At 73.6% G+C, this 54,276-nt stretch carries 57 protein-coding genes (2 of these 57 only partly in view); 14 read left to right on the top strand and 43 right to left on the bottom strand.

The window, feature by feature from the left end; translation table 11 throughout:
* Nucleotides 1-619, bottom strand: partial view of a glycosyltransferase family 2 protein gene (locus AB0398_RS10350; RefSeq protein ID WP_366373559.1) — the 5' portion only. The gene continues 260 nt to the left of window position 1, outside the view; 619 of the gene's 879 nt are visible here — the first part of the coding sequence; its start codon is at nt 617-619; the stop codon falls past the left edge of the window.
* 218 nt (nt 620-837) lie between these two features.
* On the opposite strand from AB0398_RS10350, the gene AB0398_RS10345 reads away from it, so the two are divergent.
* Nucleotides 838-1,923 (top strand): serine/threonine-protein kinase, encoded by a 1,086-nt coding sequence (locus AB0398_RS10345; RefSeq protein ID WP_366373558.1) that lies wholly within the window; start codon nt 838-840, stop codon nt 1,921-1,923.
* Between the two features lie 51 nt (nt 1,924-1,974).
* Here the strand turns inward: AB0398_RS10345 and AB0398_RS10340 are convergent, their stop codons facing one another.
* Nucleotides 1,975-2,256 carry a hypothetical protein gene (locus AB0398_RS10340; RefSeq protein ID WP_366373556.1) on the bottom strand — a complete coding sequence of 94 codons (282 nt, stop codon included), beginning with the start codon at nt 2,254-2,256 and terminating at the stop codon, nt 1,975-1,977.
* A 177-nt stretch (nt 2,257-2,433) separates the two neighbouring features.
* On the opposite strand from AB0398_RS10340, the gene AB0398_RS10335 reads away from it, so the two are divergent.
* The gene (locus tag AB0398_RS10335; protein ID WP_366373555.1) at nt 2,434-4,305 is read left to right on the top strand and encodes an alkyl sulfatase dimerization domain-containing protein; all 1,872 of its coding nucleotides are present in this window, start codon (nt 2,434-2,436) and stop codon (nt 4,303-4,305) included.
* A 69-nt stretch (nt 4,306-4,374) separates the two neighbouring features.
* Here AB0398_RS10335 and AB0398_RS10330 read toward each other — a convergent pair whose 3' ends face one another.
* Nucleotides 4,375-5,937 carry a tetratricopeptide repeat protein gene (locus AB0398_RS10330; protein ID WP_366373553.1) on the bottom strand — a complete coding sequence of 521 codons (1,563 nt, stop codon included), beginning with the start codon at nt 5,935-5,937 and terminating at the stop codon, nt 4,375-4,377.
* A 259-nt stretch (nt 5,938-6,196) separates the two neighbouring features.
* On the opposite strand from AB0398_RS10330, the gene AB0398_RS10325 reads away from it, so the two are divergent.
* A complete protein-coding gene (locus AB0398_RS10325) occupies nt 6,197-7,231 on the top strand; it encodes an Lrp/AsnC family transcriptional regulator (protein WP_366373552.1) in 1,035 nt (344 codons plus the stop codon).
* On the opposite strand, the gene AB0398_RS10320 is transcribed toward AB0398_RS10325, so the two are convergent.
* Nucleotides 7,228-8,022: a class I SAM-dependent methyltransferase gene (locus tag AB0398_RS10320; protein WP_366373550.1), complete on the bottom strand. Its 795-nt coding sequence runs from the start codon at nt 8,020-8,022 to the stop codon at nt 7,228-7,230. The genes AB0398_RS10325 and AB0398_RS10320 overlap by 4 nt on opposite strands.
* Nucleotides 8,023-8,084: 62 nt before the next feature.
* Between AB0398_RS10320 and AB0398_RS10315 the strand changes: the two genes are divergently transcribed.
* Complete coding sequence (locus tag AB0398_RS10315) at nt 8,085-9,941, top strand: prolyl oligopeptidase family serine peptidase (RefSeq protein ID WP_366373548.1); 1,857 nt, start codon at nt 8,085-8,087, stop codon at nt 9,939-9,941.
* 108 nt (nt 9,942-10,049) lie between these two features.
* Nucleotides 10,050-10,790 (top strand): SURF1 family protein, encoded by a 741-nt coding sequence (locus tag AB0398_RS10310; protein ID WP_366373547.1) that lies wholly within the window; start codon nt 10,050-10,052, stop codon nt 10,788-10,790.
* A gap of 60 nt (nt 10,791-10,850) precedes the next feature.
* On the opposite strand, the gene AB0398_RS10305 is transcribed toward AB0398_RS10310, so the two are convergent.
* The 6 genes from AB0398_RS10305 to AB0398_RS10280 form a co-directional block, all read right to left on the bottom strand.
* Nucleotides 10,851-12,206, bottom strand: a complete 1,356-nt coding sequence (locus tag AB0398_RS10305; protein WP_366373546.1) for a hypothetical protein — start codon at nt 12,204-12,206, stop codon at nt 10,851-10,853.
* Entirely contained in the window at nt 12,203-12,931 is a 729-nt protein-coding gene (locus AB0398_RS10300; RefSeq protein ID WP_366373544.1) for a SigE family RNA polymerase sigma factor, read from the bottom strand. Before AB0398_RS10300 ends, AB0398_RS10305 begins: the two co-directional genes overlap by 4 nt.
* A gap of 370 nt (nt 12,932-13,301) precedes the next feature.
* Entirely contained in the window at nt 13,302-14,573 is a 1,272-nt protein-coding gene (locus AB0398_RS10295; protein WP_366373543.1) for an aspartate kinase, read from the bottom strand.
* A 174-nt stretch (nt 14,574-14,747) separates the two neighbouring features.
* Nucleotides 14,748-15,407 (bottom strand): DUF5063 domain-containing protein, encoded by a 660-nt coding sequence (locus tag AB0398_RS10290; protein WP_366373541.1) that lies wholly within the window; start codon nt 15,405-15,407, stop codon nt 14,748-14,750.
* 41 nt (nt 15,408-15,448) lie between these two features.
* Complete coding sequence (gene recR / locus AB0398_RS10285) at nt 15,449-16,048, bottom strand: recombination mediator RecR (RefSeq protein WP_024760125.1); 600 nt, start codon at nt 16,046-16,048, stop codon at nt 15,449-15,451.
* 153 nt (nt 16,049-16,201) lie between these two features.
* On the bottom strand, nt 16,202-16,537 hold the full coding sequence (locus tag AB0398_RS10280) for a YbaB/EbfC family nucleoid-associated protein (protein ID WP_366373540.1): 336 nt from the start codon (nt 16,535-16,537) through the stop codon (nt 16,202-16,204).
* 275 nt (nt 16,538-16,812) lie between these two features.
* Between AB0398_RS10280 and AB0398_RS10275 the strand changes: the two genes are divergently transcribed.
* Nucleotides 16,813-17,568, top strand: a complete 756-nt coding sequence (locus AB0398_RS10275; protein ID WP_366373538.1) for an SLATT domain-containing protein — start codon at nt 16,813-16,815, stop codon at nt 17,566-17,568.
* 148 nt (nt 17,569-17,716) lie between these two features.
* Here AB0398_RS10275 and AB0398_RS10270 read toward each other — a convergent pair whose 3' ends face one another.
* The 3 genes from AB0398_RS10270 to AB0398_RS10260 all read right to left on the bottom strand — a co-directional run bounded on the left by AB0398_RS10270 (nt 17,717) and on the right by AB0398_RS10260 (nt 20,631).
* A complete protein-coding gene (locus tag AB0398_RS10270) occupies nt 17,717-18,370 on the bottom strand; it encodes a hypothetical protein (protein WP_366373537.1) in 654 nt (217 codons plus the stop codon).
* Nucleotides 18,371-18,486: 116 nt separating this feature from the next.
* Nucleotides 18,487-19,188 (bottom strand): GntR family transcriptional regulator, encoded by a 702-nt coding sequence (locus AB0398_RS10265; protein WP_366373535.1) that lies wholly within the window; start codon nt 19,186-19,188, stop codon nt 18,487-18,489.
* 81 nt (nt 19,189-19,269) lie between these two features.
* Nucleotides 19,270-20,631, bottom strand: coding sequence for an aspartate aminotransferase family protein (locus AB0398_RS10260; protein ID WP_366373533.1), 1,362 nt, complete (start codon nt 20,629-20,631; stop codon nt 19,270-19,272).
* A 132-nt stretch (nt 20,632-20,763) separates the two neighbouring features.
* Between AB0398_RS10260 and AB0398_RS10255 the strand changes: the two genes are divergently transcribed.
* Complete coding sequence (locus AB0398_RS10255; protein WP_366373531.1) at nt 20,764-21,369, top strand: DJ-1/PfpI family protein; 606 nt, start codon at nt 20,764-20,766, stop codon at nt 21,367-21,369.
* A complete protein-coding gene (locus AB0398_RS10250) occupies nt 21,366-21,851 on the top strand; it encodes a MarR family transcriptional regulator (RefSeq protein WP_366373529.1) in 486 nt (161 codons plus the stop codon). Before AB0398_RS10255 ends, AB0398_RS10250 begins: the two co-directional genes overlap by 4 nt.
* On the opposite strand, the gene AB0398_RS10245 is transcribed toward AB0398_RS10250, so the two are convergent.
* Nucleotides 21,793-22,239: a hypothetical protein gene (locus tag AB0398_RS10245; protein ID WP_366373735.1), complete on the bottom strand. Its 447-nt coding sequence runs from the start codon at nt 22,237-22,239 to the stop codon at nt 21,793-21,795. The genes AB0398_RS10250 and AB0398_RS10245 overlap by 59 nt on opposite strands.
* Nucleotides 22,240-22,395: 156 nt before the next feature.
* Here AB0398_RS10245 and AB0398_RS10240 point away from each other — a divergent pair, with 156 nt between their 5' ends.
* Both AB0398_RS10240 and AB0398_RS10235 read left to right on the top strand, forming a co-directional pair.
* Nucleotides 22,396-23,232, top strand: coding sequence for a helix-turn-helix transcriptional regulator (locus tag AB0398_RS10240; RefSeq protein WP_366373528.1), 837 nt, complete (start codon nt 22,396-22,398; stop codon nt 23,230-23,232).
* Nucleotides 23,229-23,408 (top strand): DUF397 domain-containing protein, encoded by a 180-nt coding sequence (locus AB0398_RS10235; RefSeq protein ID WP_366373526.1) that lies wholly within the window; start codon nt 23,229-23,231, stop codon nt 23,406-23,408. The genes AB0398_RS10240 and AB0398_RS10235 overlap by 4 nt, the downstream gene beginning before the upstream one ends.
* Nucleotides 23,409-23,412: 4 nt before the next feature.
* Here the strand turns inward: AB0398_RS10235 and AB0398_RS10230 are convergent, their stop codons facing one another.
* The 3 genes from AB0398_RS10230 to AB0398_RS10220 form a co-directional block, all read right to left on the bottom strand.
* Nucleotides 23,413-24,303, bottom strand: coding sequence for a glycoside hydrolase family 19 protein (locus AB0398_RS10230; protein ID WP_366373524.1), 891 nt, complete (start codon nt 24,301-24,303; stop codon nt 23,413-23,415).
* A 140-nt stretch (nt 24,304-24,443) separates the two neighbouring features.
* Complete coding sequence (locus tag AB0398_RS10225) at nt 24,444-25,076, bottom strand: AAA family ATPase (RefSeq protein ID WP_366373734.1); 633 nt, start codon at nt 25,074-25,076, stop codon at nt 24,444-24,446.
* A 43-nt stretch (nt 25,077-25,119) separates the two neighbouring features.
* Nucleotides 25,120-26,061 carry an NADP-dependent oxidoreductase gene (locus AB0398_RS10220; protein ID WP_366373522.1) on the bottom strand — a complete coding sequence of 314 codons (942 nt, stop codon included), beginning with the start codon at nt 26,059-26,061 and terminating at the stop codon, nt 25,120-25,122.
* 268 nt (nt 26,062-26,329) lie between these two features.
* Here AB0398_RS10220 and AB0398_RS10215 point away from each other — a divergent pair, with 268 nt between their 5' ends.
* Nucleotides 26,330-27,874 (top strand): substrate-binding domain-containing protein, encoded by a 1,545-nt coding sequence (locus tag AB0398_RS10215; protein ID WP_366373520.1) that lies wholly within the window; start codon nt 26,330-26,332, stop codon nt 27,872-27,874.
* Between the two features lie 200 nt (nt 27,875-28,074).
* On the opposite strand, the gene AB0398_RS10210 is transcribed toward AB0398_RS10215, so the two are convergent.
* From AB0398_RS10210 to AB0398_RS10200, 3 genes are all read right to left on the bottom strand, one after another.
* Entirely contained in the window at nt 28,075-28,431 is a 357-nt protein-coding gene (locus AB0398_RS10210) for a hypothetical protein (protein WP_366373518.1), read from the bottom strand.
* Nucleotides 28,428-29,045, bottom strand: a complete 618-nt coding sequence (locus AB0398_RS10205) for a DUF6232 family protein (RefSeq protein WP_366373516.1) — start codon at nt 29,043-29,045, stop codon at nt 28,428-28,430. Before AB0398_RS10205 ends, AB0398_RS10210 begins: the two co-directional genes overlap by 4 nt.
* Before the next feature lie 156 nt (nt 29,046-29,201).
* Nucleotides 29,202-30,485 carry an adenylosuccinate synthase gene (locus AB0398_RS10200; protein WP_366373515.1) on the bottom strand — a complete coding sequence of 428 codons (1,284 nt, stop codon included), beginning with the start codon at nt 30,483-30,485 and terminating at the stop codon, nt 29,202-29,204.
* A gap of 143 nt (nt 30,486-30,628) precedes the next feature.
* On the opposite strand from AB0398_RS10200, the gene AB0398_RS10195 reads away from it, so the two are divergent.
* Nucleotides 30,629-31,411: a diacylglycerol kinase gene (locus tag AB0398_RS10195; protein ID WP_366373514.1), complete on the top strand. Its 783-nt coding sequence runs from the start codon at nt 30,629-30,631 to the stop codon at nt 31,409-31,411.
* A 22-nt stretch (nt 31,412-31,433) separates the two neighbouring features.
* Here AB0398_RS10195 and AB0398_RS10190 read toward each other — a convergent pair whose 3' ends face one another.
* Genes AB0398_RS10190 through AB0398_RS10175 form a run of 4 tightly spaced genes read right to left on the bottom strand, consistent with a single transcriptional unit; the run spans nt 31,434 to nt 33,512 of the window.
* Entirely contained in the window at nt 31,434-31,934 is a 501-nt protein-coding gene (locus tag AB0398_RS10190; protein ID WP_366373512.1) for an N-acetyltransferase family protein, read from the bottom strand.
* Complete coding sequence (locus tag AB0398_RS10185; protein WP_366373510.1) at nt 31,931-32,350, bottom strand: arsenate reductase ArsC; 420 nt, start codon at nt 32,348-32,350, stop codon at nt 31,931-31,933. The genes AB0398_RS10190 and AB0398_RS10185 overlap by 4 nt, the downstream gene beginning before the upstream one ends.
* The gene (locus AB0398_RS10180; protein WP_366373508.1) at nt 32,347-33,129 is read right to left on the bottom strand and encodes an aquaporin; all 783 of its coding nucleotides are present in this window, start codon (nt 33,127-33,129) and stop codon (nt 32,347-32,349) included. Before AB0398_RS10180 ends, AB0398_RS10185 begins: the two co-directional genes overlap by 4 nt.
* Nucleotides 33,129-33,512 carry a metalloregulator ArsR/SmtB family transcription factor gene (locus AB0398_RS10175; RefSeq protein ID WP_366373506.1) on the bottom strand — a complete coding sequence of 128 codons (384 nt, stop codon included), beginning with the start codon at nt 33,510-33,512 and terminating at the stop codon, nt 33,129-33,131. Before AB0398_RS10175 ends, AB0398_RS10180 begins: the two co-directional genes overlap by 1 nt.
* A 91-nt stretch (nt 33,513-33,603) precedes the next feature.
* Between AB0398_RS10175 and AB0398_RS10170 the strand changes: the two genes are divergently transcribed.
* Complete coding sequence (locus tag AB0398_RS10170) at nt 33,604-34,023, top strand: ArsI/CadI family heavy metal resistance metalloenzyme (RefSeq protein WP_366373504.1); 420 nt, start codon at nt 33,604-33,606, stop codon at nt 34,021-34,023.
* 51 nt (nt 34,024-34,074) lie between these two features.
* Here AB0398_RS10170 and AB0398_RS10165 read toward each other — a convergent pair whose 3' ends face one another.
* The 18 genes from AB0398_RS10165 to AB0398_RS10080 all read right to left on the bottom strand — a co-directional run bounded on the left by AB0398_RS10165 (nt 34,075) and on the right by AB0398_RS10080 (nt 52,933).
* Nucleotides 34,075-35,247, bottom strand: a complete 1,173-nt coding sequence (locus tag AB0398_RS10165; protein WP_366373502.1) for a serine hydrolase domain-containing protein — start codon at nt 35,245-35,247, stop codon at nt 34,075-34,077.
* 79 nt (nt 35,248-35,326) lie between these two features.
* Complete coding sequence (locus tag AB0398_RS10160) at nt 35,327-36,517, bottom strand: cytochrome P450 (protein WP_366373501.1); 1,191 nt, start codon at nt 36,515-36,517, stop codon at nt 35,327-35,329.
* Between the two features lie 11 nt (nt 36,518-36,528).
* Nucleotides 36,529-37,191 carry a response regulator transcription factor gene (locus AB0398_RS10155; RefSeq protein WP_351973453.1) on the bottom strand — a complete coding sequence of 221 codons (663 nt, stop codon included), beginning with the start codon at nt 37,189-37,191 and terminating at the stop codon, nt 36,529-36,531.
* The gene (locus AB0398_RS10150; protein WP_366373498.1) at nt 37,188-38,510 is read right to left on the bottom strand and encodes a histidine kinase; all 1,323 of its coding nucleotides are present in this window, start codon (nt 38,508-38,510) and stop codon (nt 37,188-37,190) included. The genes AB0398_RS10155 and AB0398_RS10150 overlap by 4 nt, the downstream gene beginning before the upstream one ends.
* 95 nt (nt 38,511-38,605) lie before the next feature.
* Nucleotides 38,606-39,472 carry an alpha/beta hydrolase gene (locus tag AB0398_RS10145; protein ID WP_366373497.1) on the bottom strand — a complete coding sequence of 289 codons (867 nt, stop codon included), beginning with the start codon at nt 39,470-39,472 and terminating at the stop codon, nt 38,606-38,608.
* Nucleotides 39,473-39,596: 124 nt separating this feature from the next.
* Nucleotides 39,597-40,874, bottom strand: coding sequence for a kynureninase (kynU, locus tag AB0398_RS10140; RefSeq protein ID WP_366373495.1), 1,278 nt, complete (start codon nt 40,872-40,874; stop codon nt 39,597-39,599).
* The gene (locus tag AB0398_RS10135; protein ID WP_366373494.1) at nt 40,867-41,748 is read right to left on the bottom strand and encodes a tryptophan 2,3-dioxygenase; all 882 of its coding nucleotides are present in this window, start codon (nt 41,746-41,748) and stop codon (nt 40,867-40,869) included. The genes kynU and AB0398_RS10135 overlap by 8 nt, the downstream gene beginning before the upstream one ends.
* A gap of 121 nt (nt 41,749-41,869) precedes the next feature.
* Nucleotides 41,870-42,769, bottom strand: coding sequence for a DUF3152 domain-containing protein (locus AB0398_RS10130; protein WP_366373493.1), 900 nt, complete (start codon nt 42,767-42,769; stop codon nt 41,870-41,872).
* A gap of 286 nt (nt 42,770-43,055) precedes the next feature.
* A complete protein-coding gene (locus tag AB0398_RS10125; protein WP_366373491.1) occupies nt 43,056-43,469 on the bottom strand; it encodes a DUF3151 domain-containing protein in 414 nt (137 codons plus the stop codon).
* A gap of 43 nt (nt 43,470-43,512) precedes the next feature.
* The gene (locus AB0398_RS10120; RefSeq protein WP_366373490.1) at nt 43,513-45,012 is read right to left on the bottom strand and encodes an MFS transporter; all 1,500 of its coding nucleotides are present in this window, start codon (nt 45,010-45,012) and stop codon (nt 43,513-43,515) included.
* A 51-nt stretch (nt 45,013-45,063) separates the two neighbouring features.
* On the bottom strand, nt 45,064-46,224 hold the full coding sequence (locus AB0398_RS10115) for a MalY/PatB family protein (protein WP_366373488.1): 1,161 nt from the start codon (nt 46,222-46,224) through the stop codon (nt 45,064-45,066).
* A gap of 97 nt (nt 46,225-46,321) precedes the next feature.
* Nucleotides 46,322-47,344 carry a class II fructose-bisphosphate aldolase gene (gene fbaA / locus AB0398_RS10110; RefSeq protein ID WP_366373486.1) on the bottom strand — a complete coding sequence of 341 codons (1,023 nt, stop codon included), beginning with the start codon at nt 47,342-47,344 and terminating at the stop codon, nt 46,322-46,324.
* Nucleotides 47,345-47,566: 222 nt separating this feature from the next.
* Nucleotides 47,567-48,106, bottom strand: coding sequence for an orotate phosphoribosyltransferase (gene pyrE, locus AB0398_RS10105; protein ID WP_351973488.1), 540 nt, complete (start codon nt 48,104-48,106; stop codon nt 47,567-47,569).
* 26 nt (nt 48,107-48,132) lie between these two features.
* Nucleotides 48,133-48,918: an aldose 1-epimerase gene (locus tag AB0398_RS10100; RefSeq protein ID WP_366373732.1), complete on the bottom strand. Its 786-nt coding sequence runs from the start codon at nt 48,916-48,918 to the stop codon at nt 48,133-48,135.
* 135 nt (nt 48,919-49,053) lie between these two features.
* On the bottom strand, nt 49,054-49,923 hold the full coding sequence (locus AB0398_RS10095; RefSeq protein ID WP_366373484.1) for an SRPBCC domain-containing protein: 870 nt from the start codon (nt 49,921-49,923) through the stop codon (nt 49,054-49,056).
* 73 nt (nt 49,924-49,996) lie between these two features.
* Entirely contained in the window at nt 49,997-51,658 is a 1,662-nt protein-coding gene (locus tag AB0398_RS10090; protein WP_366373482.1) for a polyamine aminopropyltransferase, read from the bottom strand.
* Between the two features lie 74 nt (nt 51,659-51,732).
* A complete protein-coding gene (locus tag AB0398_RS10085) occupies nt 51,733-52,251 on the bottom strand; it encodes a DUF2617 family protein (RefSeq protein ID WP_366373481.1) in 519 nt (172 codons plus the stop codon).
* Between the two features lie 364 nt (nt 52,252-52,615).
* Nucleotides 52,616-52,933 carry a hypothetical protein gene (locus AB0398_RS10080; RefSeq protein ID WP_366373479.1) on the bottom strand — a complete coding sequence of 106 codons (318 nt, stop codon included), beginning with the start codon at nt 52,931-52,933 and terminating at the stop codon, nt 52,616-52,618.
* Between the two features lie 91 nt (nt 52,934-53,024).
* On the opposite strand from AB0398_RS10080, the gene AB0398_RS10075 reads away from it, so the two are divergent.
* On the top strand, nt 53,025-54,203 hold the full coding sequence (locus tag AB0398_RS10075; RefSeq protein WP_366373477.1) for a pyridoxal phosphate-dependent aminotransferase: 1,179 nt from the start codon (nt 53,025-53,027) through the stop codon (nt 54,201-54,203).
* 67 nt (nt 54,204-54,270) lie between these two features.
* Here the strand turns inward: AB0398_RS10075 and AB0398_RS10070 are convergent, their stop codons facing one another.
* Nucleotides 54,271-54,276: the final stretch of a YbjN domain-containing protein gene (locus AB0398_RS10070; RefSeq protein WP_366373475.1), read on the bottom strand. It continues 528 nt past the right edge of the window; only the last 6 of its 534 coding nucleotides appear in the window; its start codon lies beyond the right edge, outside the window — the gene reads right to left on this strand; it ends in the stop codon at nt 54,271-54,273.

Genomic DNA, 54,276 nt, shown 5'->3' with positions numbered 1-54,276 from the left:
CCGGACTGGTCCTGGGGTGCTGGAGGAGCAGTTCCGGCGCGTAGACGACCTTCCAGCCCGCGTCCAGGGCCCGCCAGGCGAGGTCCGTCTCCTCGTGGGTGAAGAAGAACTCCTCCGGCCAGCCGCCGATCGCGTCGAGCATCCGCATCGACAGGCCGTGGCCGCCGCCCAGGAAGGTCGTCACCTCGCCGCCGCGCAGCGGGTCCTTCGCGCCGAGGCGGGGCACGTGGCGGCGCTGGGTCTCGCCGGTCTCGTCCGCGATCCGGAACGAGACGACGCCGAGCGCCGGGTCCGCCCCGTACAGGTCCGCGAGGCGGCGGAAGACGTCCCGGTCGACGAGGAGGCCGTCGTCGTCGAGGTCCACCACCACGTCCACGTCCCCGAAGGAACGGAGCGTCTCGATCGCGACGTTCCGGCCGCCCGACACCCCCCGGTTCTCGGGCAGTTCGACACCGGTCACGCCCTCGGGCAGCTCCGGGAGGGTTCCCGTGCCGTTGCCGACGACCACGATCCGGGCGGCCGGCTCGTCCTGGCCCGCCACCGCGTCGAGCAGCGCCCGCAGTTCGGTCGGGCGCGTGCCCATCGTCAGTACCGCCACGCCGATACGCGGTCGCGCCACGATCCGCTCCGTTCCTCGCAGGCCAAAGAGTCCTCGCAGGCCTCGAAGGCCCCACGGGCCGCGATGCTAGCCGCCCCCGACACCTCGCGTTCATCCGCACCACGCATGTCGTGCACCGAGGGGGCGTTCGGGGGGAGCGCGGCGAGGAGCGCGACCGCGCGGCTCTACGCTGGTCCCCTTCCGTCAGGTTGATCGATCTTCGAAAGGGTGGTCTCCAGGTGCTGGTCGCGGACCGATATCGGCTTCACGTGTGTATCGGCCGGGGCGGCATGGGCGAGGTGTGGCAGGCCACCGACGAGGTCCTCGGCCGGGCCGTGGCCGTGAAGCTGATGCTGGCGAACACGGCCGACCCCTCCGCGGGCGACCGGTTCCGCCTGGAGGCGCAGACCGCCGCCCGGCTGAGCCACCCGCACGTGGTGGGCGTCTTCGACTTCGGCACGTGGGACGGGAAGCTGTTCCTCGTCATGGAGCTGGTCGAGGGCGACAGCCTCGCCGGAAGCCCCTCCGACCCCCTGGTCCTGCCGCCCGAGCGGGTCGCCGTCGTCGCCGCGCACGCCGCCGCCGGGCTCGCGGCCGCGCACCGGCAGGGCGTGGTGCACCGGGACATCAAGCCGGGGAACCTGCTCATCGACGCCGAAGGGACGGTCAAGCTCGCCGACTTCGGCATCGCCCGCTTCGTCGACGACCCCTCGGCCGCGCTCACGACGACCGGTCAGATCGTGGGCACCGGGCTCTACCTGGCGCCCGAGCGGGCCCTCGGCCGGCCCGCCTCGCCCGCGTCCGACGTGTACTCGCTGGGCTGCGTGCTCTACCAACTGCTGACCGGAAGACCCCCGTTCAACGCGGACACCGCGACCGCCCTGCTCTACCAGCACATCGACACCCCGCCGGCGCCGCCCGCGCACCTCGGGGTCGCGCTGCCGGCCGAGTTCGAGTCGTACCTGCTGAGCCTGCTGGCCAAGCAGCCGGAGCAGCGCCCCTCCGCGCAGGCCATCGCCGACTGGTTCTCCTCCGGCGCCTGGCGCGCCCGCCACCAGGCCCCGTCCGCCCCGGGGCCGCGCCGCTCCGCCGGGTCCGCGCCCGCGTCCCGGCGCGCGTCCGCCCCCGCCGCCCGGCGCGCCTCCGCCCCCGCCCCGCAGACGACGGGCCGGACCGCCGCGCCCTCCTCCCGGCGGCGCGAGCGCCCGGCCTCCACCGGCGGGCTAGCGGAGCTCTCCCGGCGCCGCCCCCGCAAGACGGCCGCCGTGGCCGGTGCCATCGCCTTCGTGGTCTTCATGATCATCGGGATGGCCTGGCTCTCCTGAGGCGGAGGGCGCCCCGTACGGCCCTGTCGCCCCGTACGTACGCCCCGGCCCTCAGTACGCCCTCGGTGCCATCACCAGGGGATCGCCCCCGTCCGCCGGGATCAGCAGGCAGCGCGGTACGCCGGGGCCCGCCGCCACCCGTACCGTCACCGTCGTCGGCGGGTCGGTCGGCAGTTCGACCGGGAGGGCGACCTGCCGCTCGTGTCCGATCTTGACCCGGGCGGTCTCCTTGCCGTCGACGAGCACGTCGACGACCGTCGAGTGGCCCGTCTCCACGGTCGCGGAGACCGAGTGCCCGAGGTGGTCGACGTGGAAGTGGTGCCGTCGTCTCATGGGTCACCTCCGTACCTCCCAGAGTAGGTACGGCCCGCTCCTCCCGCCCCTCCCCCCTCCTCCGCCCCGGCGTGCGGGCGCGGGGGCCCGGTGGTCAGATGGACCGGTACGCATACGCGTGGACCACCACGTGCCGGTACGGCGAGCACCGCCCGCGCGGAACGGAGCACCCCGCCCATGAGCGACACCCTCCCCCCGTTCGAGGACACGACGGACTTCGAGAACGCCGACCGGGGCTTCCTCGCCGCCCTCGCCCCCGGCACGGTCGCGGACGACGGCGGGCGGACGGTCTGGGACGGCGACGCCTACCGGTTCCTGGAGGCGGACTGCCCCGACACCGCGCACCCCAGCCTCTGGCGCCAGTCGCGGCTCTGCGCCCGGCAGGGGCTCTACGAGGTCACCGGGGGCGTCTACCAGGTGCGGGGCCTCGACCTGTCGAACATGACGCTCGTCGAGGGCGAGCGCGGGGTCGTCGTCATCGACCCGCTCATCTCCACGGAGACCGCCGCCGCGGCCCTCGCCCTCTACCGGGAGCACCGCGGCGACCGCCCGGTCACCGGCCTGATCTACACCCACTCGCACGGCGACCACTTCGGCGGCGCCCGGGGCGTCCTCCCGCACGGCACCGAGGAGGGCGTGCCCGTCCTCGCCCCGGCCGGCTTCCTGGAGCACGCCGTCAGCGAGAACGTGTACGCGGGCAACGCCATGACCCGCCGGGCGGGCTACATGTACGGCGCGAACCTGCCGAAGGCGCCGGACGCCCAGATCGGCGCCGGACTCGGCCAGACCACCTCCATCGGCACCATCAGCCTGATCCCGCCGACCGTGGACGTCACGGAGACCGGCCAGGAGGAGACGGTCGACGGGGTGCGGATCGTCTTCCAGCTCACGCCGGGCACCGAGGCCCCGGCCGAGATGAACTTCCTCTTCCCCGACCTCCGCGCCCTGTGCCTGGCCGAGAACGCCACGCACAACATGCACAACGTCCTGACCCTGCGCGGAGCGGTCGTCCGGGACGCCCGGATCTGGTCCGCGTACCTCGACGAGGCGATCGAGTACTTCCACGGCCGCTACGACGTCGCCTTCGCCTCCCACCACTGGCCGACCTGGGGCCACGACGAGGTGGTGCGGTTCCTGACCGAGCAGCGCGACCTCTACGCGTACCTGCACGACCAGACGCTGCGGCTGCTCAACGAGGGCCTCACCGCGCCGGAGATCGCCGAGACGATCGAACTGCCGCCGGCACTCGCCCGCGCCTGGCACGCGCGCGGGTACTACGGCTCCCTCAACCACAACGCGAAGGCGGTCTACCAGCGCTACCTGGGCTGGTTCGACGGCAACGTGGCCCACCTGTGGGAGCATCCGCCGGTCGAACTCGCGAAGCGGTACGTGGCGGTGGCGGGCGGGCCCGCCGAGACCCTCGCCAAGGCACGCGCGTACGGGGAGGAGGGCGACCTGCGGTTCGCCGCGACCCTCCTGAACCACCTGGTCTTCGCCACCGCGCCGGAGGTCCCCGTCGGCGAGGAGCGCCCGGCGAGCGCGGTCCACGAGGAGGCCAAGGAGGCCCTCGCCGGGATCTACGAGCGGCTGGGACACGGCTCCGAGAACGGCCCCTGGCGCAACTTCTACCTCACCTCGGCGCAGGAGCTCCGGCAGGGGGCCGGGGGCGAGGTCATCGACACCACCAACCCCGAGATGGCGGCGGCCCTCACCGTCCCCATGCTGGTCGACTCGCTCGCCGTCGCGATCGACGGGCCGCGCGCCTGGGACGACGACCTGACCCTCGACCTGGTCCTGACGGACGACCCGGAGGGCGGGCGGCGGCGGCTCACCCTGCACAACGGCGCCCTCACCCACCGGGCGGTCACCGATCCCCGGACGCCCGCCGGGCTCACCCTGACCCTGTCCAAGCACCAGCTCCTCGGCCTGCTCGCCGGGCAGGGGCTCGCGGAGCTCGGGGTCGGGGTGGAGGGCGATCCGGCCCTGCTCGGCCGCCTCCTGTCGTACGTGACGAAGCCCGATCCGCTGTTTCCGATCGTGACGCCGTGAGGCCGCGTGGGCCCGTGACCTCGTGAACCCGTGGGCCCGTGACCTCGTGAGCCCGCGGGCGCGCCGGGCCTAGAACTCCTCGGAGAGGGCGAACAGGCCCAGGCTCGCGCCCTCTTCGTACGCCCGGCGCAGTTCCTCCGTGCCGAGCGCCTCCCGCAGGGACCGCTCGCTGCGTCTGCGCGCCGTCGTGCTGGAGGCCGCCGGGCGGTAGGCCTCGCCGAAGACGGAGTTGCGCAGCACGTCCACGGCGCCCAGGAGATGGGCCGCCGAGACGGGCCTGCCGGTCGCGATCCGCAGCTCCGCGAGGAGTTCGGCCGCGCAGGACGTCCCCGCCGCCGAGCCGAGCGCCAGATGGGCGCGGAGCGCCCGCCGGGCGTGGTCGGCGGCCCTCCCCCGCTCCCCGTCCCAGGCGAGCAGCTCGGCGCGCGCGTGGTGCGCCCAGGCGTCGGCCCACAGGTCCCGCCCCGACCAGGCCCACCGCCCCGCCCGTTCGAGCGGCAGCCGGTCCAGGGCCTCCTGCGCGGACTCCGGGTCGGTGCGGGCGAGGGCGAGCGCGAGTCCGGCCCAGGCCAGTTCACGGCCGGGACCGAAGTCCGGTGGCTCCTCCGTCAGGGCCAGCGCCTCCCGGAACTCGGCCGCCGCCGCGCGGGTGCGCCCCTGGTGGAGGGCGGTGGAGCCGCGGAGCTGCGCGAGCAGGCCCAGACAGCGGTCGTCGCCGTCCCGCACGGCCGCCGCCCAGGCCTGGACGAGGAGCGGATCGGCGTCCTCGGGGCGGCCCGCCTCCAGCTCCAGGTGGGCGGCGAGCCACAGCGCGCGGGCCGGCGGCGGCCCGGGGTGCAGGGCGAGGGCGTGCCGCAGCCGGGTCCGGCCCTCGGCGACCCGTCCGCAGGCCACCCACAGGAACCACAGGGAGACCGCGATCTCGACGCCCGTGCCGGCCTCGGTGCTCGGCGACAGCGGGGCGGTCGTGGGGTCCATGGCGGCGGCCAGGTCCGGGAGTTCCCGCAGGGCGAGGTCGCGGGCGTCGAGCTGCCGGCCGCTCTGCCACCGGTCGGCGGCCCGCCGGGCGAGCCGGGCGCACCACCTGCGGTGGTGCAGGACGACGGCCCAGCGGTCGCCGCGCTCGGTGAGCCTGCGGGCGCCCACCGCGCGCATGGGGAGCGGCATCCAGTAGCGGGGCGTGTCCTCCTCGCCGTCGAACAGGTCGTCGACGGGCAGCAGCGCGAGGGGGGCGAGCCGGTCCAGGACCGCCTGGACCCGTGCCGAGGGAAGCGTGCCGGAGGCGCACACCTCGCGGACGGCGTCCCGGCAGAAGGCGCCCTCGAAGACGGAGAGCCGCTCCCACAGGAGGCGTTCGTCGGGGTCGCAGCGGGCGTACCCGCTCTCGGCGGCGGCGAGTTGGCCGGCGGTCACCGGTTCGCCCCAGAGCAGCTCGCTCCCGGAGGGGTCCCCGGCTCCGGCGCTCCAGGCGCCCCCGGTGCCTCCTCCGGCGTCTCCGGGCTCCCCGGCGTCCCCTACCGCGTCCCCGGCGTCCCGGATGTGGCCGGTGCGCCGGACGCGCCGGGCGCGCCCGGTCGTGCCCCCGGCCGGTTCTCCGGCCGGACGGCCGTCCCCCCGCAGGTGCCTCGTCATCCCCGCCCTCCCTGGTTCACGCGCGCGTGGGGTGTGTGCCGTGGGGCCCCGGCCCGTGCGGCGGCGGCCCTTCGTGCCCGTGGCCCGTCGCACCCGTGGCGCGCCCCACGGACCGTACCCGCGTGCCGTGTTCGCGCGTTGTGCCCGATGTCATGGCGGAGGCCACCGTCACGGGATTGAATGCACGTGCCCCGGTGCACATCCTGGGGCGCCTCGGAACCCACAGGCCGGGTTTTCCGGGGATCGGCCAAGGAGGCGCATGGATACCGGGGAATCCGTCCTGGGAGAGGCGGATCTGGCGCTGATCCACGCACTGCAGATGGCCCCGCGCGCCAGCTGGACCCAGCTCTCGGCCGTCCTGGAGGCGAGCCCCGACACCCTCGCCCGGCGCTGGGAACACCTCAGCGGCAAGGGCTACGCCTGGAGTTCCCTGCTCGCCGCCCGGCACGGCGAGGAGGCCACCCTGTACGCGTGGGTGGAGCTGGAGTGCGTCGCCGGAGCCATCGAGGCCACCGCGGGCGAGCTCTCGGAGGACCCCTGCACCCTCGGCGTCCACCAGGTGACCGGCGACGCCGACCTGGTGCTGCTCGTCGCCTCGCCCGACCTCCACGCCCTCGACGCCTACCTCGCCGGCCGGGTGCGGCGCCTGTCCGGGGTGCTCAGGTGCCGCGCGCAGGTCGTCACGCGGCTGCACAACCGCCCGTACCGGTCGCGGATCGACCAGCTCACCCCCGGGCAGATCCAGCACCTCACGGAGCTGACGGGCGGGGACCGGCGGAACAGGACCCACGCGCGCGCGTACCCGCGCGTCACCGATCTGGACCGGCGGATCGTCGCGGAGCTGGCGGGGGACGCCCGCCGCAGCGCCGCCGAGCTCGCCCGGCAGTGCGGCACGAGCGAGTCGACGGTACGGCGCAGGCTGGACGTCCTGACGGCGTCCGGCGCGTTCCACCACCACTGCCTGCCCGCGCCGCGCTTCTCCGGACGTCCGGTGTGGGCGCTGGTCGCGGCGGACATCCCGCCCCTGGAGGTGCCGGAGACGGTCGCCGCGCTCGGCCGGCTGCGCCAGACCCGGCTCGTCACCTCGGTCACCGGGCCGCACAACCTGGCGCTCGCGATGTGGCTCCGTACCGTCGACGAGCTGCACGAGGTGACGGCGGTGCTCGTACGGGCCGCTCCGGCGCTGCGGATCACGGGCACCGCGCTCTCGCTGCGCACGCACAAGATCGGGGCGCAGGTCCTCGGCCCGGACGGACGGCGGACGCACCACGTGCGCCCGGAGCGGGGGGCCTAGAAGGTGTCCGGGCGGGACGCCCTGACCGAGTACATCAGCGGGACGCGGGGGCGGTCCGCCGGGAAACGGTAGCAGCCGTCCTCGTGCCGCCGGAGGGTGCCGTAGCGGGGGACGGACGAGACGTCGTGCTCGTGCAGGAAGTCGATCCGCAGGCCCGCCCGCGCGAGCGCCGTGACGACCTCGCCGACCGGGTGCGCCCGGTCCGCGCCGGGGGCGGCGTCGGCCCACGGGTCGCGGACGAAGTAGTCGTGCACGACCCGGCTGCCGGTCTCGTCGTCGAGCGAGTCGGCCAGCGGATGGAACTCGGCGAGGTAGAGGAAGCCGCCGGGGGCGACGAGCGAGGCGGCGGTCTCCGCCCAGCGCTCGACGTCGGGCAGCCGGCGCAGCGCCCCGCCGCCGGTGTAGACGACGTCGTACGAGCCGTCGGGGACGGCCTCGGCCGCGTCGTACACGCCGGCGGCGACGAAGGCGGCCCGGTCCTGCGCGAGGCCCAGGTCGGCGGCGAGCGCGCGGGCGGTCTCGACGGCCTGCTCGGAGGGGTCGAGGCCGACGACGTGGGCGGCGCCCCGCCGGGCCCAGGAGAGGGTGTCCAGGCCGGTGCGGCACTGGAGGTGCAGCAGGGTGCGCCCGGTGACGTCCCCGACCTCCGCGACCTCGAAGTCCCGCAGGACGTCCTCGCCGGCGCGGAAGGCGTCGAGGTCGTGGACGGGGCCGGCCGCGTGGGCCGGGACGCGCTCGTCCCAGTCCGCCCGGTCGGCCCCGTCCCTCTCCTCGGGGGTCGGATCGTGCATGTCGGCGAGGTTATCCACAGGTTGCGGAGCACGCGACCCGACGGCCCTCCGCCCGGAGCATGATGGGTGCCATGACTGAGAGCAGGAAGCCCGAGAATCACGAGAGCCCCGACGCGCCCGTCTGGGAGCAGCGCTTCCGCGCGCCCCGCGTCTCCCTGCCCGAGTGGGCCGAGGAGGCGCCGGACCGCTCGCTGTTCGTGTCCAACGCGACGGGGACGTACGAGCTGTACGCGTGGGACCGGGCGACCGGGGAGCAGCGGCAGGCCACGGACCGGCCGAACGGGACGACGGACGGGACGCTGTCCCCGGACGGCGCGTGGGTCTGGTGGTTCGCGGACACCGACGGGGACGAGTTCGGGGTGTGGATGCGGCAGCCGTTCGCGGGCGGCGCGGACGAGCCGGCCGTGCCGGACCTGGCCCCCTCCTACCCGGCCGGGCTCGCGATCGGCCGGGAGGGCACGGTCGTGGTGGGCCGCTCCACGGACGAGGACGGCTCGACGGTCCACCTCGTACGGCCCGGGGGCGGCGCCCCGGTCGAGATCTACCGGCACCGGGAGTCGGCCGGGGTCGGCGACCTGTCGTACGACGGCTCGCTGGTCGCGGTCGAGCACACCGAGCACGGGGACGCGATGCACTCGGCGCTGCGGGTCCTGCGCGCCTCGGACGGGAGCGTGGTCGCGGACCTCGACGACACCAAGGGCGGCACGGAGGAGCTGGGCCTCACGGTCCTGGGCTTCGCCCCGGCCGCCGGGGACACCCGGCTGCTCGTCGGCCACCAGCGGCGCGGGCGCTGGGAGCCGATGCTCTGGGACGTGGCGACGGGCGCCGAGACCGATCTGCGGCTCGACCTGCCGGGCGACGTGTCGGCGGAGTGGTACCCGGACGGCTCGGGCCTGCTGATCGTGCACGGCTTCGAGGCCCGCAGCGAGCTGTGGCGGTACGAGATCGGCACCGGCGCCCTGGTGCGGGTGGACACCCCGGCCGGTTCGGTGTCGAGCGCGACGGCCCGGCCGGACGGCAGCGTGGAGTACCTGTGGTCCTCGGCCGCCGAGCCGCCGGTGGTGCGCTCCACGGACGGCGGGGTCGTCCTGGACCCGCCCGGCCCGAAGGCGCCGCCGTCGCTGCCGGTGGAGGACGTGTGGGTGGAGGGCCCCGGCGGCAGGGTCCACGCGCTCGTGCAGCGCCCGGCGGAGGGCGAGGGCCCGTTCCCGACGATCTTCGAGGTGCACGGCGGTCCGGCCTGGCACGACAGCGACGCCTTCGCGTCGGGCCCGGCGGCCTGGCTGGACCACGGGTACGCGGTGGTGCGGGTCAACTACCGGGGCTCGACGGGGTACGGCCGGGAGTGGACGGACGCGCTGAAGCACCGGGTCGGCCTGATCGAGCTGGAGGACGTCGACGCGGTCCGGACGTGGGCGGTGGCGAGCGGGCTCGCGGACCCGGAGCGGCTCGTCCTCTCCGGCGGCTCGTGGGGCGGCTATCTGACCCTCCTCGGGCTCGGCACCCAGCCGGACGCCTGGGCGGTCGGCCTCGCGGCGGTCCCGGTCGCGGACTACGTGGCGGCGTACGAGGACGAGATGGAGGCCCTGAAGGCGCTGGACCGGACGCTCCTGGGCGGCTCGCCCGAGGAGGTGCCCGAGCGGTACGCGGCCTCGTCGCCGCTGACGTACGTGGACGCGGTGAAGGCCCCGGTGCACATCTCGGCCGGGGTCAACGACCCGCGCTGCCCGATCCGCCAGATCGACAACTACGTCGGCCGGCTCGCGGCCCGGGGCGCGGTCCACGAGGTGTACCGGTACGACGCGGGCCACGGCTCCCTGGTGGTGGAGGAGCGGATCAAGCAGGTCGCCCTGGACCTGGCGTTCGCCGCGAAGCACCTGGGGACCCGACCGGTCCGGGGGGTGGCCGGCGCCTCATGACCGGGGCCGTGCCGGACGCCGCGGCCCGCCCGGCCCCGATCCGCCGGACGCGCCCCGGTCGGGCACCCGGCCGACGGGGGGCCGAGCGGCCTTGCGTACCGTGGGGGCGTGTACCGGTTCCTGAGAACTCCCCGCTGGTGGGGGATCAACCTCTTCGTCCTCCTCGCGATCCCGTTCTGCGTCTTCATGGGGACCTGGCAGCTGGGGAAGTTCGAGGACCGCGTCGACTCCCACCAGGAGGCGGAGCAGCGGGCCGCCCCGAGCACGGCGAAGGCCGAGCCGCTGGACGCGCTGCTCCCGGTGGACAAGGAGACCTCGGGCCGCACGGCCGAGGCGCGCGGCCGGTTCGGGGAGCAGTTCCTCGTGCCGGGCCGCGAGCTGGACGGCCGGACCGGGTCGTACGTCCTGACGCTGCTGCGGACGGACGGCGGCCGGTCGCTCCCGGTGGTCCGGGGCTGGCTCCCGGAGGGCGGGCGGGCGCCCGTCCCGCCGTCCGGCGAGGTCACGGTGGTGGGCGCGCTCCAGGCCTCGGAGAACCAGGGGTCGAAGGGCGTCCGCGCGGCGGGCGGGCTGCCCGAGGGGCAGCTCGGCATGATCAGCGCGGCGTCCCTGGTGAACGTGGTGACGGACGACGTCTACGACGCCTGGATCACCCTCGCGGACTCCCCCGCCGGTCTCACCCCGGTCCCGGCGGCGGCCGCCGCGGGCACGGGTCTGGACGCGAAGGCGTTCCAGAACCTCGGCTACACGGCGGAGTGGTTCGTCTTCGCCGGCTTCGTGCTCTTCATGTGGTTCCGCCTGGTCCGCCGCGAGGCGGAGGCGTCCCGGGACGAGGCGCTGGGGCTGTAGGGCCGGGCCCGCCGGAGCCCGTGGGCTCGGCGGGCGTGCGGGACCCGGCCTCCCGGAGCCTCAGGGCGTGCCGATGAGGCCGGTGCGGTAGACCGTGCCGGAGCAGGCGTGGGGGACGACGGCCGACATCGAGGGGCCGCCGGGCTCCGCGGTGTGGCTGACCACGACGCTGCCGTCCGCCGGGCCGCCGGCCGCCGGGAGCAGCTGGGCCGCCGGGCCGCCGTCGGCCGGTCCCGGCTCCGGGCTGCCGCCGGTTCCGCCGGAGCCCGGGCCCCCGCTGGGGTCGGGGTTGCCGGTGGGCTCGGTCGGGGCGGGCGTCGGCGGCGGAGTGGTCGGCGGGTCGACCGGGGTGGTCGGCGTCGGCGTCGGGGTGGTCCCGGTCGTCGGACAGGTCTCGCTGGGCACCCAGACGAACTTCACCTCGTAGGAGCCGTTCGGCTCCAGGAGCAGGCGGGAGGACTCCCGCGCGGGTCCCGGCAGTCCGCCGCCCTCGCCGCCCGAGGTGCTCCGGACCACCGCGATCCGTCCGGGGTCGGCCGCTCCCCGGGCCTCGAAGCCGACGGTCCCGGCGCCGTCCACGACACAGGCGGTGCCGGAGACGTTGACGACGCGGAAGCTGCCGTACACCTTGCCCTCGGCGTCGGGTCCGCCGGACCGCGCGCCGCCGCCGGAGAGCTGGCCGACGGCGCAGCGGTCCGTCCCGGGGGCGATCTCCTGCGCGTCCCCGGGGGTCTCGCCGGACGCCCCGGCTTCGGTCTCCGGCTTGCCGGAGGAGCCGTCGGCCACGCCCTCTCCGCCGTCCCGGCTCGGGGAGGCGCTGCTCGCGGGGGTCCCGGCGCTCCGGCCGCCCTCGATGCCGGTCTCGGTGCCGGTGCCGCCCTGGGCCTCCTCGCCGTGGCCGGCGTTCACGGGGCTGGCGGTGGTGGTCCCCTCCGAGGAGGCGACGTGCACGAAGGCCGGCACGGCCGTGCCGATGAGGACGGCGGCGGCCGCGGCGCCGACGACGGCCTGCCGCTTGCGGGCGCGCCGGGCGGGCACGGCGCGGCGCAGGTGCTCCAGCGATCCGAGGGAGGGCTCCAGTCCCTCCACGGCGCCGTGGAGCATCCGCCGCAGCGCCAGCTCCTCGTCCCCGTCGCCCTCGCCGGGCCCGGACTCGATGTTCACCATGCGCTGTCCACTCAGATCGTCACGTTCGTCACGGGCACGGGCCCCGGGGCCCCCGGTGACCCTACGGCCACCGGCGTCCCCGGCGCCCGTCCCGCGTTCCTCGGGCTCCCCGGCTTCCCCGTGTTCCTCGGTGCGGTCCTCGGCGGGCGCGCTCCCCTCGGAGGCCTCGCGGCCCTCCGGGGTCACCGCGTCCTCGGCGGCGGCCCCCTCCTCGGGGGCCCTGCCCTGCTCGCCGCGCGCCCCACTCACGACGTCGCCCCCATCGTGACGCGCAGGGCCGCGATGCCCCGCGAGCCGTACGCCTTCACCGAACCCAGGGATATCCCCAGCGTCTCGGCGACCTGGACCTCGGTCATGTCCGCGAAGTAGCGCAGGACGAGCACCTCGCGCTGGCGCCGCTGGAGTCCGCGCATGGCCTTGATCAGGTCGTCGCGCTCCAGCTGGTCGTACGCCCCCTCCTCCGCGCTGGCCATGTCCGGCATCGGCTTCGAGAGCAGCTTGAGGCCGAGGATGCGGCGGCGCAGCGTGGACCGGGAGAGGTTCACGACGGTCTGGCGCAGGTAGGCGAGCGTCTTCTCCGGTTCGCGGACCCGCTTGCGGGCCGAGTGGACGCGGATGAACGCCTCCTGGACCACGTCCTCGCAGGAGGCCGTGTCGTCGAGGAGCAGCGCGGCGAGGCCGAGGAGCGACCGGTAGTGGGCGCGGTAGGTCTCGGTGAGGTGGTCGACGGTGGTGCCGACGGCCGGGGCGTCCTCGTCGCTCGTGCGGGGCGAGGGGACGCCGTCCACCCGGTGGGACCGGGAATCGGTGGTCACGGGAGCGATCACCGGCATCCCGCCGAGGGCCCGCGGACGCCGGAACGGGGCGACGACGGGTCCGCGCACGGTGCCGGCGACGCCGCTCCGTGCGGGGAGCAACGCCGTGCCCGCGCCGCGCAGCGGGGCGATGGTCGCGATGTCGAGTACCTCTGCCACGCCTGTTGGACACGCCTACCCCCGGCAGGGTTGTACGCGCTCGCCGTCCTTTTCGACGGCGGGTTGTTCGTCCTCATGCGTAACCGTTCTCCCCCGATGCCCCGCTTTCACAGCGCGCCCGGCGCCGCACGCCCGTGGGTGCCCGCTGAGACGCGCCCCACCCAACTACTGGTTGCAGCAAGGGGGAAATGCATCGTCGTCCAGGACATCGCCGCAGTTCAAGGGATATCTGACGCCTATTTGCTCACAGGTCGTTCACAGATCACACAAATCCATGACACACGGCTCCCGACGCACGTCTCCCCCCGGGCGGACGGCCGCGGGCCGCCGCACGGGGGGAGTCGTGGAAGAGCCGGTGGAACGGGCGGGGTCAGCGCCCGGTGCCGCCGTAGACCACGGCCTCGTCCGAGTCGCTGTCCAGGCCGAAGGCGGTGTGGACGGCGCGCACGGCCTCGTTGACGTCGTCGGCGCGGGTGACGACCGAGATGCGGATCTCGGAGGTCGAGATCAGCTCGATGTTCACGCCCGCGTCGGAGAGCGCGCGGAAGAAGTCCGCGGTGACGCCCGGGTTGGTCTTCATCCCGGCGCCGACCAGGGAGATCTTGCCGATCTGGTCGTCGTAGCGCAGCGAGTCGAAGCCGATCGCGCCCTTCGCCTTCTCCAGGGCGTCGATGGCCTTGCGGCCCTCGGCCTTGGGGAGGGTGAAGGAGATGTCCGTGAGGCCGGTGGAGGCGGCGGACACGTTCTGGACGATCATGTCGATGTTGATCTCGGCGTCCGCGACGGCGCGGAAGATGGCCGCGGCCTCGCCCGGCTTGTCCGGCACGCCGACGACGGTGATCTTCGCCTCGGAGGTGTCGTGGGCGACACCCGAGATGATGGCCTGCTCCACCTTGGAGTCCCCTGTCGGTTCGTTGCTGACCCACGTGCCCTGGAGTCCGGAGAAGGACGAGCGGACGTGGATCGGGATGTTGTAGCGGCGCGCGTACTCGACGCAGCGGTGCAGCAGCACCTTGGAGCCGGAGGCGGCGAGCTCCAGCATGTCCTCGAAGGAGATCCAGTCGATCTTCTTCGCCTTCTTCACCACGCGCGGGTCGGCGGTGAACACGCCGTCGACGTCGGTGTAGATCTCGCACACCTCGGCGTCGAGCGCGGCGGCGAGCGCCACGGCGGTGGTGTCCGAGCCACCGCGGCCGAGGGTGGTGATGTCCTTCTTGTCCTGGGACACGCCCTGGAAGCCGGCGACGATGGCGATGTTGCCCTCGTCGAGGGCGGTGCGGATCCGGCCCGGCGTGACATCGATGATGCGCGCCTTGTTGTGGACCGAGTCGGTGATGACACCGGCCTGGCTGCCGGTGAACGACTGGGCCTCGTGGCCCAGGTTTTTGATCGCCATGGCCAGCAGGGCCATGGAGATCCGCTCCCCGGCGGTCAGCAGCATGTCGAACTCACGCCCGGAAGGAATCGGGGATACCTGCCCGGCGAGATCGATCAGCTCGTCCGTCGTGTCGCCCATCGCGGAAACCACGACGACCACCTGGTGGCCGTTCTTCTTGGCGTCCACGATCCGCTTGGCGACGCGCTTGATGCCTTCGGCATCGGCAACGGAGGAGCCTCCGTACTTCTGCACGACAAGGCCCACGTGCGCTCCTCGCTCAGTCTGTGCCGCAGCCGGCGCTGCGATCGGCTCAGTCTAACGAGCGACTCGAAAACGCCTACGAGATACCGAATGGTGAGACAAGCCGCTCAGCAGGTGATCACCTGACCGAAATGCACCGGAATGGCTCCTTCCGGAGACCGTCCCCGCCCGCTCCCGCTACTTCCTCAGCCCCAGCCCCAGCGGACCCGCGATCTCGCGGATCATCACCCGGCCCGCCTCCTCCGCCAGGTCGTCGTCGCCCAGGTCCTCGTCCGTGTCGAGGCCGTCCAGGGCCGCGAGCGGCTGGTCGAGGCGGACGTGGGCGACCAGGGACTGGAGGGCGCGGAGGGTGGCCGAGGCGGTCGGGCCCCAGTTGGAGAAGTACGAGAACTGCCACCACCACAGGGCCTCGCTGGTCCGGCCCGCCCGGTAGTGGGCCAGGCCGTGGCTCAGGTCGGCGACGATGTCGGCCAGGTTGTCGGAGATCCGGGCCGGGACCGGGGCCTTGCGGGGCTCGTACGGGTCGAAGACCTCGGAGAAGACGTCGACCGGTTCCAGGAGGGCGGCGAACCGCTCGCGCAGGTCGTCCGCGTCCGGCTCCGGCCCCGTGTCCGTCTCGTAGCGCTCGTCCGGGACGATGTCCTCGTGCGCGCCGAGCCGGCCGCCCGCCAGGAGGAGCTGGGAGACCTCCAGGAGCAGGAAGGGCACCGTGCTGGCCGGCTCGTCGCCCTTGGCCACCTCGGTGGTCGCGACGATGAAGCTCTCGATGGAGTCGGCGATCTGGACCGCGAAGTCGTCGGGGTCCTGCGTGACGGAGTGCAGTGTGGGGTCAGACATCGAGCTGCCTTCCTCGGAGCACCCACGCGTGGGCTAGGTCGTCATACATCCAGCAGCCTCCGGCCCTCGAAGGCGCGGCCCAGGGTCACCTCGTCCGCGTACTCCAGGTCGCCGCCGACCGGGAGGCCGCTCGCGAGCCGGGTGACCCGCAGGCCCATGGGCTTGATCATCCGCGCCAGGTACGTCGCGGTGGCCTCGCCCTCCAGGTTCGGGTCGGTCGCGAGGATCAGCTCGGTGACCGTGCCGTCCGCGAGCCGCGCGAGCAGCTCCCGGATGCGCAGGTCGTCCGGGCCGACGCCCTCGATGGGGCTGATCGCGCCGCCGAGGACGTGGTAGCGGCCGCGGAACTCCCGCGTCCGCTCGATCGCCACGACGTCCTTGGGCTCCTCGACCACACAGATGACGGTCAGGTCCCGGCGCGGGTCCCGGCAGATGTTGCACTGCTCCTGCTGTGCCACGTTGCCGCAGACCGCGCAGAACCTGACCTTCTCCTTGACCTCCAGGAGCGCGTGCGCGAGCCGACGGACGTCCGTCGGCTCCGCCTGGAGGATGTGGAAGGCGATCCGCTGCGCGCTCTTGGGACCGACGCCGGGCAGCCTGCCCAGTTCGTCGATGAGGTCCTGAACCACGCCTTCGTACAACGGAACGCCCTTCTCGGGTGTGCTTGATTCTTACGGTAGTGGCTGCGGCCGGGCCTTAGAAGCCCAACGGAAGCGGTGCTGTGGACGACCCCCGCGGACAGCTCCTGCGGCGGGCCCCGGAAGGCCCGTGGGAACGGTGCCGCGGCCGGGGTCTCAGAAGCCGAGGCCCGGCATGCCGCCCATGCCCTGCGCCAGCGGGCCCAGCTTGGCCTGCTGGAGCTGCTGCGCGTTGTCGTTGGCGGCCTGCACGGCGGCGACGATCAGGTCGGCCAGCGTCTCGGTGTCCTCCGGGTCGACCGCCTGGGGGTCGATCACCAGGCCGCGCAGCTCGCCGGAGCCGGTGACGGTCGCCCTGACCAGGCCGCCGCCCGCCTGTCCGTCGACCTCGGTGGCGGCGAGCTCCTCCTGCGCCCGCGCGAGGTCCTGCTGCATCTTCTGGGCCTGCTGGAGGAGCTGCTGCATGTTGGGCTGGCCGCCACCGGGAATCACGGTCACTCCTGAGGGTCAATTTGTCTGGCTCGGTACGCCGAGCCTACGTGGTCCCCGCCCACCCTGCCTCCATCACTCTTTCGGGTGAGAAACTGCGGGCTCCTCTACCTGATCAACACCCACTTGCGGGCGGAAATCCTGGGATTCCGGGCCCGTCGCCCTCCATTCGGCGGTAGGAAGGGCAGGCACCACGTGCACCGCACGCCACAGCAGGACACGAGCGACACGAGCGCCGAGCCGAGCAGAGGCGCTGAGCTGAACAGAGGAGTCCCCCGGTGAGCCAGCAGCCGGAGATGCCGCCACCGGGGCACCCCGGGGGAGACGTCCGCCCCGATCCGACCGGCCGTGACCTGAGCGGCCGCGACCTGACCGGCAGGCCCTTCCCCCTGGGGGACTGGGGCGAGCCGGCCGAGCGGCTCGACGAGCTGTACCGCTGGGTGGAGGAGAACGCCCTCCGGACCGCCGAGTGGTACCTCTCCGACCGGGTCTGGAAGCGCCGTGCCGCCCGGTTCCTGCGGATCGGCACCGCCGTCGGGGTGATCGCGGGCGCCGCCCTGCCGCTGCTCGACCTGACCGGGGTCGCGGCGGGCACGGCCGGCTGGGGCTACCTCTCGCTGCTGCTCGGCGCCGCCTGCCTGGCCTGCGACCGGTACTTCGGGGTGACGTCGGGCTGGATAAGGGACGTGGCGACGGCGCAGGCGGTGCAGCGGCGGCTCCAGGCGCTCCAGTTCGACTGGGCCTCGGAGAGCGTCCGGGAGGTCCTGGGGCCCACGGAGGGCACCGCCAGCGAGGCCGCGGAGCGCTGTCTCGGCGTGCTGCGCCGCTTCTCGGAGGACGTGACGGAGCTGGTACGGGCGGAGACCGCCGACTGGATGGTCGAGTTCCGCTCGGGTCCGGCACCGCTCGCGCTCCAGTCGGTCGGCGTGGTGCCGTCCCGGCCCGAGGGCGTCCAGCCGACGGGCGGCCGCTTCCCGCTGCCGCCGGGCACCCGCCCGAACATGCCGCGCCAGCGGCCCCCGGAGACCCGCTGAGGTCTCTCCGGGGGCGCCGGTCGCGGCGGCGGGGCCAGGGCGCGTCCGGCGGATCACGGCCGGGGCCGCGCCGCCCGGCACGCCCTGGGGCGTGTGTCGAAAGTCCCGCCTGCCCTCCGGGCAGACGACGCCACTTTCGACACACGCCCTAGCTCAGGATGATCATCGAGCCCTGGGCCAGGCTCCGGGTCGCCGCCGCGTGCAGCCCCAGCCACACGTGCCGCTCCCGGGCGAAGGGCCCCTGGTCGTACGGGGAGAGGCCGACGGCCGGCTCCTCCAGGGCGGTCGGCCGCTCCGGCGGCAGCGGGGCGGCCGGCGGGTTCGCCGGGTCGATGCCGATCGCGGGCGCCACGAACTGGAGCTCCCGCAGCAGCCCGTGCGAGGAGCCGAGCGGCCCGCCGCCCTCCAGGAGCTCGTCGCTGGCGAGCGGCGCCGGGAAGTCGACCGGCACGTACGCGCCCGCGTGGTCGTAGTGCCAGACCAGGTGCGACCGCTGGGCGGTCGCCTCGAACATCTCCAGGAGCTGTTCGTAGTCCCCGCCCAGCTCGCCGACCGGCTCGACCGGCAGTCCGTGCACCTGGAGCAGGTAGGCGCGGCGCAGGAAGTGCAGGGCCTCGTAGTCGAAGCCCGCGACCGGGGCGACGTCGCCGGAGAGCCCCGGCATGTAGGCGTAGACGGGCACGGTCGGCAGGCCCGAGGCGCTGAGGACGGCGTCGTAGGCGGCGATCTCTTCGGCGAAGGGGTTGTCGGGGCTGTGGCACAGCACGTCGACGAGGGGGACCAGCCACAGGTCACAGGCCAAGGGAGGCTCGCTCTCCGTCGGTTGCAGGGACGGCCAGGGTAGTCGGATCGTCGGACGACGCCCACCCGTTGGGGACCTGCCCCCGGAGGCGGCCCCTCAACCCGCCGCGCCCCGCCCTACTCTCCCCGCCGCTCCAGCCGGTCCGCCCACTCCAGGGCGTGCGCGTTGTACGCGCGCACGACCGCCACGGCCGCCTCCGCGTCGCCCCGGGTGATCGCGTCGACCAGCTCCACGTGCCCGCTCCACAGCCAGCCCATGAGGTCCCGCTCGGAGCGCAGGTGGGGCACGGAGAAGGCCCAGGCCTGGACGCGGAGCCGGTGCAGGAAGTCCGCGAGGTGGTCGTTGGCGGCGATCAGGCGGCCCAGCTCGCGCCAGTAGCGGATGTCGTACCCGATGAGGACGTCCAGGTCGCCGGCGCGGGCCGCGCGCGCGGCGGCCTCGCCCCGGCGGCGCACGGAGACGAGCGCGACCCCGATGCCCGGCTCGGGGGCCGGGAGCGGGGCCGGGAGGGCGGTGGCGCGGCGGCGGAAGATGCCGTCGACCACGAGCATCCGGGCCTCGACCATCCGCCGGTAGTCGTCGACGGAGTACTGGTGGACGCGGAAGCCCCGGTGCTGGTCGGAGTCGAGGAGCCCCTGCGCGCAGAGGTCCACGAGGGCTTCGCGCACGGGCGTGGCCGAGACGCCGTACTGCTCCGCGATCTGTTTGACGGTGAACTCGCGCCCGGCCTTGAGACGGCCCGCGAGCACCTCGTCACGCAGCGCGTCCGCGATCTGCTGTCGCAGGGTGCTGCGGGTGACGCCTCCGCTCGCGGGCATGGTGGTGGGTCCCCTCCGTCCGGCTCGGGACACCCTAGTCCAGACGGAGGGAACCTCTCCGGTACGCGGTCGAGCGGTGGTCTAGACCGTGTGCTCGTCGGCTGCCGAGAGGGCCGCGTCCAGGGCCGCGAGGCCCTCCTTGGCCTCCGCCTCGGAGACGTTGCAGGCGGGGACGGCGTGCGTGCGGTTCATGTTCACGAAGGGCCACAGGCCGTTCTTCTTCGCGGCGGCGGCGAAGGCGGCCATGGGCGCGTTGGCCTCGCCGGACGCGTTGTACGGGACGAGCGGCTCGCGCGTCTCGCGGTTCCTCACCAGGTCGAGCGCCCAGAAGACGCCGAGGCCGCGGACCTCGCCGACCGACGGGTGGCGCTCGGCGAGCTCGCGCAGGCCGGGGCCGAGGACGGTCTCGCCGATGTGGGCGGCGTGCTCGACGACCTTCTCGTCCTCCATCACCCGGAGGGTGGCGACGGCGGCGGCGCAGGCCAGCGGGTGGCCGGAGTAGGTCAGGCCGCCGGGGTACGGGCGCTTGTCGAAGGTGGCGGCGATCTCGGCGCTGATGGCGACGCCGCCGAGCGGCACGTAGCCGGAGTTCACGCCCTTGGCGAAGGTCAGCAGGTCGGGCACGACGTCGAAGTGGTCGGCGGCGAACCACTTGCCGGTGCGGCCGAAGCCGGCCATGACCTCGTCCAGGACGAAGACGATGCCGTACCGGTCGCAGATCTCGCGCACGCCGGCGAGGTAGCCGGGCGGCGGGGTCATGATGCCGGCGGTGCCGGGCACGGTCTCCAGGATGATCGCGGCGATCGTCGCCGGACCCTCGAAGGCGATCGTGTCCTCCAGGTGCTGGAGGGCCCGCGCGCACTCCTCCGCCTCGGTGGCGGCGTAGAAGGGCGAGCGGTAGAGGAAGGGCGCCCAGAAGCGCACGACGCCCGCCGAGCCGGTGTCGGAGGCCCAGCGGCGCGGGTCGCCGGTCAGGTTGATGGCGGTGGAGGTGGCGCCGTGGTACGAGCGGTAGGCGGAGAGCACCTTGGTGCGGCCCGTGTGCAGCCGGGCCATGCGGACGGCGTTCTCGACGGCCTCGGCGCCGCCGTTGGTGAAGAAGATCTTGTCCAGGTCGCCCGGGGTGCGCTCGGCGATGAGGCGTGCGGCCTCGGAGCGGACGTCCACGGCGAAGGCGGGCGCGAAGGTGGCGAGCTTCCCGGCCTGCTCTTGGATCGCGGCGACCACCCGGGGGTGCTGGTAGCCGATGTTGGTGTAGACGAGGCCGCTGGTGAAGTCGAGGTAGCGGTTCCCGTCGTAGTCCCAGAAGTACGAACCCTCGGCGCCGGCGACGGCGAGCGGGTCGATCAGGCCCTGGGCGGACCAGGAGTGGAACACGTGGGCGCGGTCGGCGGCCTTGACGGCGGCGCCGGCCTGCGGATCGGGTGCGGCGTGAGGGGTCATGCGGCCGAGGGTAAGGAACCGCAGGTGGGAAGGGCCATGGCCATCTTGTCCACCGAGACCGGGAGGGACGCGACACGTTGTTCTCCGGACCCTCCTATTGACAGCATCCTGTCGAAATGACAGCCTACTGTCATGACAAACGAGAGCGGCACCCGCATCGTCCACCTCGCCGTCTACGACACCCTCGCGGACTGGGAGACCGGCCACGCCACGGCCTGGCTCGCCCGCGCGGGACACACGGTCAAGACCGTCGGTCCGGTCGCCGGAGAGCCCGTCACCACGCTCGCCGGGATCCGGATCGTCCCCGACCTCGCGCTCGAAGACCTCCGCCCCGAGGACAGCGCCCTGCTGATCCTGCCGGGGGCCGAGAAGTACGACGAGGGCGACGAGCTGGCCCCCTTCGCCGCCAAGGCCCGCGCCTTCCTCGACGCCGGGGTCCCGGTCGCCGCGATCTGCGGCGCCACGGCGGGCCTGGCCCGCGAGGGCCTGCTCGACGACCGCCGCCACACGAGCGCGGTCTCCTTCTACCTGGCCGCCACCGGCTACGAGGGCGCCGAGCACTACGTCGACGCGGACGCGGTGCGGGACGGCGACCTCATCACGGCGGGCCCGACCGAGCCCGTCGCCTTCGCCCGCGAGATCTTCGCCCGCCTCGGGGCGTACGAGGGGAAGCGGGACGCCTGGTTCCGCCTCTTCCACGACTCGGACCCGGCGGCCTTCGCCGAACTGAACGGATGAGCCGTGCGCAGCAGGACGCCCTGTCCCGTACGGCCCTGAGCGCCTTCCGCCTGAACGGTCAGTTCCTCGCCGTCTCGGAGAAGCTGGCCGAGCCGGCGGGCCTGACCGCCGCCTGGTGGCAGGTCCTCGGGGCCGTGCTCCCCGAACCCCTGCCGGTCGCCGGGATCGCCCGCGCCATGGGCATCACCCGCCAGAGCGTCCAGCGGGTGGCCGACCTCCTCGTACGGGAGGGCCTGGCGTCCTACGAGCCGAACCCGGCCCACCGGCGGGCCAAGCTCCTCGCCCCCACGGAGGAGGGCCGGGCGGCGGTCCGCCGCATCGACCCGGGCCACGCGGAGCTCGCGGCGCTGCTCGCGCGGGAGCTGGGCGGGCAGGAGGCGTTCGACGAGACCGTACGGGTCCTGGAGCGGCTCTCCCGGGCCCTCACGGCCCTGGAGGGGTTTGCGCCGGGAGCAGCGGACGCCGCTCCATCATCTCCGTGACGGCGCTCCTCAGGAGCAGCGGATGCACGAACCGGTCGGGCCCCGTCGGCGGACACCGCCACGCGAGCGGCCAGGTCCGACCAGTCAGCGCGGGCACGGGTACGTAGCTCACGTGCGCGGGCCCGGCACTGAACCGGGTCACCCCGCGCGGCCACGACTTGTGGGACGTCGTCCCCGGCGGCACCAGGAAGTAGACCCCGCGCCGCCCGTTCGCCTCGATGACGACCGGCCCCGGGTCGCCGTTGGTGAGCGCCTCCATCCAGTCGGCCAGCCGACGCCCGTCCTCACCGTCCACTCGAACGGCGTCGAATTGTACGCCGGCCTTACGGAGTTGAAATCCGGAAACTGGAATCCAGTCGACGTTTACTTCCCGATTCTCTTCAATCACAGGGACATGTTCCCGCGCCGACGCTAGCGTTTTCCACGACTGCTGACGGTGCGTCGGCATTCCGTCGAACTGCGTCAACGCAGCTTGAATGCAGTCGAATTGGATGGGGAGCATTTGAGACCGGTTGAGACCGGTTGAGTTCGAATGGGGAGCGCGATGGCCCGAGTGGAGAACAGGGAACCGGTGGGTCCGGCGGCGCGGATGGCGGCGTCGCTGGCCAAGAGAATGCGCACGAAGAAAGGAATGACGCAGGAACGGCTCGGCAAGGAGATGGGTTATACCGGCGCGGCGATCAGCGCGATGGAGCGGATGATCCAGCCGGTGAGCGACGAAATGCTCGCACAGCTCGAACAGGCGCTGAGCAACGGGACGGGCATCTTCGAGGAGCTGCGGGAACTCGTACGGCTGGAGAAACTGCCGGAGCAGTTCCGAGGGTACGCGCCGATCGAACAGAAGGCGGTGGCGCTCTGGCTGTACGCGAACCACGTCGTCCACGGCCTCTTCCAGACGGAGGCGTACGCGCGGGCGCTGATCGCGGGCGGATACCCGGAGCCCACTCCCGAGCGGACCGAGGAACTGGTGGTCGGCCGGATGGCGCGGAAGGCGCTCTTCGACCGGAAGCCGGTGTGCGAGATCGAGCTGATTCTCGACGAGTCGGTGCTGAAGCGGCCCTTCGGGGACGAAGGAGTCATGCGGGAGCAGCTGGAGTACTTGGCGGAGTGCGCGCGAAGGAGGAACGTGAACCTTCAGGTGCTGCCCATGGATGCCGGGCTGGGTGGGGAGTACGCAGGAGCACGAGGCGAGCTGAACATCGTGGAGTCCCCGGTTCATGACCGGGTGACGTTCCTGGAAATCCAGGGAGAGAGCCTGCTGATCACCGACCGGGCGAAGGTGAGTACGCACATGCAGCGGTATGCGAAGATCCGAGCACAGGCCCTGGATCCGCGCAGGTCGCTGGGCGTCATCGAGGAGTTGGCGGGAGTACGGAGATGAACGACACCCTGCAGTGGTTCAAGTCCAGCTACAGCGACGACGGCGGCGGCAACTGCGTCGAGGTCGCCGCCTGCCCGCACTCCGTGCACCTGCGGGACTCCAAGCAGCAGGACGGCGGGCCCACGTTCGCCGTGGAGCCCGCCGCCTGGTCCGCGTTCGTCGCGTGGCAGATCTGAACCGCTAGCAGTACAGGTTCGCGCCGGTCGGAACGCCCAGGATCTGGGTGTACTGCTGGTACTTGGTGACCCGGCTCTGCACCTGGGCCGGGTTGCCGCCGTTGCACTCCAGGGTGCCGTTGATCGAGCGGATCGTCTCGCCGAAGCCCGCGCCGTTGACCATGGCGTTGTGGCCGGTCATCGTGCCGGGGCCGTTCTGGGTGTTCCAGTACCAGAGGCCGGTGGCCATGGCGACGGCCGGGTCCTGCTCGACGCGCCACGGGTTGCCCAGGAGGTCGATGCCGAGGGCGTCACCGGCGGCCTTGTAGTTGAAGTTCCAGGAGAGCTGGATCGGCCCGCGGCCGTAGTACGCGGCCTGGCCGGCGGGGCAGCCGTAGGGCTTCCCGGCGTCGCAGTAGTGCGGGTAGTTGGCCGTGTTCTGCTCGACGATGTAGTAGAGCCCGGCGGTCTCGTGGGAGACGTTGGCGAGGAAGGCAGCGGCCTCCTGCTTCTTCACCGTGTCGCTGCCGGTGTTGGCGAAGGCCGGGTACGACTTGAGGGCGTTGACCAGGCCCGTGTACGTGTAGAACGGGTTCCGGTTCGGGAACATCTGGTTGAACTGGGCCTCGGAGACCACGAAGCCGTTGTTCTGGCCGCCGTCGCCACCGCCGCCGGTGCCGCAGGCGCCCTCGTCGCGCCAGACGTCCGAGGAGCCGGGGCGCTCGTTCTGGGTCCACCACTTCGCGTACCAGTTGCGGCCGTTGTACGAGGCGGTCTTGCCGCCGGTGTAGACCGTGGAGGAGTTCCACGCCGTCACGCAGGCGGGGGCCGCCCCTGCCGACGTCGCGGGAAGCAGTACGGCGAGGCCTACGGCCGTACAGAGCGCGGCGAACAGGGTGAGCAGCTTACGGAGCATCGCTCGTCCTTCCGGGTGGGGGGGGTCCGGGATCGGATGGGAAGGGCCAGCGAAGCGCGATTGGTCTGGACCTGTCAAGGTCCAGACCAGAAATCGTGACAGCGGTTCGGAGAGAGAACACCCGCCACCGATATGCGAGTTCAGTCGAAGCGGAGGTGCCGGATCCCGACCGCCGTCCGGCGCAGCCGCGCCCGGAGCGGGCCGTCGGTGTCGGGCGCGAGGTCGAGTCCGGCCGAGGCGGCGATGCGCTCGGCCACCCGAGGGACCGTCAGGCGGTCGGTGCGGACGTGCTCCGCGAACTCCTCGCCGCGCAGCCGGTCCAGGCACAGGTCGAGCTTCGACACGGCGAAGCCCTCCCGCCGCAGCGGGGCGTCCTTCCCGCCCAGGGCCCGCACCGCGTGCCCGAAGCCGCGCTCGCGCAGCCGGCGCAGGACCGTCGCGCGCTCGGCGAGGAGCGCGAAGTGCCGCACGTCGTGACCGGCCGCGCGCAGCCGTCCGACCGTCTCGTCGAAGGACCGGGGCTCCACGACCGTCATCGGCGCGATCACCACGCCCGGGTGCTTCCGGAGGGCCAGGTCCAGGACCTCGTACACGCCCTGCCGCCAGGCCGGGAGGTCCTGGAAGTCGCCCCGGAGCCCCGGGGGCGTCATGCGGTGCAGGCCGAAGCCGACGTGCTCGGGGTCGCAGACCACGCTCCCCGGCAGCCGCCTGCGCAGCTCGTACGCGGTCTGCGTCTTGCCCCCGCCGAACGGTCCGTTGATCCAGATCAGCATCCCCATCGCCGGAGTCTAGGGACCCCCGGGGCGCGGGCGGGCGTCAGATCAGCAGCACGATCCGGCCCGGCCGGTGACCGGCCTCCGCCCGGCGGTGGGCCTCGGCGGCGGACGCCAGGGGCACGATGTCGGCCGTCCGGGTGACCAGCTCGCGGGCGGCGACGCCGTCCAGGATCGCCTTCAGGCGGGCCGCGTCCGGGCGGGGCCGGATCGCGGCGACGTCGATGTCCCTGACCCGGTCCGGCAGCCGCTCCCCGGAGGCCGAGACGAACGTCCCGCCGTCCCGCAGGGCGGGCAGCAGCGGGGCGCCGATGAGCGCGGCGTCCAGGACGGCCGCGACGCCCTCGGGGACGTGGGCGCGCACCTTGGCGACGACGTCCGCCGGGTCCCCGCGCGGGACCAGCTCCTCGGCGCCCAGTCTGAGCAGCTCGTGCCGGACGTCCTCGTCGGCGAGGGCGACCACCCGGTACCCCGCCGCGGCGGCGTGCTGGACGGCGAAGCGGCCCACCACCCCGCCGGCCCCGCTGACCAGGATCGGGGAGCCCTCGGGAAGGTCCAGGAGGTCGACGGCCTGGTCCGCGACCAGCGCGGAGAGCGGCACCGAGGCGGCCGTCGTGAAGTCCATGTCGTCCGGGATCGGGGCCAGCCACTCGGGAGCGGCGCGGATCACCTCCGCGTACGAGCCCTCGCCCGTCCCCTCCGACACCCAGGGGATGAAGCCGGCCACCCGGGTGCCCTCGGGGAGGCCGGGCGCGGCGTCCAGGAGCACGCCCGCGAAGTCGAAGCCGAGGACGAAGGGCGGGGCCAGCTCGCCCAGGAAGGCGGCCCACTGCCCGGAGCGGATCCGCAGGTCCGCCTGGTGCACGGCGGCGGCCTTGAGCCGTACGCGCACCCGGCCCGGGACGTCACCGGCCTCCGGCTCGGGGCGGTTGGCGATCCTGAGGACCTCGGGTCCGCCGTAGGAGATCACTTCGACGACGCGCATGGGGCACTCCTGCACTGCTCGGTACTGCTCGTGTACTCCTCGTACGGACGCCCCCTCGTGGCCATTACACAGAGGCTCCCCACCCCCGGCAACCGCTGATGACCCGCCCGCGCGACGCCCCGGCGAGACGGCCGGAAGGCGGTCGGGAGGGCGGCCGGGCAGGCCGCCGGACACGCGGCCGGAATCCGGCTTGCGGAAGGAAGAACACCGGATGACGGATGGCGACACCCCCCCACGGAACCGCACACGTGTCCGTACCGTCGCGCGCATGGACTGGCTCACCTCCGAGAACCTCGTCGCCGTGGTCACCGCGCTCATCGGCGTCCTGGTCTCGATCGGCGTCGCCTGGTACCAGTGGTGGGTGCTGCGCCAGCGGCGGATCGGCTACCGCGTCCAGCTGGACACGGCCGTCGGCGGCGGGACGAACGGCGCCGCCGCCAGCACCGGCACGGCCGTGCGGCGCGGCTACTTCAACACCAGTCCCGGCCTGGAGGACGCCACCCTCGTCCTGCTCAGGATCGAGAACGACGGAGCCCTGGCCGTCACCGCCGACCACTACACGGACGGGGACGACCACGGGCTCACGGTGGAGTTCGAAGGGCGGCACGTGAAGGCGGTCGTCGTCACCGCCCCCGACCACCCCCGGCTCCTCAGCCACTTCCCCGACACCTGGACGGGCCCCGCCGAGGGCGCCACCAGCGTCCCGCTGCCGAAGGTCCCGCTCAACCGGGGCGCCTACTACAAGCTGCTCGTCCTGCTCGGCGGCGGCCCGATCGGCGGCGCGGTCAGGGTCGACGGCAGCATCGCCGAGGGCCGCGTCCACCCCACCCGCAGCCTCACCCCCGACGACAAGCTGCCCGTCTTCAGCCGGGCCGCGCTGTCCGTCACGGTCGTCCTCACCGCGTGCGTCGTCGCCCTCGCCGCGATCATCGTCCGGGAGGAGGTCCCGCCGCCGATCGGCTGCGCCCGGGGCACCCTCACGGTCACCGGCTCGACGGCCTTCGCACCCGTCGCGAAGGAGCTCGCGCAGCGGTACGAGAAGGACTGCGAGGGCGCGACGGTGCTCGTGGACGCGCACGGCTCGACCACCGGCGTCCGGGAGCTGGACGCCGCCGGGAGGAAGGCGGCCGCAGCGAAGAAGGGCCCGCCCGCCGTCGTCGCGCTCTCCGACGGCCGCAAGCCGAACGGCCACCCGGCGCTGCGGGAGAGCCCGGTCGCCGTCTCCCTCTTCACCCTCGTCGTCCACGACGGGATACCCGTCGCCAACCTGAGCCGGGACCAGATCCAGCGCGTCTACCGGGGCGACATCACCAACTGGAGCGTGCTCGGCGGCCCGAACCTGCCGATCCGGCTGGTGAGCCGGAACGCCGGCTCCGGCACCAGGGAGGTCTTCCAGCGCCGGGTCCTCGGCGAGAACGAACCGGCCCACTCCTCCCTCGACTGCGAGCACCGCGACGACCCCCGGGCGCGGGTCACCCGCTGCGAACTCGACTCCACCGAACAGGTCCTGGACACCGTCGCCCTGCTCCCGGGAGCCATCGGCTACGGCGAACTGCGCGCGAGCGGCACCGTGAAGGGCCTGCACCGGGTGGCGATCGACGGCCGCGAGGCCGACGTCGACGAACTGGGCGCGTCCCCCTACCCGTACCGGGAGATCGAGTACGCCTACACCTGGGGCGATCCGCCGGCCGGCTCCCTGGCGGCCGGCTTCCTCACCTACCTGACCCGGGGCGGCGGCCAGGACGTCGTCCGCGTCCACGGCCACCTGCCCTGCGCCACCCCGAAGGGGCTGAGGGTCTGCGGGGACGGGTGAGCGCTCCCCGGAGCGGCCCGGGACCCGGAGTGCGCCGAGAACGGCTCCAGCTACCTGGGGATCGTGAAGTGGAAGGGCGAGGAACGGCTCCTGGTGTACCCGATGCCCGACGGGGAGCCGGGCGAGTACCGGCGCAGACAGGGCTGAGACGGGGCCGAGGAGGCTGGGCGGCGAGGCGGCGAGGCGGCGGGGCGGTCCCCTCAGCCGCCGAGCAGCGCCAGGATCTGCTGGATCAGGGCGAGGGCGGGCACACCGACCGTCCCCACCGCCTCCGCGATCCCGCCGGCCCGCTCCAGGGCCGTCCGCCGTACCTCCGGATCGGCGGATCCGCCGATCTCCGCCTCCGCGGCCTCCACGGTCCGCGCCGAGAGGGGCGGGAGCTGCTCCCGCAGCTCCCGGAGCAGGGGCAGCAGCTGCCTGATGGCCCGCTCCAGCTCGGCGGCGGACGCGGCGGGCGCGCCCGCTACGAACGTCTGCCGCTTGTCGATGCCGACGCTGTCCGTGGTCTGGTTCATGTGCACCACGTCGCCGTGGTGGTGCTGGTCCCCGGTCGTCACTTCGTCACTCCCGTGTTGCCGCTGCCGCCGTAGATGTTCACCGAGTCCCCGAAGTAGTAGTTGCTGGGGTTGCTGATCATGAGCGCCTCGACCGTGACCGTGAGCGCCGCGTCCGGCTCGTCGATCGCGGTCGCGATCTTCCCGACGAGTTCGTGCAGGTGGCGGGGGTCCCCGGAGACCATCGCGGTCGACTGCCCGTTCGTCTCGATGGCCAGCACGTCGTGGGAGGAGGCGGTGACCACGACCAGCATGTCGACCACGAACCAGATGAGGGCGCCGATGATGACCAGGAAGGAGAGCTGGTACAGGAAGGCGAGGAAGCCGCCCGGCTCCTCGCCCCGGGCGAAGACGTCGGCCAGGAACGCGAAGAAGCCGATCCCGAGCCCCGCGAGCAGCGTGAGCCCCACGCGCTTCAGGAAGGTGCGGACGGCGTCGGCCCGGCGGGGCCGGAGCACGAAGGTGTAGACGCGGACGATGTTCTCCAGCGGATAGGCGGCTCCGTTCACCCAGAGCAGCCTCTTGCTGATGACCAGCGGAAGCCGCGGGACCGGGCCGCCGGCGTGGGGCGGGCGGGGCGGTGGCGGCGGCGCGGCGGGCGGTGCGGGCGTTTCCATGCTTCCCCCTGAGACGGAACGACGCGTGAGGGAGCCCATTAATCACCCAACTCACCTTCTCTGCAAGGCTAGTTCAGGCCTGTCGGGAACGGCGGAGGGCCCGCCCTCCCGGTGAACCGGGAGGGCGGGCCCTCTCGCGTACTCCCTCTCGAAGTCCTACAGGAAGGAGTTGATCTCGATCGTCTCGGTGCGGCCGGGGCCGACGCCGATGGCGGAGATCGGGGCGCCCGACATCTCCTCCAGGGCCTTCACGTAGGCCTGCGCGTTCTTCGGCAGGTCGGCGAAGGTCTTGGCCTTGGTGATGTCCTCGGACCAGCCCGGCAGCATCTCGTAGACCGGCTTCGCGTGGTGGAAGTCGGACTGCGAGTAGGGCAGCTCCTCGACGCGCTTGCCGTCGATCTCGTACGCGACGCAGACCGGGATCTGCTCCCAGCCGGTCAGCACGTCCAGCTTGGTGAGGAAGAAGTCGGTCAGGCCGTTGACGCGGGTGGCGTAGCGGGCGATGACCGCGTCGAACCAGCCGCAGCGGCGGTCGCGGCCGGTGGTGACGCCGCGCTCGCCGCCGATGCGGCGCAGGTCCTCGCCGTCCTGGTCGAAGAGCTCGGTCGGGAACGGACCGGCGCCGACACGGGTGGTGTAGGCCTTGAGGATGCCGATGACCCGGCTGATCTTCGTCGGTCCCACGCCGGTGCCGGTGCAGGCGCCGCCCGCGGTCGGGTTCGAGGAGGTGACGAAGGGGTACGTGCCGTGGTCGACGTCGAGCAGGGTGCCCTGGCCGCCCTCGAAGAGCACGACCTTGTCCTCGTCGAGCGCGTTGTTGAGGATCAGGGTGGTGTCGGCGACGAACGGCTTGAGCTGCTCCGCGTACTGGAGCATCTCCTCGACGATCTGCCCGGCCTCGATGGCCCGCCGGTTGTACAGCTTGGCGAGGAGCTGGTTCTTCCCCTCCAGGGCCGCTTCGACCTTCTGGGCGAGGATCGACTCGTCGTACAGGTCCTGGACCCGGATGCCGACGCGGTTGATCTTGTCGGCGTAGGTCGGGCCGATGCCCCGACCCGTGGTGCCGATCTTGCGCTTGCCGAGGAACCGTTCCGTCACCTTGTCGAGGGTGACGTTGTACGGGGTGATCAGGTGGGCGTTGCCGCTGATCAGGAGCTTCGACGTGTCGACGCCGCGGTCGTTCAGTCCGCTCAGCTCGGAGAGCAGGACCGCCGGGTCGACGACGACACCGTTTCCGATCACCGGGGTACACCCCGGCGAGAGGATTCCGGAAGGGAGAAGATGCAGCGCGTACTTCTGGTCGCCTACGACGACCGTGTGGCCGGCGTTGTTGCCGCCCTGGTAGCGCACCACATAGTCAACGGATCCACCGAGCAGGTCGGTGGCCTTTCCCTTGCCCTCGTCACCCCACTGAGCACCGAGCAGCACAAGTGCGGGCACAGGCGTACACCCCTTCCGGGTGGGGCATGTCCAAGGTCAGGGGGCGTACGCCGCCTCACCGGTGTGCCCCGGAATAGACGAAGCCCCTGGCGCAATAGCGCAAGGGGCTCTTGCACAAAGATGCTACCCGAGGAAGGACCGAGGTGTCGGATCACGACCAGCTGCTGGTCATCGTCGACCCGGTCGCCCGCCGAAGCGACGGCGAGTCCGTACGGATCGCGAAGGATGTCCTGTTCGCGGGCGCGGAGGCGAAGATCTGCCTGCCGGAGGGTCCGGAGGAATTCTCCCGGGCCCTGTCCCGGCGCGGCTCCCGGCGCCCCGTGCTGCTCGGGGACGACCGGGCCCTGCTGCGCGCGGTGACGCTGCTGCACCGCGAGCGGGGCCTCGCGGAGGGGGCCCTCTCCCTGGTCCCGATCGGCGCGCCGGAGACCGTGGAGGTGGCGTACGCGCTCGGCGTGCCGCGCTCCACGCCGGCGGCGGCGCGGGCGGCCCTGGACGGGGCGGTGCGCCGCCTGGACCTCCTGGTGGACGACAGCGACGGCGTCGTCCTCGGGGACCTCCTGGTCCCGGCCCTCCCGGTCCCGGCCCCGGCGGCCCCGTCGGTCTGGGGCACCTGCCGCTCCCTGGTCCGCACCCTGGTGCCCCCGGCGGTCCGCCTCCACCCCCTGCGGGTCGAGGCGGACGGCGTCCTCCTGGCGGACGTCGACACCCCCCTGGAGGCCCTGACGGCCCGCTCGGTCGCCGGCACGGCCGAGGTGACCGTCCACCCCCCGTCCGCCCCGCCCCGCCGCGCCACCGCCCACACCCTCACCGTCTCGGGCCCGGACTTCCGCTACCGCGCGGACGGCCGCCTGACGGGCCCGGTACGGCGACGGACGTGGACGGTGCGGGAGGGGGCGTGGGGGCTGCGGCTGCCGAGGGTGTGAGCGCCGTTCTCACGACCGCCCCCTACCCGACGGCCGGACTGCGGCGTTCGAGCAGGACCACGTCACGCCAGGCCCCGCGGTGGCGGCCGAGGCGCTCGCGGACGCCGACGGTGCGGAAGCCCGCGCGGTGATGGAGGGCCAGGCTGGCGGTGTTCTCCGGAAAGATCCCGGACTGGACGGTCCAGACGCCGGCCGCGTCGGTGGAGGCGAGCAGGGCGGCGAGCAGGGCGCGGCCGACGCCCCGGCCCCGGGCGTCGGGGTGCACGTAGACGGAGTGCTCGACGACGCCCGCGTAGGCGCAGCGGTCCGAGACCGGGGTGACGGCGGTCCAGCCGACGACGCCGTCCGCCCGGTCCAGGGCGACGAAGCGGTGGTCCAGGAGGCGGGAGGCGTCGAACTCGGGCCAGGCGGGCGCGCTGGTCTCGAAGGTCGCGTTCCCGGTCGCGATGCCGAGCCGGTAGATCTCCAGGACCCGGTCGGCGTGCTCGGGGCGCATCGCGGCGAGGCGGACGGCGCCGCTCATGCGCGGGCCTCGACGCCCAGCTCCGCGAGCAGGTCGCGGACGTGCCGCTCGACGGCGTCGCGGATGGGCCGGACCGCCGCCACGTCCCGGCCCGCGGGGTCGTCGAGCGTCCAGTCGAGGTAGCGCCTGCCGGGGAAGTACGGGCAGGCGTCGCCGCAGCCCATGGTGACGACCACGTCGGAGGTCCGGACGGCGTCGGCGGTGAGCGCCTGGGGGGTCTCGGCGGCGATGTCGACGCCCACTTCCGCCATGGCCGCCACGACGGCCGGGTTCACCGCGTCGGCGGGGGCGGACCCGGCGGACCGGACCTCGACGCGGTCGCCGCCGAGGCGGGCGAGGAAGGCGGCGGCCATCTGGGACCGGCCGGCGTTGTGCACGCAGACGAACAGGACGGAGGGGGGCGGGGCGGGGGTCATGTGGGTACTTCCCGGGTCGGGGCGGGGGCGGGGACGGGCCCTGCTTCAGGGGTGCGGGCGGCTTCAGGGGGGTGGCCGGCTTCCGGAGCACGGCCGGCTTCCGGAGTACGGCCGAAGAGGGCGGCGGCCAGGGCGACCCCGGCTCCGGCGCCCAGGAGTTGGGCCGCGACGAAGGGCGGTACGGAGGCCGGGGCGATGCCCGCGAAGGTGTCGGAGAAGGCCCGGCCGACGGTGACGGCCGGGTTGGCGAAGCTCGTGGACGAGGTGAACCAGTAGGCCGCGCCGACGGAGGAGGCCACCAGCACCGGGGCGAGGTGCCGCTGTCCGGTCCGGCCGAGTCCGAGGACCAGGAGGACGAGGGCACCGGTCGCGACGGCCTCGGACAGCCAGAGGTGGCCGGCGGACCGGTCGCGGGTGGAGAGGGAGACGAGGGGTCCGGCGAACACGGCGTTGGCCAGGACCGCGCCGCCGACGGCCCCGATCGTCTGGGCAGGCAGGTAGGCCGCGACGTCGCGCGGCGCAGGTCCGCTCCCGTCGCGGCGCCCGGTCCACCACAGGGCCAGGGTGACCGCCGGGTTGAAGTGGGCGCCGGAGACCGGACCGAGCAGGGCGATCAGGACGCCGAGGCCGAAGACGGTGGCCAGCGCGTTGGCGAGCAGCCGGACGGCGGCGTCCTGGGTCAGCTCGGCCGCCTGGATCCCGGAGCCCACGACGACGGCCACGAGCATGGCCGTGCCGACCAGCTCGGCGAGCGCGCGGCGCCGGAGCGGCGCCTCCATCAGGGCGTTCCGGCGGGTGCGGCGTCGGCCGGGGTCCGGAGGAGGGAGGAGAGCCGGGCGAAGGCGGCGGGCAGGACCCAGTAGTAGACCCAGGTGCCCCGGCGCTCGGAGCCGACCAGGCCGGCGTCGCGCAGCACCTTCAGGTGGTGGGAGATCGTCGGCTGCGAGACGTCGAACGGCCCGGTGAGGTCGCAGACGCACGCCTCGCCGCCCTCGTGCGAGGCGATCAGCGAGAGCAGACGCAGCCGCACCGGGTCGGACAGGGCCTTGAACATCTTCGCCAGGTCGACGGCGGAGGCCTCGTCCAGCGGCTCACGGACCATCGGCGAGCAGCAGACCGCCGTCTCGTCCCGCTCGACCAGGGGCAGTTCCCATTTCGACATGCGTCGATATTGACAGTCATCTATCCCGATGGCAACCTCGATCCCGTCGAGCCATATCGACAGCCATCGAAACAAGGAGAAGGAGACGGTCATGTCCCGCGTCCAGCTCGCCCTGCGCGTCGCCGACCTCGAAGGCTCGGTCGCCTTCTACACGAAGCTCTTCGGCGTGGAACCCGCCAAGCGCCGCCCCGGATACGCCAACTTCGCCGTCGCCGAACCCCCGCTCAAGCTCGTCCTGATCGAGGGCGAGGCCGGCGAGGGCACCCGGCTCGACCACCTCGGCGTCGAGGTCGAGAGCGCCGGGCAGGTCACCGCGGCCACCACCCGCCTGAAGGACGCCGGCCTCACGACCGCCGAGGAGAACGACACGTCCTGCTGCTACGCCCTCCAGGACAAGGTCTGGGTCACAGGCCCCGGCGGGGAGCCGTGGGAGGTCTACGTGGTCAAGGCCGACGCCGACACCCTCACCAAGGACACGGGGACGACCTCCGCCTGCTGCGCCCCGGCCTAGGGCCCACCCGGCCCTGATCCGCCGCACACGCCCCAGGCGCAACGCCCCGGCTCACGCCACCGCCTTCCGCACCGCCTCGGCCAGCGTGGTCGCGCGCACGTCGTCCGGCCCGCCGACGATGTGGTTCATGACGTAGCCGAAGGCGATGTCGTGCTCGGGGTCGGCGAAGGCGAGGGAGCCGCCGCGGCCGGTATGGCCGAAGGCGGCCGGGCCGGTCATGGGGGTGCCGTCCGTGGGCAGCATGTAGCCGGTGGCGAAGCGGCTGGGGACCAGCATCACCCGGTCCTGTCCGCTCGCCCGCTCCTCGGTCGCCGAGACCAGGGTCTCCGGAGCGAGGAGGCGCACGCCGTCCACCTCGCCGATCAGGGCCGCGTACATCCGGGCGAGGGCGCGTGCGGTGCCGATGCCGTTGGAGGAGGGGAGCTCGGCCGCCTGGACCTCGGGGGCGTCGAAGTCGATCGCGGCGGGATCGGTGACCGCGAAGGCCCGGTTGCTCAGGGAGTCCGGGTCGCGCCAGGCGGCGACCCGCTCGCGGAGCCCGGCGGGGACGGACGCGACGGGGACGGTGGTGAGGTCCACGGCGGGCTGCCGGTACGCCATGCGGCTGACCCGCCCGCGCTCGCCCGGCGGCAGGCCGATGAAGAAGTCGAGGCCGAGCGGGCCGACGATCTCGTCGGCGAAGAACCGCCCCGGCGTCCGGCCGGAGACCCGCCGGATCACCTCACCGACCAGCCAGCCCCAGGTCCGGCCGTGATACCCGTGCGCCGTGCCCGGCTCCCACAGGGGGCGCTGGGCCGCCAGCGCCGCCACCATGGGGTCCCAGGCCAGCGCGTCCGCCAACGGAAGCGGTCGGTCAAGGGCCACCAACCCCGCCTGATGGCACAGCAGCTGACGCACCGGAACGTCCGCCTTGCCGTTCGCCGCGAACTCCGGCCAGTACGCCGCCACCGGCGCGTCGAGGTCCAGCAGGCCGCGCTCGGCCAGCATGTGCGCCGCCGTCGCGGTGGCCCCCTTGGTCGCCGAGTACACCAGTTGCAGGGTGTCCCGCGTCCACGGGCGTCCGGTCCCGGGATCGGCGGTGCCGCCCCACAGGTCGACCACCGGCCGCCCCCGCCAGTAGACGCACACGGCCGCACCGATGTCCCCGTACCGCTCGAAGTTCGCCGCGAACGCCTCACGCACCGGCTCGAACCCGGGCGCCGTCCCACCGTCGATCGTCGTCATGCCGCCCATCCTGGCAGCGCGGCCGTCCCGGGTGGAGGGCCGCCCCGGAGGGCGGGGCGCCGCTCTCCCGGAGCGGGGCTCACACCTCCACCACCAACCCCTCGAACCCCCTGATCACGTACCCCGGCTTCCGCACCGGCTCCGACACCAGCCGCATCCCCGGCGCCCGCCTCAGCAGTTCGTCGAAGACCGTCGTCAGTTCCAGGCGGGCCAGGGGGGCGCCCAGGCAGTAGTGGATGCCCGCGCCGAAGGTGACGTGGGGGTTGTCGGGGCGGGTGAGGTCAAGGGTGTCGGCCGTGGGACCGAAGCGGGCCGGGTCGCGGTTGGCCGAGCCCAGGAGGAGGGCCACCTCCGAGCCGCGGGGGACGGTCAGGCCGTCGATCTCGATGTCGTCGAGGACCCAGCGTTCGAACATCTGGAGCGGGGTGTCGTGGCGCAGGAGTTCTTCCACAGCTGTGGACAGGTTTTCGAGAGACGGGCGGACGCCCTCCTGGAGGAGGATCCGCCAGCCGTTGACCGTGGTGTTCACCGTCGCCTCGTGGCCCGCGTTCAGGAGCAGGACGCAGGTCGAGATCATCTCCTGTTCCGTCAGCTCCGGGACGGCGAGGAGGGCCGAGATCAGGTCGCTCCCCGGAGCCTCGCGGCGCCTCGCGATCAGTTCGCGGAGGTAGTCCGAGAACTCGATCGACGCCTCCACCGCCCGCCGCGCCGTCTCCTCCGACGGGTTCAGCTCGAACATCCCGCAGATCGCCGCCGACCACGGCCGCAGCCGCCCCCGCTCCTCGTCCTCCTCCGGGATCCCCAGCATCTCCGCGATCACCGCGACCGGCAGCGGTTCCGCCACCAGCGCCTGGAGATCACCGCCGCCCGCCGCCACCAGGTCCCCGACCAGACCGGCGGCCAGGCGCCGTACCGCCGGGGCCAGGTCCTCCACCGTCCTCGGGGTGAACGCCTTCGAGACCAGGCGGCGGATGCGGGCGTGGTCCGCGCCCTCCAGGTCCAGGAGCCCGTGGTCGTTCAGGGTGTGGAAGGGCTCGTGCGCCGGGTCCGGGGCCTCCCGGCCGAACTCCTCGTGCGTGAAGCGGTGCGTGTACGTACGGCCCAGCCGCCGGTCCCGGAGGAGCGCCGAGACGTCCTCGTGGTGCGGGATCAGCCACTGGCCCGTGGGGCCGTGCCAGTGGGCCCGGCCCGCCGCCCGCAGCGCGGCGTAGGCGGGATAGGGGTCGGCGGTGAACTCCGGGGACGAGGGGTCGTACACGGTGGTGGCCATGCACACGGACGTTAGCCGCCGACCCGCACCAACCCCGCCTCGTACGCGAACACCGCCGCCTGCGTCCGGTCCCGCAGCCCCAGCTTCACCAGGATCCGGCTCACGTGCGTCTTGATCGTGGACTCCGCGACGACCAGGTGGTCCGCGATCTCCGCGTTCGACAGGCCCTGCGCGATCAGCACCAGGACCTCCGTCTCGCGCTCGGTCAGCTCCCCGATCTGCGCCATCGCCGGCGGGCGCGGGGAGGACCCCGGCGCCTTCGCGAACTCGGTGATCAGGCGCTTCGTGACGGTCGGCGCGAGCAGCGCCTCGCCCGCCGCGACGACCCGGACGCCGTCCGCGAGCTGCCGGGCCGAGGCGTCCTTGAGCAGGAAGCCGGAGGCCCCGGCGCGCAGCGCCTGGTACACGTACTCGTCCAGGTCGAAGGTCGTCAGGACCAGCACCTTCGCGTCCGCGTCGGCCGCCACGATCTCCCGCGTGGCCTCGATGCCGTTCAGCTCCGGCATCCGGATGTCCATCAGGACCACGTCCGGACGGAGGGCCGCCACTTGGGCGATCGCCTCCCGGCCGTTGACCGCCTCGCCGACGACCTCGATGTCCGGCATCGCGCCCAGCAGGACCGAGAAGCCCTCCCGGACCATCATCTGGTCGTCGACGATCAGCACCCGGATCACGCCACCGTCTCCTCACGGCTCACGGGGACGAAGGCCGTCACCTCGTAGCCACCGTCCTCGGTCGCCTCGGCCGTCATCTCACCGCCCAGCATCGTCACACGCTCCCGCATGCCGGTGATGCCGTGACCCGCCCCCGGCGACGGCTTCACCAGGCCGCGCGCCGGGCCGTTGGCGATGCGCAGGCCCAGGCCGCCGAGCACGTACGACACCTCGACCTTCGCCGCCGCGCCCGGCGCGTGCCGCAGCACGTTCGACAGGGCCTCCTGGACGATCCGGTACGCGGAGAGTTCCACGCCCTGCGGCAGCTCCCGGACCGCTCCGGTCACCGTCTTCTCGATGTCGAGCCCGGCCTCCCGGACGTTGGCGACGAGCGCCTCCAGGTCGGCCAGGGTGGGCTGCGGGGCGTCGGGCGCCTCGTAGTCCTCGGCCCGGACGACCCCGAGGATGCGGCGCAGCTCGGTCAGCGCGGCGACCGCGTTCTCCCGGATGGTGAGGAAGGCCTGCTCCAGCTCCGGCGGCGGGTTCTCGACCCGGTACGGCGCGGCCTCCGCCTGGATCGCGACCACCGACATGTGGTGGGCGACGACGTCGTGCAGCTCGCGGGCGATCGTGGTCCGCTCCTCCAGGAGCGTCCGCTTCGACCGCTCCTGCGCGGTGACCGTCTGCTGCGCGGTGACCTCGCGGTCGGCCTGGCGGCGGATCTGGAAGACGGTGACCGCGAGGAGGACCAGGGCCGAGGCGAAGGCCATCGCCACGGATTCGGAGTCGCCCCCCGCGCCGAGGAACATCCCGGTGAAGGCGCCGAAGGCCGACGTCACCAGCCACATCCACGCCGCGGCGCGGGGCCGGGTGCGGGCCGCGACCACGGCGAGGACCACCAGGTGGGAGAAGAACGTCGTGTTCGACCAGGGCCAGCCGCCGTCGTAGCCGGTGAGGTACCCGATGAAGGGCGCGGAGCCGAGCGAGGTCCAGAAGGCGAGGACCGGCCGGACCAGGGTGAGCAGCACGATCGCGGCCGGCGCGCAGGCGATCAGGAGGGCCAGCGGGCCGAAGTGGGTGTCGACGCGCTCGTATCCCATGGTGAAGGCGACGAAGGCGAGGAACGCCACGACCACGTGCGGGAAGAACCCGGCGCGGGCCCGTATCCGCTTCGGCAGGAGGCGCGCCAGTCTGCTGGTCACGTGCACGGGCGCCAGCGGCCGGTAGGCCGGGGCGTCGTGGAGGAGTTCCTGCCGCAGCCCGCCGAGCGCGACCTGGACCAAGTGGAACTCGGGGGCCCGGTTCGTCCCGGGGGTCTGTGTCTCAGTCACGCCGTTCACGGTACGGGGGAGGCCGGAGCGGGTCGTCCCGCTCCGTACGGATCCTCCCCCGTCCGTCCTGAGTACTACGGAGGCGCCGGGATCCCCCGTGACGGTCACCAGGCCAGCTGGGCGATCTCCTCCGCCACCACCGCGCACGCGTCCGTCGCCGGGTCGATCAGCGGGAAGTGGCCGGTCTCCTCCAGGAGCGTCAGGCCGACCGCCTCGCCCGCCCTCGCCGCCGCCTCCGCGTACGCGTCGGCCACCGCGTACGGCACGACGACGTCCTCGCGGCCCTGCACGACGGTGGTCGCGATGCCGGTCGGGAGGAGGAGGGCCGGGTCGGCGGAGGCCGCGCGCTCCTCGTACGCCTCCGGGCCGCCGAGGAGTTCGGTGACCGCGCCGCCGCACACCCCCAGCTCGACCGCCCGCGCGAAGTGGGCGATCGGGGCGAGGGCGACGACCCCGCGCAGCGGCGGCGGGGCGGGCAGCCGCCACGGGGAGCCGGCCGGCAGGACGTGCCGGGCGGCGGCCCACAGGGCCAGGTGCCCGCCGGCCGAGTGCCCGGTGAGCACGATCCGGCCCGTGTCGGCCCGCGGCAGGTGTACGGCGGCGAGCTCCGGTACGGCGTCGAGCGCGGCGGCCACGTCGTCGAAGGTCTCGGGCCAGCGCCCGGCGACCGGGGCCGTACCGCCCTGGCGCGGGAGGCCGCCGCCGCGCCGGTACTCGACGCTGGCGACGGCGAAGCCGCGCCGGGCCAGGAAGTCCGCGAACGGCGTCGGGTGCCCCCGGTCGTAGGGCGCCCGCCAGGCGCCGCCGTGCAGGGCGACGACGAGCGGGGCCCGGTCGCGTCCGTCGCGCGGGGCGTAGAAGTCGACCACCTGATCCGGGTGGTCGCCGTACGCGGCGGTGGCGTCCGGGGCGACGACCGGGTGCGAGAAGGCCGACGCCTCTTCGGCGGCGTCGCGCGCGGCGGGATCCATGGGCTGTTCCAACCTCTCGGGTACGGGGCCGAATCGGCCTGACCTGCGGGGACGGTACCAGGACCGGAGCCCCGCAGATCAGGTGATCATCGGACCGTGCGACCGGCTGGAGGCCGCGCGCCCGCTACTCGGCGGGAACGCCCGCCGGCACGTCCGCCAGGACCTCCGCCAGGATCCGCGCCGCCCGCTCCGCGTCCGCGAACCCGACGTACAGCGGCGTGAAGCCGAACCGCAGCACGTCCGGGCGGCGCAGGTCGCCCACGACCCCGCGCCGGATCAGCTCGGCCATCACGGCCGGGGCCTCGGCGCAGCGCAGCGCGACCTGGCTGCCGCGCTCGCCGTGCGCCTCGGGCGTGACCGAGTCGACCCGGCCCCCGGGGGCGTACGCCCGCACGCACTCCAGGAAGAAGTCCGTGAGGGCCAGGGACTTGGCCCGCACGTCCTCGACCGCGACCCCGTCCCACACGTCGAGCGCCGCTTCGAGCGCCAGCATGGAGAGGATGTCGGGGGTGCCGACCCGGCCCCGCACGGCGCCCGCCGCCGCCTCGTACCCGGGGGCCATCCCGAACGGGTCGGCGTGCGAGTTCCAGCCGGGCAGCGGCGAGTCGAAGGCGGCCTGGTGGCGCTCGGCGACGTACAGGTAGGCGGGCGAACCGGGGCCGCCGTTCAGGTACTTGTACGTGCAGCCGACGGCCAGGTCGACCCCGTGGGCGTCCAGGCCGACGGGCAGGGCGCCCGCGCTGTGGCACAGGTCCCAGACGGCGAGCGCGCCCGCCGCGCGCAGGGCGGCGGTGATGCCCGGCAGGTCGTGGAGCCGGCCGCTGCGGTAGTCGACGTGGTTGACGAGCGCGGCGGCCGTGCGCGGGCCCGCCGCCTCCGCCATCGCGGCCGGGTCGAGGGGCACGATCCGGTGACCCGTCATCCGCGCGGCCGACTCCGCGATGTACCCGTCCGTGGGAAAGGTCGTGGCGTCCACCAGGATCTCGTCGCGTCCGTCGCCCGCCAGACGGGCGGCGGCGACGACCGCCTTGAAGACGTTCACGCTGGTCGAGTCGCCGACCACGACCTGCCCGGGACCGGCGCCGACGATCGGCGCGATCCGCTCGCCGATCCGCTCGGGCGCGGTCCACCAGCCCGACTCGTCCCAGGAGCGGATGCGCAGCTCGCCCCACTCGCGGGTGAGGACGTCGGCCATGCGGGCGGGGACGTGGGCGGGCAGGGCGCCGAGCGAGTTGCCGTCGAGGTAGACGGTGTCCGCGTCGAGGGCGAACCTCTCGCGGTGCTTGGCCAGGCCGTCGGCCGTGTCGAGGTCCCGCGCGCGGGCCGCGAGGTGCTCCTCGCGACGGCCCTTGAGGCGGTCCTTGAGCTGGTCCTTGAGGCGGCCCTTGAGGAGGTCAGACATGGCTGCGGGCCGTCCAGAGCTCGGGGAACACGTTCTTCTGGGCCCGCTTCTCCAGCCAGGCCACGCCGGCCGAACCGCCGGTGCCGGTCTTGGCGCCCATCGCGCGCCGGGTCGCCACCAGGTGGTCGTTGCGCCAGCGCCAGACCAGTTCGGCCACGTCGCTCATGGCCTCGCCGAGCCGGACCAGCTCGGCGTTCTGGTCGGAGTCGGCGTAGATCCCGGCCCAGACCGCCTCGACCTCGGGCGAGGGCTCGTAGCGCCCCGCGAGGTCGCGGTTCAGGACGGCGGCCGGTACGGGCAGGCCGCGCCGGGCGAGCAGGCCGAGGACCTCGTCGTACAGGCTCGGCTCGTGGAGCGCCTTCTCCAGCTCGGCGTGGACGCGGGGCGCGCCCCGGTGCGGGACGAGCATGGACGCGGACTTCTCGCCGAGCAGGAACTCCATCCGCCGGTACATCGCGGACTGGAACCCGGAGCCCTCGCCGAGCGCGCCCCGGTAGGCGTTGAACTGGGCGGGGGTGAGCTGGGCGAGCGGCCGCCAGGAGTGGTTCAGGGCCTCCAGCTCGCGCACGGAGCGCTTGAGCGCGTCCATCGCGACGGGGACGCGGTCCTCGCGCAGGGCGCGGCTCGCGGTCTCCCACTCGTGGACGATCACCGTGAACCACAGCTCCATGACCTGGGTGGTGACCAGGAAGACCATCTCGCCGGGGTCGTCCGAGCGGAGGTGCTGGAGGTGGGTGAGGACGTCCGCCTGGACGTAGTCCTCGTACGGCGTCGTGCCCGCGAAGTCGAGGTTCGGGGCGTCGGCGGCCGGAGCGGCCCCCGAGACGTCGGGAGAAGCCCCGGAGGAATCGGGAGAACCCGGGAAGGTGGACATTTCTGTCTCCTCGGTACGTTCTACCGGGTAGCGGTCCGCTCGCACCGTGCGGCACCTCGTGCGGCACGGGAGCTCCGGTCCCCTCGGGAGGCGCGCTCCGTCGCGCGACGTCCCAGACGCATCATGGCACGATCGGCCCGGTGATGTAGCTCCCGTCTTCGGCATACGGATAAGCGTTCGAAACGCAGCCGTCCAGGCCCTTGATCTGCTGCATCATCGCGGGCGCGGGTTCTCCGGGGCCGGAACAGGCCATGTGCTCCCGGATGCCGATCTCGTGGCCGACCTCGTGGTTGATGATCAGGTGCCGGTACTCGGCGGGCGGGCCCGCGAAGGTCGGGGAGCCGAGCATCCACCGCCGGAGGTTCACGACGACGCCCTCGGTGGTCTCGCAGTTCAGCTCGCCGCCGGTGTCGAGGCCCTCGCGGAGGCAGAGCGCGTCGGCCGTGTCGGGGGTGGCGATCCGGATGACGAAGTCGGCCTCCTCCTCTGCGGAGACGAGCTGGAAGCGGCCCCGGCCGTGGGCGGCCCAGCCGCGCGGATGGGCCAGGATCCCCTGGATCTCGGCGGCCGTCCCGTCCGGCTTCAGGCCGATGCCGTTCTCGACCTCGACCCGGTAGCGGCGCAGTTCGCCGCTCTCGCCGGTGGGGACGCCGGAGGCCTGCGCGGTGGTGAAGGTCCCGGGGCCGGACTTCGGCACGACGGGCTTCTCCGGGGTGGCCCCGAACGTCGGGGTGGGGATCCGCTTCGGAGTGGACGGCGTCGGGGCCGGGGTCGGCGCGAGCGTCCGCTCCGGTCGCGGCGACGAGGTCGGGACCGGGGCCGGGGCCCGTTCCGCCGTGGCGGGCCGGGGCGCGGGCGGGTCGGTCGCCGGGGCCGCGCTCCCGGCCTCGGGGCCGGGCAGGGGGAGGGCCGGGGCGGCGGTCGCGCCGTCGGTCGTCCTGCCGTTGAAGTGGGCGAGGGCGGCGCCGCCGCCGAGCGCGAGGGAGGCCAGGACCAGGACGGGGAGGGCGAGCCGGCGCACGGGTCCGCGTCTGTTCCCGCCCCGTCGGCGGCCCTGTGCGCGTCGCCGTCCTACGGGTGCGGCACGTTTGCCCACGACAGACTTCTCCCCTGTTCCGGCCGGTGTGGGGAAGAGGAAGTGGGGCCTCGGTACCGGCGTTCGTCGGTGCTGCGGTTCCCGGATCGTACCGGTCCCGCTCGAACAGACTCGAAAAGCGCGCGGGCGGTTCCGCAAAGACGTGCGACGCCGAAAAGGCGTCGGGGCGGCGGCCGTTCGCCGGCCACCGCCCCGGAGAGTCGCGCCCGCGTCAGCCGAGCGTCTCCGCCGCCGTCTCCGAGGAGTCGCGCAGGAAGGCCGTGCAGCGCTCGTACTCCTCCTTCTCGCCGATGTCGCCGGCCGCCCGGGCCAGGGCGTGCAGCGCGCGCAGGAAGCCGCGGTTCGGCTCGTGCTCCCACGGGACCGGGCCGTGGCCCTTCCAGCCGTTGCGGCGCAGGGCGTCCAGGCCCCGGTGGTAGCCGGTGCGGGCGTAGGCGTACGACTCGACGACCCGGCCGCCCTCGTAGGCGTCGTCGGCGAGGCGCGCCCAGGCGAGCGAGGAGGTCGGGTACTTCGCGGCGACCTCCGCCGGAGCCGTGCCGCTCGCGAGCAGCTCGCGCGGACCCGGTTCGTCGGGCAGGTGGGTGGGGGCGGGTCCCCCAAGGAGGTTCTCGTGGATGGCCATGGGCCCAGTCTGCCTCAGTACGGACGCCCCGAACCGCCCCGGCTCAGCGCCCCTCGTCCCGGCCGCCCCGCCCGCCCGGGTCGAGCGGCGGCGCCTGGACCCCGCAGTGCACCCGGCACTCCGGATGGCAGCGGTCACCGGCACCGGCACCGGCCCCCGTTTCGGCCGGACCCGCCGCCGGCACCCGCATCGTCGTCCAGGCCAGGACCGCGCCCGCCACCAGGATCCCCGCGCACATCGGCATCGCGCGCCGGAAGGTCTCCCCGAACTCGGCCGCCGAGCGGTACGCCTCCGGGCCCATCCCGGCCAGCATCGGCAGCGCGGCCACCGCGAGCAGCCCGGCCGCCCGCGCCGCCGCGTTGTTGATCCCGCTCGCCAGACCCGCCCGGGACACGTCCACCGAGGCGAGGACGGTCGCGGTCAGCGGGGCGACCAGGGCCGTCATGCCGAGCCCGAGCACCAGCAGGGCGGGCAGCACGTCCCGTACGTACGAGGGGTCCTCCCCCACCCGCAGCATCAGCAGCATCCCGGCGGCGCACAGCAGCGGACCCACCGTGAGCGGGATCCGGGGGCCGATCCGCTCCCCCAGCTCCCCGGACTTCGCCGAGAACAGCAGCATGAGCACGGTCGTCGGCAGCAGGGCCGTACCGGCGGCGAGCGCCGAGTAGCCGGAGACGACCTGGAGCTGGAGGGCCGCCAGGAAGAAGAACCCGCCGAAAGCGGCGTACACGCAGAGGGTCACCAGGTTGACGGCCGTGAAGGTCTTCGAGCGGAAGATCGACGGCGGCACCATCGCCGCCTCGCCCCGCCGCCGCTCCAGCACCACGAACCCGGCCCCGACGACGACCCCGGCCGCCCCCGCCCACCAGGCCGCACCGATCAGCGCGTACGTCACGAGCGCGAGCGCCGCCGCGCCCAGGAACGCGCCGAGCACGTCGAAGCGGCCGTGCGCGGCCTCGTCCCGCGACTCGGGCACGTGCCGGAGGGCGACCGGCACGCAGACCAGGGCCAGCGGCACGTTCAGGAGGAACACCCACCGCCAGCCGGGTCCGTCCACCAGCCAGCCGCCGACGAACGGCCCGATCGCCGCGCCCACCCCGCCGAAGCCCGACCAGAGCCCGACGGCCCTGGCCCGGTCGTCCTCGTGGAAGCTCGCCTGGATCAGCGCGAGCGAGCCGGGCGTGAGCAGCGCCCCGCCCACGCCCTGGAGCGCGCGGGCCGCGATCAGGACCCCGGCGTTCGGGGCGAGCCCGCAGAGCAGGGAGGCGGCGGCGAACCACACCACCCCGGTCACGAAGACCCTGCGCCGTCCGAACCGGTCGCCGAGCGACCCGCCGAGCAGGATCAGCCCGGCCAGGGTCAGCATGTAGGCGTTGACCGTCCACTGGAGGACGGCCAGGTCGGCGCCGAGGTCCTCGCCGATGTGCGGCAGGGCGACGTTGACGACGGTGGAGTCGAGCAGCGCCATCCCGGAGCCCAGGACGGTGGTGAAGACGATCCACCGCCCGGTCCCGGAGGCCATCCGTACGTTCCGCTCGCCCATGTCCGCATGGTCCCCCGAAACGCGCCGCCCCGCGCCCCGTGCGGAGCGCCCTCAGCTGGTCCGCAGCCGGCTCGCCGCCCTGACCAGGGCCTCCACGCCCCGTTCCGCCTTCTTCCGGGGGCAGCCCACGTTCAGCCGCACGAAGCCCGGCGTGCCGTACGTCCCGCCCGGCATGATCGCGACCTTCTCCCCCGTCACCAGCTCCTCCTGGAGCCGGGTCTCCTCGATCCCGAGGGGCCGCAGGTCGATCCAGGCCAGGTAACCGGCCTGCGGGGGCTCCCAGACCACCCCGGGAAGGCCCTCGGCCAGCCGCTCCCGGACCAGCTCCATCGTGCCCGCGACATAGCCGCGCAGCTCGTCCAGCCAGGCCGCGCCGTGCCGGTACGCGGCGATGTGGGCGGTCAGCGAGAGCACGGCGGGCGAGGCGAGCCCCTCGCCGGTCTCCATGCGCCGCACGAAGGCCTCGCGCTCGTCGGGGTCGCCGACGATCCCGTACGAGCCGGAGAGCGCGGGGAAGTTGAAGGCCTTGGTGGCGGAGGTGACCAGCGCCCAGCGGCGCCCCCGGCCCCGCTCCGCGATCCGGGTCCACGGCACGTGCCGGTGCCCCTCGGTGGTCATGTCCGCGTGGATCTCGTCGCTGACGACGCTCATGCCATGCCGCTCGGCGAGCTCCGCGAAGGCGGTCAGCTCCGCCTCCGTCCACACCCGGCCGGTCGGGTTGTGCGGGGAGCAGAGCAGCAGCATCCGGCTGTCCGGCCGGGCCAGCTCGCGCTCCAGCGCCTCCGCGTCCCCGACCGGGACCCCGCGCAGCTCGCGCCCGAGCCCGGTGACGGCCTTGCGGAAGCCGTCGTACGTGGGGGTGTGGACGACCACGCCGTCACCGGGCCCGGTCCACATCCGCAGGAGCTGCGAGAGCTGGTTGAGCACGGAGGGCGCGTACACCAGGGAGTCCGGGTCGATCGCGGTGTCGTGGCGGCTCGCGTACCAGTGGCGTATCGCCTCGCGGAAGTCGCCGAGCCGCCAGTCCGTGTAGCCGAAGACCCCGTGGTCGACGCGCTCGCGGAGGGCGGCGAGCACCTCCGGCGGGGAGGCGAAGTCCATGTCGGAGATGGTGAAGGGCAGCAGGTCGGGCACGGCGAAGCGGTCCGCGATCCCGTCCCACTGGACGGACCAGGTGCCGCGCCGGTCGATCTCCCGGTCGAAGTCGTACATCAGGCCCTCTCGCCCTCTCTCCCCGACGGATCTCCCCGACGGACGAAGGGCCCGGCCTCCCCGTTCGGGGGTGCCGGGCCCTTCGCTCATGACGTGCCTACTTGAGCTTGGTGCCGGTCGAGCGCAGCGCGGCACACGCCTCGGTCACGCGGACGGCCATGCCGGCCTCGGCCAGCTTGCCCCAGGTGCGCGGGTCGTAGGTGGACTTCTTGCCGACCTCGCCGTCGACCTTCAGGACGCCGTCGTAGTTGCGGAACATGTGGTCCACGACCGGACGGGTGAAGGCGTACTGGGTGTCGGTGTCGAGGTTCATCTTCACGACGCCGTTCTCCAGCGCGGTGGCGATCTCCTCGGCCGTGGAGCCCGAGCCGCCGTGGAAGACGAAGTCGAACGGGTCGGCCTTGCCGAACTTCGCGGCGACGCCGGCCTGGAGGTCCTTGAGCAGCTCGGGGCGGAGCACGACGTTGCCCGGCTTGTAGACGCCGTGCACGTTGCCGAAGGACGCGGCGAGCAGGTAGCGGCCCTTCTCGCCCAGGCCCAGGGCCTCGGCGGTGCGGATCGCGTCGTCGACGGTGGTGTACAGCTCGTCGTTGATCTCGTGCGTGACGCCGTCCTCCTCGCCGCCGGTCGGGGTGATCTCGACCTCAAGGATGATCTTGGCGGCGGCGGCCTTCGCGAGCAGCTCCTGGCCGATGGCCAGGTTGTCCGCGAGGGTCTCGGCGGAGCCGTCCCACATGTGCGACTGGAACAGCGGGTTCTCGCCCCGGGCGACGCGCTCGGCGGAGACGTCGAGCAGCGGACGGACGTAGCCGTCCAGCTTGTCCTTCGGGCAGTGGTCGGTGTGGAGGGCGACCGTGATGTCGTACTTCGCGGCGACGATGTGCGCGAACTCGGCCAGGGCGACGGCGCCCGTGACCATGTCCTTGTTGTACTGACCGCCCAGGAACTCGGCACCGCCGGTCGAGATCTGGATGATGCCGTCGCTCTCGGCCTCCGCGAAGCCGCGCAGAGCAGCGTGCAGGGTCTGGGACGAGGTCACGTTGATGGCCGGGTAGGCGAACTTGCCTGCCTTCGCCCGGTCGAGCATCTCGTTGTAGACCTCGGGGGTTGCGATGGGCATTCGTCCGCTCCTTGTGATGTGCGGGGTGTGTGCTGTTGCTGTCCCTGACCTGGGGGCGACGTCATCGTCGCCCCCATCCTTCCAGACTCTTGTCCGGGCTCCCATGGGCCCGGCACGCCGAGGGGCGGGGTGTTTCACGTGAAACACCCCGCCCCTCGCCAAAAGTGCAGGTCAGGACAGTTCTCGCCCTGTCCCGGGCCCTACGTCACGACTTCGCGGCAGTTACGCCAGGCCGAGGTCGCCGAGCTGGTAGCCGGTGAGGTACGGCAGCCCCGCCTCCGCGATGGCACCGGCGGCGCCCCGGTCCACGATCGTCGCCACGGCGACGACCTCGCCGCCCGCCTCGCGGACGGCCTCGACGGCGGTCAGCGGCGAGCCGCCGGTGGTCGAGGTGTCCTCGACGACGAGGCAGCGGCGGCCCTTGACGTCCGTGCCCTCGATGCGGCGCTGCATGCCGTGCGCCTTCTGCGCCTTGCGCACGACGAAGGCGTCCAGGCGCTGTCCGCGCGCGGCGGAGGCGTGCAGCATCGAGGTGGCGACCGGGTCGGCGCCCAGGGTCAGACCGCCGACGCAGTCGAAGTCCAGGTCGGCCGTGAGGTCGAGCATGACCTGACCGACCATCGGCGCGGCCTCGCCGTCCAGCGTGATCCGGCGCAGGTCGATGTAGTAGTCGGCTTCCAGACCCGAGGAGAGGGTCACCTTGCCGTGCACCACGGCCTTGTCCTTGATCTGCTGGAGCAGCTCAGCGCGTACGTCAGTCATGGTCACGAGCTTAAGGGGCGGTCCGCTCAGGGGCGGCGCCAGCTCCACGTGCTCTCGATCTCCAGGGGGTCGATCGGGGTGACCAGGCGCGGGTGGGTGTTGAGGCCGTTCGGGGGACCGGACTGCGGCTCGACGCAGACCGCCTCCGCCTGCTCGTCGTAGATCACGACCCACTCGGTGCGGCCGGTGACCCTCAGCTCCAGCTCCTCCGGCCAGGTGAGGGTGACGTCGACGCCGCCGGGCATGCCGAAGCAGTCGTCCCAGGGGCCGGGGAGGGGGTCGATCCGGCGGCCGGTGGGGAGGTGGTCCTCGCCGCGCTCCTCCTGCCAGGCGGGCGCGAAGTCGACCCGTACGTCCTGACCGCCCCGCCCGAGGTTGCGCAGGAACCAGGGGTGCCAGCCGGCCTGGGCCGGGAACGAGTCGTCGTAGGCCTCGACGCCGAAGCGGAGGGTGAGGGAGTCCTCGGCCAGCTCGAAGACCTGGGTGACCCGGCCCCCGTACGGCCAGGGGTCGCCGAGCTCGCAGACGAACACGGCCTCGGTCGCGGAGGTGCGGGCGGTCTTCCAGGCGAGGTCGCGGACGGTGCCGTGGATGGCGTGCGGAGGCGCGTTGACCGGGAGCCGGTGGGTGGTGGCGCCGTTGCGGAAGCGCCCGTTCCCGGTTCGCCCGCACCAGGGCGCCATCGGGAAGCTTCCGTACCGCTCGCCCTGGCGCAGCACCTCGGTGCCGCCGATGCGCAGGCCCTCGATCCGGCAGCCGTTGTCGGGGTTGATGGTCAACTCGGCGTCGCCCGCCGTCAGTCGCGTCTGCATGCTCACGCTTCGACCCTAAGCCCGCGCGGCACGGAACGCGGCCGACCGTTTCGGGGGCGGCGCGGGGGTGTCCCCGGGGGGGCGCCCCCGACCGCGTCGCCGGGTGGTTCCTCGGCGGGGTCGCCGGGCGGTCCTTCAGCGGCGTCGTCGCAGGGCCCGGCCGACGACGACGGCGGAGGCGAGCGCGAGGGCCGCGGCCGGGGCGATCCAGCGCAGGGTGGCCCCGGCGCCGGTCGCCTCCGGCGCGGGGACGGGGGCGTACCGGCCGCGCGGCGGGGCGTGGTCGACCTCCTCGGCGCTCCGGCCGATCATGGTCCGGCGCGCGTGGGCGGCCTCGGCGGCGGGCTGCGGGGCGGGGAACTCGACCGGCGCGTCCCCGAAGCCCTCGTCGGGGAGGGGGTCGAGGGCGGGGGGCGGCACCGGCGCGTCGAAGACGGCGCCGTGGTCGGCGGGCTCCTCCACACCGTCGTCCACACCGTCGTCGTCGGCACCCGCAGCGTCTTCGGTGGCTTCGGTGTCGGGCGCGTCGGGCACGGGATCGGCACCGGCGACGGCACCGACACCGGCCCCCTCGCCCGAGCCCTCCCCCGCGACCTCCGTCAGCGACTCCACGAACCGTTCGAGCAGGCGCGTGCCCGCCGCCGTCCTGGTCGCGTCCGTCTCCTCGGCGAGCCGGCCGGTCGCCGTCAGGGCGCCCGTGAAGCTCAGGTTCGTGCCCTCGGCCAGCGGAGTGAGGACCACGGTGAGGGACAGTTCCGCCTCGCCCTTGCCCCGGGCCTCGGTGCCCTCGCCCTCGTAGGTGATGGCGCCGTCCCGCTCGACGATCCGCAGCGCGCCCCGGTAGGTGATGGTGTGGCCGCCGACCCGGACCTTGAGCCTGCCCGCGAGGGGCTCCGCGTCGGCGTCCCGCTGGAGACCGGGCACGCAGCGCACCACGCGGGCCGGGTCCGTGAGCGTCGCGCGCAGGGCCTCGGCCGGTACCGGGACGAACACCTCATGCTCCATGGGAGCCGAGCCTACTCAGACCGGGGCTCCACGTCGCCTGTTCGCCCCGCATCGAAGGCCTCGGGCCCGGTCCTCAGTCGCCGTACCTCGGGTGCACCAGCGTCGAGGAGGGCGGGGCCCCGGCGCCCCGGGTCCGTTCGGCGCGGCCGGCGGCGACCGCCAGGGCGTCCGCGTCGAGCGAGCGCGGCCGGGGCGCGTCGGGGGCGAGGCCGAGGGCGGGCGGCCGGTCGCCCGGGACCGCCAGGAGGAAGCCCCAGTCGCAGGGCCCCGGCCCCGTACCGGTGGCGCGGTCGGCGCGGTCGGGGCCGGCGGCGAAGCCGGGGGTGCGGCCGCTCGCGCTGTAGGGCCGGGTCGCGAAGCCGGCGGCGCGCAGGGTGGCGTCGACCGTCCAGTAGGTGCGGGGCCGGTCGGTGACCGAGCCGGCGTGGACGGCGAACCGCCCGGACGGGCCGAGGACCCGGGCCACGAGCCCGTAGAACTCCTCCGAGTACAGCTTGGTGCTGGAGGTGATCCCGGGGTCGGGCAGGTCGGAGAGGACCACGTCGTAACGTTCCCGCACCCGGTCGGCGGCGCCCCGCAGCCAGTGGAAGGCGTCCTCGTGGACGACCCGGACGCGCGGGTCGAGGAACGCCCGCGCGTTGAGCCGGACGAGCGCCGGATCGGTGCGGGCGAGGCGGACGACCCCGGGGTCGAGCTCCACGACGGTCACGGACCGGACGTCGGGGTGGCGCAGCACCTCGCGGACGGCCATCCCGTCCCCGCCGCCGACGATCAGGACGCGCGCGTGCGGGCCGTTCATCGCGGGGTGGACGAGCGCCTCGTGGTAGCGGTACTCGTCCCGGCCCGAGACCCGCAGCCGGCCGTCGAGGAACAGGTCGGGCGGCTCCTCGGGGCCCCCGGTCACCACGACCTCCTGGAGGTCGGTGTGGACGGCGACCCGCACGTCCTCCCCGTAGACGGCCCGGCGCGCGGCCTGTTCGAAGTCGTCGACGAGGACGGTCGTGGTGCCGAGGACGGCCAGGACGCCCAGGTTCACGGCGAGGAGCAGGGCGCGGGAGCGGGTGGCCAGGTCGCGGCGGAACACCCAGAGGACGAGCCCGCCGCCCGCGACGGCGTTCACCGCGCCGGTGACGAGCGCGCCGGTGAGCTGGCCGAGCCAGGGAAGCAGCAGGAACGGGAAGGCGAGGCCGCCGACCAGCGCGCCGACGTAGTCGGCGGCGAAGAGGTCGGCGACCGTCCCGGCCGCGTCGTCCGGCTCCCCGGCCCCCGCCTTCCGCCCGGTGCGCTGCATCAGCGACATCAGGAGGGGGATCTCCGCGCCGATGAGCACGCCGATCGCGAGCGAGAACGCCACGACCACGTACCGCGACTCGCCGAACCAGGCGAACGCCGCGTACAGCACCATCGCCGAGCAGCCGCCGACCAGCGCGAGCGCGGCCTCGACCAGGCCGAAGCCGACGGCGGCGCGGCAGCGCAGCCGCTTGGCGAGGAGCGAGCCCACCCCCATCGCGAAGACCATCACGGAGAGCACGACGGAGGCCTGGGTGACCGAGTCCCCGATCAGGTACGAGGAGAGCGCCACCAGTTCGAGCTCGTAGACCAGGCCGCAGGCGGCGCAGACGAAGACCACCGCGAGGACCGGGAACCGTACCGCCTCGCGCGGCCGGACGGGCCGCCGCGCAGGCGCCCGCCGTGCCCGTTCCTCGGGTGGCACGGTCAGGGTCGGCTCGATCATGCGGTAACGCTACGTCACGCCCCGAGGACCCCCGGTCACCCGGACGAGTGCGCAGGGGGCTTTCGGGGGGCGCATCAGAGTGCGGCGGGCATGCGCGCGCCGATCCTGGTCCTGGTCACCACCAACTGCCCTTCCTGCGGGTAGGCGTGCCAGGTGCGCCAGCGGACCTGGCCCTCGTGGCGCTGGGCCAGCATCGCGGTGAAGGCGTGCGGGGAGCCGGGGAAGGTGCCGGCGAGACCGTGGGGGTGGTCGGCGACGAGGGCGAGCAACTCCTGCGCGCGGCCCGCGAAGGAGCCGTCCGAGAGCGTCTCGACGCGCGCGGCGAACTCGTAGTCCCAGCCGCCGACGCGCTTGGAGACACCGAGCGGGAGCGGGGTGCTGCTGCCGGGCATGCACGCCACGGTCTCCGAACAGGTGCGCCCCTCCTCCTCCAGGAGAACCTGGTGGGAGGCGCCGAGCAGCCTCAACTGGAGCTTGGCGCCGGAGAGTTCGAGGTCGAGGACGGCGAGGGCGGGCAGCGGCTCGCGCCCGAGCGCCCAGGCCAGGTCGGCCGCGCGCGTATCGGTGTAGGAGGTCTTCAGGGTGGTGAGCATGGGTCGGCTCCGCAAACACGGTTTGACGGGTGGGCCGGGGGCGCCCCGGTGAGGGTTTTCAACGGGAGTGGGGAATCGCCGGCTCGGGTCCACACGCGGTCCGAGGGCTGTCTCTGTCAGGAGCGAGAGAACCACGGACGCCGGACGACTCGCAGCGGTTTTACCCAACTTGCCGTGTTTTCCAACCCCTTCGGGGACTCCACAGTTCAATTGTTCAACCGGAATCGACCGCCGGGGCGCACGCCGGCGGACGACCCCGTGTGCTCGATGCCGCCGCCCGCCGCCGGCCCCCACGCACGGGACCACTGCCCGCACACACGTACCGACGGGCCGCCGACACCCCCGTGGCCGGCGGCCCGCCCGCTCAACTGCCGCCGCAGCCGCCACCGCCGCAGCTGGAACTGCTGGAACCACAGGAGCTGCTGGAACCACAGGAGCTGCTGGAACCACAGGAGCTGCCCCCGTCGATCCAGCCGCCGCTGCTGCCACTGCTGCTGCCGCTCTTCCGCCGCCCGCTCCGCTTCGCGTTCCCGGAGCGGGCGGCCGCGACGCGGTACGCGGCGAGGGACTTGCGGATGGCGGCGCGCTGCGCGGCGGCCGCGCGCCGCTTCTCGGCGGTGGCGACGAGAACGACCACGATGATGATCGCCACCACGAGGACGATGCCGATGAAGAGTGCCATGAGTACTTCCCCCGTTCTTCTGTGCGAGGGAGATTCCCATGCCGTTCCCGGCCCAAAGCACACTTGAGCAAGTCCAGAGCTTGGGCCCAGGATGGCGGGCATGACACGACCGCCGCTCAACCGCCGCCTCGCCGAGTTCGGCACGACGATCTTCGCCGAGATGTCCGCGCTCGCCGCCGGGACCGGCGCGATCAACCTCGGCCAGGGCTTCCCCGACACCGACGGTCCGGCAGAGGTCAGGGAGGCGGCGGTGCGCGCCCTGCGGGACGGCCGGGGCAACCAGTACCCGCCGGGGCCGGGCGTCCCCGAGCTGCGGACGGCGATCGCGGACCACCAGCGGGAGCGGTACGGCCTGGAGTACGACCCCGACACGGAGGTCCTCGTCACGGCGGGCGCCACCGAGGCGATCGCGGCCTCGCTCCTCGCCCTGGTCGAGCCGGGCGACGAGGTGATCGCCCTGGAGCCGTACTACGACTCGTACGCGGCCTGCGTCGCGATGGCCGGCGGCACTCGCGTCCCCGTCACCCTCCGGCCCCACGAGGGCGCCTACGTCCTCGACCTGGACGAGCTGCGGGCCGCCATCACCGACCGGACGCGGCTGATCCTGCTCAACACCCCGCACAACCCCACCGGCACCGTCCTCACCCGGGCCGAGCTGACCGCCGTCGCCGAGCTCGCGGTCGAGCGGGACCTGCTGGTCGTCACGGACGAGGTCTACGAGCACCTGGTCTTCGACGGCGCCGAGCACGTGCCGATCGCGAGCCTGCCGGGCATGCGGGAGCGCACGGTCACCATCTCGTCGGCCGGCAAGACGTTCTCGTTCACGGGCTGGAAGGTCGGCTGGATCACCGCGAGCCCCGAGCTGACCTCGGCCGTCCGCTCGGCCAAGCAGTTCCTCACCTACGTCTCCTCCGGCCCGTTCCAGTACGCGGTCGCCGAGGCGCTCCGGCTCCCGGACGCGTACTTCGACGGACTGCGCGCCGACCTGGCGGCCAAGCGGGACCTGCTGGGCGAGGGCCTCGCGAAGGCGGGCTTCGAGGTCTACCGCCCGTCCGGGACCTACTTCGTCACCACCGACATCCGCCCCCTCGGCGCCACCGACGGCTTCGCCTTCTGCCGCTCCCTCCCGGAGCGCGCCGGCGTCGTCGCCATCCCCAACGCCGTCTTCTACGACGACCGCGAGGCGGGCGCCCCCTTCGTCCGTTTCGCCTTCTGCAAGAAGACCGAGGTCCTGGAGGAGGCCGTCGCACGGCTCAGGCGGCTGGCCTAGGGGAAAAGAACGAAGGAGCCCGGCTCCCCGTGGCGGGGGGCCGGGCTCCTTCGCGCTCCGGTGGGGCTCAGGC

Source organism: Streptomyces sp. NPDC086147, from assembly GCF_040702165.1.
In the GTDB taxonomy this organism is placed as follows: Bacteria; Actinomycetota; Actinomycetes; order Streptomycetales; family Streptomycetaceae; genus Streptomyces.
The sequence above is the reverse complement of the archived record's forward strand: the minus strand, read 5'-3'. Positions and strand labels throughout refer to the sequence as shown.

What these genes read in the sequence shown, in the direction of transcription:
- AB0398_RS10175 (WP_366373506.1), bottom strand. Translation starts at nt 33,512, where the DNA reads ATGTCGAAATGGGAACTGCCCCTGGTCGAGCGGGACGAGACGGCGGTC.
- AB0398_RS10315 (WP_366373548.1), top strand. Translation starts at nt 8,085, where the DNA reads ATGGGTGCCATGACTGAGAGCAGGAAGCCCGAGAATCACGAGAGCCCC.
- AB0398_RS10240 (WP_366373528.1), top strand. Translation starts at nt 22,396, where the DNA reads ATGGCCCGAGTGGAGAACAGGGAACCGGTGGGTCCGGCGGCGCGGATG.
- AB0398_RS10115 (WP_366373488.1), bottom strand. Translation starts at nt 46,224, where the DNA reads ATGTACGACTTCGACCGGGAGATCGACCGGCGCGGCACCTGGTCCGTC.
- AB0398_RS10190 (WP_366373512.1), bottom strand. Translation starts at nt 31,934, where the DNA reads ATGAGCGGCGCCGTCCGCCTCGCCGCGATGCGCCCCGAGCACGCCGAC.
- AB0398_RS10260 (WP_366373533.1), bottom strand. Translation starts at nt 20,631, where the DNA reads ATGACCCCTCACGCCGCACCCGATCCGCAGGCCGGCGCCGCCGTCAAG.
- AB0398_RS10100 (WP_366373732.1), bottom strand. Translation starts at nt 48,918, where the DNA reads ATGCAGACGCGACTGACGGCGGGCGACGCCGAGTTGACCATCAACCCC.
- AB0398_RS10170 (WP_366373504.1), top strand. Translation starts at nt 33,604, where the DNA reads ATGTCCCGCGTCCAGCTCGCCCTGCGCGTCGCCGACCTCGAAGGCTCG.
- AB0398_RS10145 (WP_366373497.1), bottom strand. Translation starts at nt 39,472, where the DNA reads ATGGATCCCGCCGCGCGCGACGCCGCCGAAGAGGCGTCGGCCTTCTCG.
- AB0398_RS10180 (WP_366373508.1), bottom strand. Translation starts at nt 33,129, where the DNA reads ATGGAGGCGCCGCTCCGGCGCCGCGCGCTCGCCGAGCTGGTCGGCACG.
- AB0398_RS10320 (WP_366373550.1), bottom strand. Translation starts at nt 8,022, where the DNA reads ATGCACGATCCGACCCCCGAGGAGAGGGACGGGGCCGACCGGGCGGAC.
- fbaA (WP_366373486.1), bottom strand. Translation starts at nt 47,344, where the DNA reads ATGCCCATCGCAACCCCCGAGGTCTACAACGAGATGCTCGACCGGGCG.
- AB0398_RS10160 (WP_366373501.1), bottom strand. Translation starts at nt 36,517, where the DNA reads ATGGCCACCACCGTGTACGACCCCTCGTCCCCGGAGTTCACCGCCGAC.
- AB0398_RS10135 (WP_366373494.1), bottom strand. Translation starts at nt 41,748, where the DNA reads ATGTCCACCTTCCCGGGTTCTCCCGATTCCTCCGGGGCTTCTCCCGAC.
- AB0398_RS10215 (WP_366373520.1), top strand. Translation starts at nt 26,330, where the DNA reads ATGGACTGGCTCACCTCCGAGAACCTCGTCGCCGTGGTCACCGCGCTC.
- AB0398_RS10330 (WP_366373553.1), bottom strand. Translation starts at nt 5,937, where the DNA reads ATGACGAGGCACCTGCGGGGGGACGGCCGTCCGGCCGGAGAACCGGCC.
- AB0398_RS10075 (WP_366373477.1), top strand. Translation starts at nt 53,025, where the DNA reads ATGGCGGGCATGACACGACCGCCGCTCAACCGCCGCCTCGCCGAGTTC.
- AB0398_RS10165 (WP_366373502.1), bottom strand. Translation starts at nt 35,247, where the DNA reads ATGACGACGATCGACGGTGGGACGGCGCCCGGGTTCGAGCCGGTGCGT.
- AB0398_RS10085 (WP_366373481.1), bottom strand. Translation starts at nt 52,251, where the DNA reads ATGCTCACCACCCTGAAGACCTCCTACACCGATACGCGCGCGGCCGAC.
- AB0398_RS10090 (WP_366373482.1), bottom strand. Translation starts at nt 51,658, where the DNA reads ATGATCGAGCCGACCCTGACCGTGCCACCCGAGGAACGGGCACGGCGG.
- kynU (WP_366373495.1), bottom strand. Translation starts at nt 40,874, where the DNA reads ATGTCTGACCTCCTCAAGGGCCGCCTCAAGGACCAGCTCAAGGACCGC.
- AB0398_RS10230 (WP_366373524.1), bottom strand. Translation starts at nt 24,303, where the DNA reads ATGCTCCGTAAGCTGCTCACCCTGTTCGCCGCGCTCTGTACGGCCGTA.
- AB0398_RS10250 (WP_366373529.1), top strand. Translation starts at nt 21,366, where the DNA reads ATGAGCCGTGCGCAGCAGGACGCCCTGTCCCGTACGGCCCTGAGCGCC.
- AB0398_RS10205 (WP_366373516.1), bottom strand. Translation starts at nt 29,045, where the DNA reads ATGGAAACGCCCGCACCGCCCGCCGCGCCGCCGCCACCGCCCCGCCCG.
- AB0398_RS10080 (WP_366373479.1), bottom strand. Translation starts at nt 52,933, where the DNA reads ATGGCACTCTTCATCGGCATCGTCCTCGTGGTGGCGATCATCATCGTG.
- AB0398_RS10095 (WP_366373484.1), bottom strand. Translation starts at nt 49,923, where the DNA reads ATGGAGCATGAGGTGTTCGTCCCGGTACCGGCCGAGGCCCTGCGCGCG.
- AB0398_RS10220 (WP_366373522.1), bottom strand. Translation starts at nt 26,061, where the DNA reads ATGCGCGTCGTCGAAGTGATCTCCTACGGCGGACCCGAGGTCCTCAGG.
- AB0398_RS10235 (WP_366373526.1), top strand. Translation starts at nt 23,229, where the DNA reads ATGAACGACACCCTGCAGTGGTTCAAGTCCAGCTACAGCGACGACGGC.
- AB0398_RS10120 (WP_366373490.1), bottom strand. Translation starts at nt 45,012, where the DNA reads ATGGGCGAGCGGAACGTACGGATGGCCTCCGGGACCGGGCGGTGGATC.
- AB0398_RS10125 (WP_366373491.1), bottom strand. Translation starts at nt 43,469, where the DNA reads ATGGCCATCCACGAGAACCTCCTTGGGGGACCCGCCCCCACCCACCTG.
- AB0398_RS10265 (WP_366373535.1), bottom strand. Translation starts at nt 19,188, where the DNA reads ATGCCCGCGAGCGGAGGCGTCACCCGCAGCACCCTGCGACAGCAGATC.
- AB0398_RS10325 (WP_366373552.1), top strand. Translation starts at nt 6,197, where the DNA reads ATGGATACCGGGGAATCCGTCCTGGGAGAGGCGGATCTGGCGCTGATC.
- AB0398_RS10290 (WP_366373541.1), bottom strand. Translation starts at nt 15,407, where the DNA reads ATGTCTGACCCCACACTGCACTCCGTCACGCAGGACCCCGACGACTTC.
- AB0398_RS10340 (WP_366373556.1), bottom strand. Translation starts at nt 2,256, where the DNA reads ATGAGACGACGGCACCACTTCCACGTCGACCACCTCGGGCACTCGGTC.
- AB0398_RS10185 (WP_366373510.1), bottom strand. Translation starts at nt 32,350, where the DNA reads ATGACCCCCGCCCCGCCCCCCTCCGTCCTGTTCGTCTGCGTGCACAAC.
- AB0398_RS10225 (WP_366373734.1), bottom strand. Translation starts at nt 25,076, where the DNA reads ATGCTGATCTGGATCAACGGACCGTTCGGCGGGGGCAAGACGCAGACC.
- AB0398_RS10255 (WP_366373531.1), top strand. Translation starts at nt 20,764, where the DNA reads ATGACAAACGAGAGCGGCACCCGCATCGTCCACCTCGCCGTCTACGAC.
- AB0398_RS10335 (WP_366373555.1), top strand. Translation starts at nt 2,434, where the DNA reads ATGAGCGACACCCTCCCCCCGTTCGAGGACACGACGGACTTCGAGAAC.
- pyrE (WP_351973488.1), bottom strand. Translation starts at nt 48,106, where the DNA reads ATGACTGACGTACGCGCTGAGCTGCTCCAGCAGATCAAGGACAAGGCC.